Below are 57671 nucleotides of genomic sequence, written 5' to 3' on the forward strand. Positions count from 1 at the left end.
ATCTTCCCTACGCAATTTATTCTAAGCAGGTAGATCCGGCGACGGTGCACGCAGGGCATGTTTTGCTTTCAGCAGCCTGCTGTTGAGGACCTATCTCGCTTTCGTGCCGATCCATGTGCTCGTTTGAGCCACCTCTCCGTCGAAGACGACGGAGCTAATCCCGACGGCGCAGGGACCACCAATAAGCGAACGGCCGCTGCACTTCACCGCGCGACGATTGGCCGACTTGGTCTGCCTTTCCCTAGTCTAACAATCCCCAGTCTAACAATTTTAGCAACCAAAGTCGTTAAGGTGCTTCTTTGCTCAGAAAATGTTGTTCATCGATTACGATGTCGCATGCCATTCGCAAAGTGACGCGCCAAATGAAGTATCTGAGGTGCTCTCTGACCTAATGGGGTTTAGCTGGATCGCGGTAAGTGAGCGGCAGACACTTTTGTCGGTAGTGAGAAAATGCGCTTTATTCGACATTGTGCTTAAGCCTTTTGCGACCAATAATTTAGCTTGCCTAATCAATTTGAAAGCCCGTCCTAAACATGTCTTACGCAGAATCTTATAATATCAGAGATTTCCTGTTTCCTTCTTTGCTAAAGATTGGTTAGCGTATCAAAGCATGCTTGCGAATATGGGAGAAAAAAATGCGTAAACTAATGATTGGTGCAGCTTTGGCTGCGCTTATGACACCGGGTCTTGCTGCGGCAGATGACTGCGGCGAAGTGACAATTACCGAGATGAACTGGGCGTCGAGTGCTATCATCACAAATATCGCCAAATTCTTGATGGAAGAGGGCTATGGCTGTTCTGTTGTTTCAGTACCGTCTTCAACTACACCTTCTTTGGTTTCCGTGGCGGAAACCGGTAAGCCCGACATCGTAACTGAATTATGGATAAACGGTGCGCCATCCTATCAAGAACTGCAGGACGCCGGTAAAATCATGACTGCCGCTGATGTGCTTGCAGACGGTGGGCGTGAAGGCTGGTGGGTTCCACAGTATATGGTAGATGCGCATCCGGAACTGGCCACAATTGAAGGTGTGAAAGCCAATGTCGATTTGCTGGGCGGCCGTTTCCACAACTGCCCTGACGGTTGGGCGTGTAAAAACACAAACGCAGATCTAGCACGCAACTTTGGTCTGGTAGATGCTGGATTTGAAATCTTCCTGCATGGGTCTGGTGAAACACTGGCAACATCCATTGCCTCTGCCTATGCCAACGAAGAACCTTGGATTGGCTACTATTGGTCGCCGGACCCCTTGATGGCCAAGTACAAGATGGTCGAAGTGGATCTTGGTGTTCCTTATGATCATGAGGTTTTCACCTGCGCGGCGAAATCAGATTGTAGCGCTGAAGGCGTGTCTTCTTGGCCAATCGGCCCAGTGAAAACCGTTGTCACAACAGATTTTGCAGATCGTGCACCTGAGATTGCTGAACTCATGTCCAACATGAGCTTTAAAAACGCCGACGTTCTTTCGTTCTTGGATTGGATGGAAAATAACGGTGCAACTTATGAAGAAACGGCGGTTCACTTCCTGACCACACGACAGGATCTTTGGTCTGAGTGGATCAATGACAGTGCCAAAGAAAACCTGGCAGCGCTGCTGCCTTAAACGTCACCAATATCAATCAAGAGGGCGCAACACTGCGCCCTTTTTCTAAAAAGGGGCAGGGGATAAATGGCTTATTACGACAATTGGATAGAGAGATTGGGACTGCGAGACTGGTGTGACGCCAATTCGCAGGGTGGCCCAATGTCGATGGCAGATCTTTTGAAGAAGTCAAAAGGTGACAAAGCCGGAGAAAGTGACGCATCCATTTTGGACACACCTTTTCCCTCCTTAGACGAGCTGAATTCGGCCTGTCCCGCAATTCCGAAGACCCGTGTATTTACCGATGCGGTTGAAAATAGTTTCCTGTCGATCAAAGACCCTTTGAAAACCATTCTGGACCCAATTACTCAGCCTCTTAGCTGGGCTTTGGATGGCTCTATGTGGCTGTTTCAAGCTGTGCCCTGGTTTATTGTAGTTCCGCTGTTTCTGCTGGTTGTGTTTTGGGCCACTCGGTCCATGGCATTGGTGGTCTTCGTTGGCGTGTCTTTTCTTTTCATGGCCTTCATCGATCACTATGTGCCCGCGATACAAACCCTATCGATTATTTTTGTTTGCACGTCGTTCAGTGTCGCGCTTGGGGTGCCCATAGGCATATTGATGTCACGCAGTGACGCAATGCAGCGTATTGTCGTTCCAATTTTGGATATGCTGCAGACTCTACCGACCTTCGTTTATCTGATACCGCTTATCTTCTTGTTTTCGGTCACAGAATCTAAACTCTATGGCATCGCCATCATTCTTTACGCGGTTGTACCCGTCATTCGTTTGACTGACCTAGGCATTCGTTTGGTTGACAAAGAGGTGCTTGAAGCGGCGCACGCCTTTGGGATGACCGATCGTCAAAAGCTAGTGAATGTGCAGCTTCCGCTTGCCTTGCCAAATATTATGGCTGGTGTGAACCAAACCATTATGATGAGCTTGGCGATGGTTGTTATTGCCTCCTTGGTTTCAGCACCGGGATTGGGCGTTTTGGTTCTTAGAGGCATCCGGAACCTTGAACTTGGTGTGGGTTTGGTCGCGGGTCTAGGCATTGTGCTTTTAGCTGTCTTACTTGATCGCGTAACGAAAACTGCTTTGGCGCGTGTAAACGCAGCTCAAAAACACTAAGGGGCTGCAAAATGACCAAAGAACCAATGATTTCGATCCGCAATCTGTACAAGATTTTCGGAAGTCAGCCTGATGAGATGATGCAAAAAGTGCGTGATGGGCTGGGCAAGGAAGAGCTGCTGGACGTGCACGGGCATGTGCTTGGTTTGCAAGATATCAACGTCGATATGCAAGAGGGTGAAATTACCGTTATTATGGGCCTTTCTGGCTCTGGTAAATCGACCCTTATCCGTCACGTGAACCGTTTGATCGAACCGACGGCGGGTGAGGTTATTGTTCAAGGCGAGAACGTTCTTGAATATGATAGTGAAAACCTGCGTCGCGTGCGACGCCGGGATATGTCGATGGTCTTCCAGCATTTTGCGTTGTTGCCGCATAGAAATGTTTTGGACAATGTATCGCTTGCACCAATTGTGCGAGGCGACGACCCAGCAACGTATACCAAAGATGCTTTGCATTGGCTCGATCGTGTTGGGCTTTCTGGATACGAAGGACATTATCCGCATCAACTTTCTGGTGGGATGCAGCAACGTGTAGGTATCGCGCGTGCGCTTACATCTAATGCGCCTGTTATGTTGATGGACGAAGCCTTTTCGGCGCTGGATCCGCTTATTCGAACGGACATGCAGGACCTGTTGCTTGAGTTGCAGCTGGAACTCGCAAAGACCATCGTGTTTATCAGCCATGATTTGGACGAAGCTTTGAAACTCGCGGACCATTTGGTGATTTTGAAAGACGGGCTGGTCGTTCAACAAGGTGAACCTCAGCACATCCTACTGAATCCAGAGGATGACTACATCATCGACTTTATCGCGGATATCAATCGGGCGCGGGTTCTGCGCGTGCGGTCGATTATGGAACCGGTATCAACTTCTGAATTCGCTGGAGAAGTTGATCAAGAAGCTTCGCTAGAAGATGTAATCGCCATGTCCGGTGGTGACACCAGCGGGAAATACAAAGTGCTTAAGGAGGGTGAAGTTGTCGGAGAACTCGATCTTAAGGCGCTTGTGCGGGCTTTGGTGAGAACGCAAGCATCTGACAGCAAGAGTGTTGTCTGAACCACTGTAAATCAATCACTGCGGAGGAACGTGTGAAACGCGAAGATCTTTGCCTAATTGCATTGCGCCGGATCATGCGCGCAACCGAGCTTTCGGGCAGGGATTTTGCGCGTATTTCCGGTGTGACAGCAGTTCAGTTTAAAGTCCTACAGACCGTGGCTGAATTTGACTGCGTTACCGCTAAACACATAGCGACCACTTTGCGCGTGTCACAGGCCACCGTGACATCGCTGGTGGACCGTCTTGTGTGCAAGGAGCTTGTTGTTCGCGAAAAGTCTGATGTAGATAAGCGCCGCACAAATATTGTGATCACCGAAAAGGGCGCGCAAACCCTGCGGTATGCCCCGGACCCATTGCATCAGAAATTTGTCCGCAAATTTGTTGCTTTGGAAGACTGGGAACAATCGATGCTTGTTTCCTCACTAGAGCGAGTAGCGACCATGATTGACGCGGAAGACATTGATGCATCACCGCTGTTTGATACTGGCGACATTCAAAAAAACAACTAAATTTCCTTGGTCATTCCGCACTATTTGCGGAGTGACCAACCCAATTATTGGCGTGCCTTTCAAGTCGCAATTAAAAATTCTGAAATCCACATCAACGCGCTGTGGTTGAATTGCCTACTTGATCTGTGATGTATAGGCCAAAAGTGATTTGGTTAATACAGGGCAGGGCGCGTGAAATATTTGAGCCGTCTTAAACAAATTGGAAAGGCAGCGAACCGCGATGTTCTTGCTGTGCTGCTGCTATCCAGCTTGCCATCAATTGGTTTGGCCGAGACCCCTAACAACACGCCAAAATTTGAATACCCTAAGACACCGACGCTTGGTTTCTACGGCACGCCCGGTCTTATGGACATGCCAAGCGCTGAAATGTTGCCTGACGGGCAATTTGTTTTGGGGTACTCGCAGTTTGGTGGCAACCAACGCCTCAGCCTTAGTTTTCAGCCTGTGCCTTGGGCCACTGCAACATTTCGGTACAACGGAATTGAGGACCTGAATTTGTTTGGGTTTTCGACCTATTATGATCGTAGCTTCGATGTGCGCTTTCGCCTTTTGAAAGAAAGAAAAGTGCTGCCAGCGGTGACGCTTGGGCTTCAGGATTTCGCGGGAACTGGAATCTATGCAGGCGAATATCTGGTCGCAACCAAGACATTTGATACGCCTGCGTTGCAAGATGGAAAGCCCAAGGGGCAATTGAAAGTCACTGCCGGTTTGGGGTGGGGACGTTTAGGGTCGTACGGATCTATTGCAAACCTTGGAACACGCCCGGCTTACAACCCAAGCTCGACAGGCGGTACGCTTTCAGTTGATCAATGGTTTCGAGGCAATGTTGCGCCATTTGCCGGTGTAGAATGGCAACTGGATGACCGTTGGGGTGTCAAAGCCGAATATTCGTCTGATGCCTATGTGACGGAAACACAGACTTCAAATGTGTTCCAGCGCAAATCTCCTTTGAGTTTTGGCCTGGAATACCAAGCACGTCCAGGTCTTCGGTTTGGGGCCTATTATCTGTATGGCAGCGAAATTGGTATCAGCGCACAGCTTCAGATGCGCCCCAACCATCCCACACAACAATTGCGTATTCCTGCGCCAGTCCCAATCGCCCCGCGCTCGCAGTGGGCAACAAGCCCCGCGCATTACAGCCAAGACTGGGCCAATAACGACGCAAAACGCCTGAAAATCAGGGATGTGTTCGCAGATGTTCTGGCGCAAGATGGTTTGGTGCTCGAGTCCATCGTACTAGAAGGGACAAGCGCTGAGGTTCGCTACCGGAACAACAAGTATCAATCCTATGCGTTGACGAATGGGCGCGTGGCCCGTGCGATGGCCCGCGGTTTGCCACCTTCGGTTGAGACGTTTCGAATAGTTCCAGTGCGCCGCGGCATAGCCCTGTCCGCATTCGTTGTGCAGCGCGCGGATTTGGAGGCCTATGAATTTGCCCCAAATGCCGCTGATGTTATTGCCAACAAGGCGCGGATTGAAGCGGCAGGGTCGCCGAATAAGGATGCCATCGTATCAAACAACTTGTATCCAGCGTTTGGTACTTCGTTCAGCCCTTATACTGCCCCTTCCTATTTTGACCCATCCCAACCATTTCGGATTGATGTCGGCGTCGAGCTTGATGCCATCCTAGAGCCAGCGCCAGGTTGGAAAGTTGCGGGAACGTTGCGTCATCGCTTGGCAGGAAATGTCAAAGACGGTAGGGCATCCAATTCGTTGCTGCCGCATGTTCGAACAGATCAAAACGAATATGCTCAATTTGGGACAACACTTGAAAACCTTTATGTTTCAAAGCGTTGGAATGCCGGGAACAATATCTATGGTCGCGCTACTGTGGGCTATTTGGAAAGCATGTATGGGGGCGTCTCGGGAGAACTTTTGTGGAAGCCTGTAGACAGTCGCTTGGCGCTTGGTGTCGAAGCCAATTATGTCCAACAACGAGATTTCAACCAAAGGCTGGGATTTCGTGATTACAAAATTCTGACTGGTCATGCATCAGCTTACTACGAAATGGACAATGGGTTCTTGGTTCAAGTGGATGCAGGCAGATATTTGGCAGGTGACGTGGGTGCCACGCTTTCTGTCGATCGTGTCTTTAAGAATGGTTGGTCTGTTGGGGGCTTTGTTTCAAAAACAAATGTGTCTGCTGCGCAATTTGGCGAAGGTTCCTTTGACAAAGGAATCCGGTTCAATATTCCTTTGGCTTGGAATTTGGGTAAGCCATCACGCAATGGAAGCTCTATGGTCATTCGCCCGACCCAGCGCGACGGCGCGCAGCGGTTAAGCGTTCCTGATCGTTTGTACAGTGACATTCGGGAAGCGCATCAAAAAAGCCTGATAGAGCAACGCGCACGGTTCTGGGAATGAAACACATGTTACCCCGTTTTTTAATGGCGCTTTGCGCCACATTACTTTTTGCTGCATGTGCGGAAAACCAAGGCCAAGGCGAGCAAAGGTCAGAGCGCGAGCTGATTAAGACCATCCGCGAATATGTCGCGTTAAAACGCGCACCAAAACAAGAGCGTCCGCCGCTAACGCGGGCCATGCTTGATACGGTGCCAAATAGCTATATTGAAGTGACGATCGAGGATACTGGTGTTTTTGCTTACCTCACCCAGCAACTTGTACGGCGCGATGGCTTGCCCGGACAAATCGTTGTTTGGCAGACAGAAGACCTGGTTACGCTTTCAATGCGCGATGGCGTGTTGATCGCAACACGGGGTCTGCGTGGTGACATTATAAGCGCAAGTGCACTTATTGCAGGAGATGGCCGGCAAGGCCCTGCAGGGCAAGGACGCAGAACCTATGATATTCGCATGGGTGATGGTGCATCCCGTAAACTGGAGTTTCAGTGCTTGGTTCAGGATCTTGGCGCTAAGGTCATCGAGATTGTTGAGCGCCAAAACACAACCCGTCATCTAATAGAGCGGTGTGAGGGCAATCTTGGGACCATTGAAAACGAATATTGGGTTGATTCTACTACGGGTGTGGTGATGCAATCACGCCAGTGGAGCGGGCCAACAACTGGGTACCTTCGCATTCGCCGGTTAACCAATTAATGACTTAATTAAGGGGCACTTTAGACAAATCATCGTGTTTAATTTACCATGTCCAAGAAAAAAGAGAATCTTGTGTGGCGAATGGACCCCTCTAGGTTGAAACAGATACATCGCTGGATTAATAGAATCATCAAATACCCTATGGAGATTGAATTATGAAAAAGATCATTGCAGCCCTCGCACTTTGCGTCGCAACATCATCAGCAGCAAACGCTCAGGGCCCAGTCCCGTCTCTGCCGTTTTTGGCAGGCACAGGCCTGACAACCAGCACCCTAATTGCTGGCGTCATCGCGTCTACAATCCTGATTACAGTAATTGTTGACGAAGACAGCTCCACAACAACGACTGCTGACTAAGCTATCGGTTTGTGGTGCCTTGCACCAAGTTAACGAAAGACGGGCCAACTCGGCCCGTCTTTTTTTGTAAACCACTACAGGTTCGAACAGATTTGCCGCCAGATGCCGAGGCAACTGAGACAGGTCGTGGATTTGGGGCCCTTGGCCTAAATGCCCGCCGGAATATTCATCGGATTGCGCTGAATCATTTTCGGGCTTGTTAGGTCCTTCCACTTGGACAAAGCCAAGCTTGCAGATGGAAATGCGGGTCGCGGGACAAAGCGGCCGCGTCCTGGCTGTGGTTGGCTATTTTGCCCCCAAGCCCAAATCACCTCACCGCGACTAAGCGTAAAGCGTGATTGCGCCTTTACATCAAAACCTTCAAACACATTGTAGTCCAATACCGAATGGTGGTTGCTGGCGCTGATGGTTTTAGAGATTTTTGGATCCCAAACCACGATGTCTGCGTCTGCGCCTTCAACAATAGCGCCCTTTTTTGGGTAGATATTCAGGATTTTAGCAACATTGGTCGAAGTGGCGGCGACAAACTCATTGGGCGTCAAACGTCCGGTTTCAACGCCATTTGTCCAAAGCACCGCCAAGCGTTCTTCTAGGCCATTTGACCCATTTGGAATAAGACAGAAATTATCAACGCCCATACGTTTTTGTGCGGTTGTGAAGGCTGCATGATCTGTTGCGACAACTTGCAAGGATCCCGCTTGCAGCCCTGCCCAAAGGCTGTCTTGGTGATCTTTGGATCGAAATGGGGGCGACATGACTCGTCGCGCGGCGTGATCCCAATCTTTGTTGAAATATTCGCTTTCATCCAAGGTCAAGAACTGAATTAGAGGCTCACCATAGACGCGCATGCCTTTTTGACGGGCGCGGCGGATGGCTTCGTGGGCTTGTTCACAACTCACATGTACGATGTACAAAGGAACGCCAGCAGCGTCTGCAATGGTAATGGCGCGATTGGCGGCCTCGCCCTCAAATTCCGGTGGTCTTGAATAAGCGTGGCCTTCTGGGCCAGTGATGCCTTGGGCAAGCATTTCCTGTTGCATGTCAGCCACCAGATCGCCGTTTTCCGCGTGCACCATGGGCAGAGCGCCAAGTTCCCGGCAGCGTTTGAACGAGGCAAACATTTCATCGTCTTCGATCATCAAGGCCCCTTTATAAGCCATGAAGTGCTTGAAAGAATTCACGCCCATTTCAACGGCGTCTTTCATCTCTGCAAAGATGTTTTCATTCCAACCTGTGATGGCCATGTGATAGCCGATATCCGAACAGATCTGTGGGGCGGATTTTCGATGCCATTCGTTTATTGCGTTTTTGATCGATCCGTCTTCACCGGGCAGGCAGAAATCAACGACCATAGTGGTGCCGCCTACAGCCGCGGCCCATGTCCCACTTTCAAAAGTTTCAGCGGCCGTCGTGCCCATAAATGGCATTTCTAAATGAGTATGGGGGTCGATCCCGCCCGGAATGACATAAGCGCCTTCTGCATCGATATAGTCATCACCTTTCAAATCGGTTCCGATTTTCTTAATGACTTCACCTTCGATTAGGACGTCGGCTTTCCAAGTGCGATCCGCGGTACAAACAGTGCCGCCTTTAATCACTTTGGTCATGATGCTTCTCCCTATTTGTAAACACGTTTTGGGTCGCGAATGATCACTTTCGTCTAGCGGTTATGCAGATCACGCGATGATTTGAGCGGTTTCCAGAACGGCATGCAGCAACACGTCTGTGCCCGCTGCGGCCCATTCTTTTGAAATTTCTTCTGCTTCATTATGGCTAAGCCCATCAACGCAGGGGCACATTATCATGGCGGTTGGCGCAACATCGTTGATCCAGCAGGCGTCGTGGCCAGCACCAGAGATAATGTCCATATGGCTGTAACCCAGCGCATTCGCAGCATTACGCACGGCAGAAACACAGTCTTTGTCAAAGGCAGGTGGGTCAAATTGCCCAACGATTTTGCTAGAAAACTCGACATCGATTTCCTTGCAGAGCTGTGGGGCCATTTCGTTAAATTCGGCGACCATTTCATTGAGAGTGTCCAGTAGGTGCGAGCGCATATCGACGGTGCAAACGACCTTTCCGGGAATGATGTTCCGGCTGTTTGGGTAGACATCAATATGCCCAATCGCGCCAACGGCGTTGGGTTGGTTGCGCATGGCAATAGCGTGCACAAGCTCTGTGATCAGCGCAAGTCCGCGACCGGCGTTCTTGCGCATTTTCATTGGGGTTGAGCCGGTGTGACTTTCTTTGCCCACAAAGGTGCATTCAATCCAGCGCAATCCCTGACCGTGGGTTACAACACCAATATCTTTTTGTTCGGCTTCGAGAATTGGACCTTGTTCAATATGAAGCTCAAACATTGCGTGCATCTTTCGGGTGCCCACAGCTTCATCCCCAACCCAACCAATGCGTTTAAGCTCATCACCAAACGTTTTGCCGTCTGCATCCTGGCGCGCATAGGCCCAGTCTTGTGTGTGCTTGCCGGCGAATACGCCAGAGGACAGCATAGCCGGGGCAAATCGCGTGCCTTCTTCGTTGGTCCAGTTGGTCAGCACGATCGGGTGTTTTGTTTTCACATTCAGATCGTTCAGTGTGCGGATGGCTTCAAGCCCGCCGAGCACACCCAGCACACCATCGTATTTGCCACCAGTCGGCTGCGTATCAAGATGCGATCCCATATAGACAGGCAGCGCGGTTTCGTCGGTGCCGGGACGGGTGGCGAACATATTCCCCATGCTGTCCACGCCCATCACACAGCCGGCGTCGGTGCACCATTTTTGAAACAAGGCACGTCCTTCGCTGTCTGCATCTGTCAAGGTTTGCCGATTATTGCCGCCGGCAATGCCCGGGCCAATTCTTGCCATTTCCATCAAACTGTCCCAGAGCCTATCTGGGTTAATGCGCAGGTTTTTTCTGTGAGGCATGGGTTGATCTCCGGGGTGGCGAATGTTGGTCGGTGTCGCAACTATTTTATCTTAAAGCTGGCGGATTTCCTTGTGGTCGGTCAATGTTTTTTTACCAATTGTGCAAAATTTCAGAAAACAGCTTACTTTCGTTCGCTTTCAGCGCCGCGTAGCAACATCAATAAAGCCGCCAAGGTCGCAAATACCCCGACCATCAATATGGTTGGCTGGGTAGTGCCATGTAAAAGAAACTCCCAAAGAACAACCCAGCTGGGGACCAGATATGTATATGCCATGACTTTACTTGCTGGCAGATGTCGATTGGCGAACTGCAAAAGGAAGAACGAAGCGGCGGTCGTAAAAATTGCGAGGTATAAAATCACAAGCCAAACCAGGGGCCTGACGGCCATAAAGTCCGTTTTTATAAGTGCTGGTGCTGCATAGAGTGTCGTCAATATCAGAGCCCCGAGAATCGTTGCAAATGTGCTTTGCAAAGGCAGTTCGCCACGCCCCAATTTGCGCAGCAGGGCAGGCACCGATGCATGCGCAAGTGCTCCAACCAGAAAGATCAATTCCCCGCGGCCAATATCAAGCGCTATGAAAGCCGAAATGTCTGCGCGAAAAATCACCCAAAGCGCGCCGAACGCTCCAATTACCAGTGCAGAAAGGGTCCAACTGCCAGACTTTTGCTGGACGAGAACAAGCCCAAAGCCCGCGGCCATTAGGGGCGTTAGTGTAAAGACGGCGGAAGTTGCAACAGGTGTTGTGATGGCCAGAGCTTCAAACATGGTAATGAAATAGACCGCCATCAGCCCACCAACGATGGCAAAGCGTGGGAAGCCGTGCAGAGCTGGCCCGATCGGCACTGCAAGGACACGCATAATGGCAAATAGCAGTGCCAGAGCGATCGCAAAGCGAATGGCGGTTAGCGCAGACGGAGAAATGTCGCTGGCAACAAGCCCACCCAAGCTGAACGACAGCGAAACCAACATTGAAAATGTCAGCATCGCCACGTGGCCTCGGCTTGGTTTTATTTCGGCAAATTGATCGCTATTCCGCCGCTGTGCTGCTTGGATTGTTGGGGTGTGTTGTCCAGTTGGCATAATCTTTCTCAACAGTTTTCCCAGTTCGTTCGTCGACTGCGCCAGGGGTGAGGGTTTCCATCGTGATGCAGTCTTCAACCGGGCAAACATTAACGCAGAGATTACACGCGACGCATTCGTCATCTTTAACATCAAAAACACGATCTTCGGTCATCGAAATCGCCTGATGCGATGTATCTTCACAGGCCGCATAGCAGCGGCCACATTTGATACAGGCATCTTGGTCAATGCGCGCTTTGGTGATGTGGTTCAAATTGAGATATTGCCAGTCCGTCACATTGGGCACAGCGCGGCCTACAATTTCCTCGACAGACTGATAGCCCTGTTCATCCATCCACTGACTTAAGCCAGAGATCATCTCTTGCACGACTTTAAAGCCATAAGTCATGGCAGCCGTGCACACTTGAACATTGCCAGCCCCCAATACCATGAACTCTGCGGCATCTCGCCAGGTGGTGATCCCGCCAATACCGGAAATAGGCATGTCGGCTGTCCCCGGGTTGCGTGCAATTTCGGCCACCATATTTAGCGCAATTGGTTTGACCGCTGGGCCACAATATCCACCATGGGTACCTTTGCCGTCGATCATCGGTTCAGGCGCCATATTGTCGAGGTTCACCGAGGTAATGGAGTTGATTGTGTTGATCAGGCTAACCGCGTCTGCCCCGCCATCTCTGGCAGCCTGAGCTGGGTTGAGAATATTTGTGATATTGGGTGTGAGTTTTACGATCACCGGAAGATCGGTTGCCTCTTTGCACCAGCGCGCGACCATCTCGATATATTCTGGAACTTGCCCGACGGCAGAGCCCATGCCGCGTTCGGCCATGCCGTGCGGACAACCAAAATTCAATTCGAACCCGTCACATCCGGTTTCTGCAATGCGCGGAATGATGTCTTTCCATGCTCGCTCTTCGCAAGGCACCATGACCGACGCGACCAATGCATGCTCGGGATAGTCTTTTTTCACCCGTGTCATTTCCTCAAGGTTCACGGAAAGCGGTCTGTCCGTGATCAGCTCGATGTTGTTGAGGCCCAAAAGCTGACGATCGGCACCGTGAACTGCCCCGTACCTTGGCCCATTCACGTTCACCACTGGCGGGCCTTCGGACCCCAGCGTCTTCCAGACAACCCCGCCCCAACCTGCGTCAAAGGCGCGTCTTACATTGTATTCTTTGTCTGTCGGGGGCGCGGAAGCCAACCAAAACGGATTGGGCGAAGAAATTCCAACGAAATTTGATTTTAGATCGGCCATTAGAGGGCTCCCCTTAGATTGGCGTCAATATTGATGGCAGCGTCTCGGCCTTCGGCAACTGCGGTCACCGTCAAATCATCGCCACCACAGGCACAGTCACCGCCTGCCCAAATGCCAGAAACGGATGTTTTACCATTTTCATCAACTTCGATTTTGTTGCCTTTCAGGCGCAATCCCTCTGGGGAACCGTCAAGCGTTTGTCCAATTGCGGTGAAAACTTGATCTGCTTCTAAAGAAAACGTCTCATCTAGCGTCACCAGTTTGCCATCTTCGGATTTAGTATAAGCAAAAGCGACATTGGTCAGGCCTTCATTCGTTGAGAGGCTAACCGGTGCGGCATTGCAAATCAGGCGCACACCTTTTTGCTGTGCTAGATCTTGTTCAAAACGTGAGGCGGCCATTTCATCCTGACTTCGGCGGTATACAATGGACACATCCTCTGCACCTAGCAACTTGGCTTGTACGCCTGCATCGATGGCGGTCATGCCACCGCCAATCACCACAATGCGCCGTCCGATTGGAAGCGAGGATAGATCGGTTGATTGGCGCAAATCTGCGATGAAATCCACAGCGGGCGTTGTGCTGGTGCCATCACCTAAGTTCAGGTTATTCGCCGCCGAAAGCCCAATTCCCAGAAAGACTGCGTCAAAGTCATTCTGCAACGTCTCCAAAGTAATCGTTTCTCCGACGGATTGATCAAAGCGCATTTCAATCCCGCCGATGCCCAGCAGCCACGCGAGTTCTTTCTGCGCAAAATCATTGGTCGACTTATAGGCGGCAATGCCGAATTCGTTTAGTCCACCGCCCTTGGGGCGTGCGTCAAAAACAACGACACTGTGGCCTAACATTGCCAATCGGTGGGCGCATGCCAGCCCCGCGGGTCCAGCGCCAACGACTGCGACAGACTTGCCCGTGTCGCTTGCACGCTTGTAAGGATGGGCATTGCTGTTTAATGCGGTGTCGGTCGCAAAGCGCTGCAAACGGCCTATTTCGACAGGTCGCGCTTCTGCTGTTTCGCGGACGCAGGCTTGTTCGCAAAGTGTCTCGGTTGGGCAAACGCGCGCGCACATGCCGCCTAAAATATTTTGGTCAAAAATTGTCTTTGCAGCCGCGACTTCGGTGCCCGTCGATATTTGACGAATGAATAATGGAATATCAATCGAGGTTGGACAGGCGGTTATGCAGGGCGCGTCGTGGCAAAAATAGCAACGATCAGCGGCAACAACTGCAGCATGCGAGTCCAGTGCTGGGTGAAGATCTAAGAAGTTTTCCTTTAGCGTGTTTGAATCCAATCGACCGGATGCAACACCGTTTTCCCTGTTTATCATTGTCATTGGCTGGCTTTCTAAAGTGGCTGTGACGCACTTAGTTTGCCATAGATTTACTATTTTTACCATACGGTAAAATTTTTAGAGGTATTTGATCCTCTTTTCGGTAGGCTTACGGCATAGAAAAACCGCGCGCCAAAGGAATGTTAGGATGCTATATTGCGTGTTCAAAGCGGTAACAATAGGACTGTACAAAACCGGTAAAAGGTTATTTTCGTCTAAGAAAAAACCCAATTCTGAATGTTCCCGGAGAGAGCGCGCGACTGCGTGTGCGCAGAACCGGTCGATTTTCGGAAACACCGGCAAAGGCTTCGCGTGCGACGATGTATAGACCGCTTGAAATGATAACAGTTGCACCAATGATGGTTGGCAGATCGAGTGTTTCATTAAATAGTAGGGCTCCGAAAATGGCGGCCCAGACAATTTGGATATATTGCATAGGCGCGACCACCGCAGCCTCTCCAGCGCGATAGGCACCAACCAGCAAGAAGGCTGCAAAAAAGCCCATAACGGCGATTGTACCCATGGCCGCTAGGTCAAAAAAGGGCATAGGCTTATAAACAAATCCCAAGCTGGCACCCATGACGATGAATACTGCAGCAAAGGGATACAAGAGCATTACGATTTGGCGCTCTTTCTTGCCAATTTTGCGTGCGATGACGGATTGGGTCGCGACACAGATAGCCGCCAACATGGCGCTGGCATGGCCCGGAGTAATTTCTGTGGAACCTGGCCGAACCACGATCAAAACCCCTATCAATCCAACAATAACGGCTCCGGCTCGGTGCAAACCAACTTTCTCGCCCAAAATAGGAATAGAAAGTATCGTGATCAAAAGCGGGACGGTAAACAGGATTGAATAGACTTGGGCCAAAGGCAGAGACGAAAAAGCATAAAAGCCACTAAGACCGCCACAGACCATAGTCAAAGAGCGCAAAATGATCCAACGGGGGTGTAGCGGGCGCAAAGTACCCGGCGTGGCATCTTGCACCATCATCAGCGTCAAAAGCGGAAAAGACATCAAGCTTGCAAAAAACAAAACCTGAATAGGCGAATATATTCCACCCAAGTAACGCACGATCACATCGTGGGAGGAGTAAATACTAAACGCAATAAACGCGAAAAACGCGCCTTTAAGATTGTTTGATTGTGACATGAGGCTAATCCGAAGTTTGCGCTAACGCTTGTTCCGAATTAGCACAAACTGGTGTTGGTGCAAGGAAAACCCTGCCTCCGCCGTGAATTTGGACAGAACTGAAACCGATGTTTGAAACATCGGTTTCAGCGTAGAATTTACAGAGAAGCGTCCAGGGCAGCAAGAATGGCATCGCCCATTTGTGACGTGCTGACAGGCTGCGCGTCGTCCGCTTGCATAAGATCTGCCGTGCGCACACCGCCAGCAAGGACAGATTCGACAGCTTGTTCCAGACGGGTTGCTTCGTCACCTTGATCAAAACTGTAACGCAGCGCCATTGCAAAGCTTAGGATACAGGCAGAAGGGTTAGCCTTCCCTTGCCCCATGATATCAGGCGCTGAGCCGTGAACGGGTTCATACATCGCTTTTGGACGACCATTTTCCATGGGGGCTCCCAAGGAAGCAGAGGGCAACATACCCAACGACCCAGTAAGCATCGCAGCACAGTCAGACAGAATGTCGCCAAACAGGTTATCCGTCAGAATAACATCAAATTGTTTTGGAGCGCGTACCAACTGCATGGCACCGTTGTCCGCATACATGTGCGAAAGTTCTACATCGGCATAATCAGCGTCATGCACCTTTTGAACCACTTCGCGCCACAGAATGCCGGATTCCATGACATTGGCTTTTTCCATAGATACTACGTTGTTGCTGCGGCGGCGCGCCAATTCAAAGGCAGACCGTGCCACACGATCAATTTCTGCTTCGGTATACCGCTGGGTGTTGATGCCTACGCGCTGCCCATCTTCTTCGAAAATGCCACGCGGCTCTCCGAAATAGGAACCAGAAGTCAATTCGCGCACAATCATGATATCGAGACCAGAAACGATGTCACGTTTCAAAGACGAGAAATCCGCCAAAGCATCAAAACACTGCGCCGGACGCAGGTTTGCAAACAAGTCCATCTCTTTGCGCAGACGCAACAAACCGCGCTCTGGCTTTACCGAGAAATCCAGATCATCATAATCTGGTCCGCCAACAGCACCCAGCAAAACAGCATCTACTTCTTGGGCCTTGGCCATCGTGTCGTCATGCAGCGGTACGCCGTGCGCGTCATAAGCGGCACCGCCCACGAGGTCTTCGCTGACGTCAAATTTCAAGCCACGTTTGTCGCCATACCAGTCGATGATGCGGCGCACTTCGGCCATGACTTCCTTGCCGATGCCATCACCAGGCAAAATCAGAAGTGAGGGGTTGCTCATGTGCGTAGATCCTTCGTGAAATTTCTTGCTGCTGCCTAGCTTCTGACGGCGAAAAGATCAAGAAACGAAGGGGAATTGCGCCGGTTTCAGTGACTATATTGTGAAATTATCCGTGCTGGAGGTGTTTAGAAATCAATGTCGACCCAAACCAAACGGTGTCTACTGGCATTTACGATGTCATCACTTTGGACTGGGTGTTGGTCTTGCGTGAAAACGCCCGAATCTAGCACTTTGATGTCAGAGGAAGGAAGCAGGTAACTGACGCGCAGCCGTCCTGGTGGGTTTGGCCAATCGGCTGTTGGCACTCGCCGGTGGCCCAGGGGGGCTTGTACCCGCGGATTCATCAGCAGGCTTTGGATAACAGAAAGATGTCCTTCGCCGCGCATCGGGTCGATATTAGCCAAAGCGGCGATAACAAATGAGTTGTTTGGTGCCGAACCAAAATACCCGTCCAGAAAGAACGGAAAAAACAAATTTTCATGCGCATTGCGCACACCGTTGCGGTCTTCTGGTCCATCAAAAACCGGTGGCGTCGCGTGGTAGGTTAACAGGCGCAGTGATTGCTGGCCAATTGCGATTGGGATTACGCTATGTGTTGTCGAGGATAATCGAATGGTTTCTTGTATCTCGGCTGACGTGGCTTGCAGAAACCCTTGGTCTAGGGACGTCGCAGCGGCGAAGTCCTGCCAAGTCAACGCGTTGAAGTTTTGAATGTTTCTTTGATCTATCGGGTATCGCGACAAAACTGCGATCCCACGTTGACCTAGAAATTCACCGTAACCTTGAGCGTCTTCAGGCTCTAACAACCTCCCGTCGCCGTCAATGTCTAGGCCAGTTTGTAGGCCTGAATTGGAAGGTGGGGCATATTGGAACATCAAATCCAGACCAAGATCTGCCAGGCGGAACTTTAGTGCGGATAGGCCGAATTCGTGTGTGTCGTGATCGATACCCTGTAAAACAACGATATCAGGGTCCGCTGCCGCGATCACATTTAAAATGGAAACAACCTGCGCGTCTCCTCGGGTGATGTCGCGCAGCATCACACCCGGACCGTTGCGATGCAATTCTGTGTGGTAGGTTGCGATGCGCAGTCGCTCCGCATGGGTTGGCAGGCCCAAGCAAAGGCATATCAATATCAGACAGGCAGCAAACCTTGTGCAACCGCATAAGCGCGCTTGCGGTTTTCGTCGATCATTGATGCGATACGCACCATTGCGATACCGCGCATAACCAGCCCGGCAGGGAAAAACGCCCATATGGCCACGGTCCAGATAAGGGTTTGTGGATCAGCCAAGTTCAATGGGTTTGCCACATCTGAAATTGCCTTAAAGAAGGCAGGAAACAAAAATGGCATAAGAAATCCTAACACAATGTTAAGACGTCCGTCGCGATTAAGGCGAGGCAAAACATCGCCCCCTGCTGTTGGGTCAAACAGCGGTAAGTTTACCCAGACGTTAAAGGCACCGTTACGTGCAGGCCAATCGAGGCCCCGCACCAGGAAATAGAAGATTGCCAGACTGAACAATGAGAACGCATAGGCCATTCCAGCTGCGATGCGTACGAATGCGACCTCTTGCAGGCCCATTTCGGCGGGCAGTGTGATCAATACCAAACGCACGGGGGAATAAGGGAAATCCAGTACTCCGCTAAGGAGCGTTCCGATCGATCGCATCAAGCCGTTCAATGCGTTCGGTTCCGTGCCAGCCTGAGCAATCGACGACAGCATGAAAACGGTTAAAAATACCGCGACATAACGCAAACGATTGAAAGGTGGGGCGTACCGAAATTCAATAATGCTGGGATAGGTGGCAAAATATTCGATAAATACCAATGCCGCTGCAAAGAGCGACAAAAGCAAAACGATTTGGCTTGCATCGGCATTGACCGACGGAAGCACCAAAGACGGGGTCGCGACCAGCAACGCCACTAGGATTGCGCGGGTTAACGCGCTTATAAATTGTGCGAGCACTGCTCTTTTCCCTTCAAACTGGATTGCCACGATTCTTTGCCGTTAGCATTATTCCAACTTGATCCACCTTATTTTGGTGGTCTGCCTCATTCTTGCCTTAATCTTGCCGGGAAATTGGATGTGGCTCAAGGCAAAGTTTGGACTTTGTTAAGAAACTTGCGAAAAACGAGCCTAAAGTGGTGCGCGATTGCACCATTTGATTAACTCCGCATGGTAAATAGCGCTGAATAAAGCATATTCCCGAACAGCCTCGCCCTCACTCCTTTCAAATTGAGACCAGAATTCCGGGTGCCAGCCGCATAGGGGCGTGCATTTTGCAGCTAAAAGGTCATTGGAGAAGCGCAAATGTGTCTTTGTTGCGGCGGAAATTTGACGGGGTGTTGGCTTGGATCGACGGCGCAGACAATGCCAGCATCACGTCGGACAGCACAGCGATGTTGCCCGCCATAGCACGACCAATCTTGGGCCTTTTTTTTGCCCTTAGCCTAAGTTAGTCACGTCCTATGACACGTCGTAAAATCCTGATCCTCGCTGACCAATGCAACCCCGAATGGCCATCGCTGCCCATCGTCGGCTATAAATACGCCCGCGCTTTGGCCAAGGTTGCGGATGTCACGGTGATCACCCATGTGCGCAATCGCGCAAATATCGAAAAGGCCGGAGATCTGGGAGCGCCGGTAGAGTTTATTGACACCGAATGGCTGGCTGCGCCAATGGACAGGCTTGCCACTTGGTTGCGCGGGGGTGACCAGGTTGCGTGGTCCACCAACCAGATCATGTCATATGCACCCTACGTAGCGTTTGAAAAACAGGCTTGGAAATCGGTCAAAGATCGGGTGAATTCTGGGCAATTTGATTTGATTCATCGCATCACTCCTATGTCGCCAACAATGCCAAGCGCGATGGCTGGCAAGGGGGGTGTTCCCTTTGTTGTTGGGCCGCTTAATGGTAACCTAGATTGGCCAGCGGCGTTTTTAGGAGAGCAAAAACGCGAAAAAGAGCGCGCGCGGGGCCTGCGCGACCTTTATAAATTCATGCCCTATGCACGCCGCACACAAACTCGGTCGGACTGCATTTTGGCCGGATTTGAACACACCATTCGGGATCTGAATTTTGCTGATCCAAATAAGATTATTTCTTTCCCCGAAGTTGGTATCGATCCTGCAATTTTCCATGCTGGCCGAAAGCGTGCGCCTTTCACCAGTGAGGGTCCGTTCGAATTCTTGTTTGCCGGGCGCTTGGTCCCGTACAAAGTGCCCGAAGCTGCGGTGCGTGCCTTTGCGCGCTCTGAAAAATTACGGGCCCATAAAATGACAATCATCGGCGATGGGCCAGAGCTGCCGCGACTTCAGGCCATTGTCGATGAACACGCTGCGCAAGACCGGGTTATCTTTGAGGGGCGCAAAACTCAGGCTGAGGTTGCAGATGCAATGCGCCGTGCAGATGCCTTTGTCTTTCCGTCCATTCGGGAACTTGGAGCAGGGGTTGTTGTCGAGGCAATGGCCTGCGGCACATTGTTGATTGTCACAAACTATGGTGCACCGGGCGCTTTGGTTTCCAACGGGCGTGGGGTCGCGTTGCCTTTGTCGTCTATGGACGGGTTGGTCAAAAGCAATCAAAAAGCGATGGAAGACTGCGTGGACAACCCGCGTGTGCACGAAGAAATTGCAGCGGCAGGGTGTCAATATGCCCATCAGGCATTCACTTGGGAAGCCAAGGCCAAATACACCGCTGAAATATATGAGGCTGTCGTGAATAAAGCATCTTTTGCAAGCTTTGACGCCTATAGCTGAAACCATAGGCCTGAAAATCAGCCCTCAAAAGAAAAAGCCGCCCACATTAGGACGGCTTTCGAATTTATTTAGCGTTGTTTTAAACCCAAGGGCGTGAAGCGTTCGCAGTTGCTTCAAACGCATCAATGGACGCCTCTTTTTGCATGGTCTGACCGATGTCGTCCAAACCTTCGAGCAAGCAATGCTTGCGGTGTGGATCAACGTCAAACTTGATGATCTCGCCGTCAGATGTGGTGATTTCTTGGGCTTCCAGATCAACGGTCATGCGGGCGTTTTCGCCTTTTTCCGCGTCAGACATCAGCAGGTCAACGGTTTCCTGTGGCAAGACGATCGGCAGAATGCCGTTCTTGAAGCAGTTGTTGAAGAAAATATCGGCAAAAGAGGTGGAGACCACACATTTGATGCCGAAATCTGCAATCGCCCAAGGCGCATGTTCGCGCGAAGAGCCGCAGCCAAAGTTGTCGCCCGCCACCAAGATTTCAGTGTTGCGATACTGCGGTTTATTCAGAACGAAATCTGCGATTTCGCTGCCGTCGCGATTATAGCGCATTTCATCAAACAAATTCACACCAAAGCCGGTGCGCTGAATGGACTTCAGAAACACCTTTGGGATGATCATGTCAGTGTCGATATTCACCAACGGCATAGGGGCCGCGATACCGGTCAGCTTTTGATACTTTTCCATGTCTCGAGCTCCTTAAATCAAATCACGAATGTCGGTCAGCTTGCCGGTCAGCGCTGCGGCTGCCGCCATCGCTGGAGAGACAAGATGCGTGCGACCTTTGTAACCCTGACGACCTTCAAAGTTCCGGTTTGAGGTTGCTGCACAACGCTCACCTTCGCTCAGCTGATCTGGGTTCATCGCAAGACACATGGAGCAGCCAGCCAGACGCCATTCAAAGCCCGCGTCTTTGAAGATGTCGGCCAAGCCTTCTTCTTCGGCTTGGGCACGCACCAGACCAGAGCCCGGAACGATCATCGCGCGCATGCCATCTTTGATTTTCTTACCTTTGACCACTTCGGCCACGGCACGGAAATCTTCGATACGACCATTGGTGCAAGACCCGATAAAGACTGTGTCGATTTCGATGTCAGTCAGTTTTTGACCAGGTGTCAGGCCCATATATTCAATAGAACGACGTGCTGCTTCAATTTTACCACCTTTGAAATCTTCTGGGAAAGGCACGGTGCCGGTGATTGGCAGAACGTCTTCGGGTGAAGTGCCCCAAGTCACAACCGGTTGAATGTCTTCGCCCTTAAGTGTGATTGTCTTGTCAAACTCAGCTCCCTCGTCCGTGAACAGGGTTTTCCAATATTCCAAAGCTTGCTCGAACTGGCCGCCTTTAGGTGCGTGTGGGCGACCTTTGACATATTCAAATGTTGTTTCGTCTGGTGCAATCAGGCCCGCGCGCGCGCCGCCTTCGATGGCCATGTTACAGACGGTCATCCGACCTTCCATGGACAGATCGCGAATAGCTTCGCCAGTGTATTCAATCACGTAGCCAGTGCCACCAGCAGTGCCAGTTTCACCGATGACCGCCAGCGTGATGTCCTTGGCAGTGACGCCCGGGTTCAACTTGCCGGTGATTTCCACCTTCATGTTCTTTGATTTCTTTTGAATCAACGTTTGTGTCGCCAGAACGTGCTCAACTTCGGACGTACCAATGCCGTGCGCCAATGCGCCAAATGCACCGTGGGTTGCTGTGTGGCTGTCGCCGCAAACAACGGTCATGCCGGGCAAAGTCCAACCCTGTTCTGGGCCAACGATGTGCACGATGCCCTGACGAACGTCAGACACGGGGTAATAATGCACGCCAAATTCCTTGGCGTTTTTATCCAAGGCCTCGACCTGAATGCGAGATTCTTTGTTTTCGATGCCCTTGGCGCGATCCAAAGTTGTTGGAACGTTGTGATCCGGAACAGCAATGGTTTTTTCCGGTGCGCGTACCTTACGACCCGTCATGCGCAGGCCCTCAAAGGCTTGTGGCGATGTCACTTCGTGCACAAGGTGACGGTCGATATACAATAGACATGTGCCGTCTTCGGCTTCGTGGGCGACATGGGCGTCCCAGATTTTATCATAGAGCGTTTTGGGAGACATAGGTCCCTCCGTATTGGTGAATTGGCGATTATGGCTGCAATACGGGCGTGCGAAAACACGCCGCGCCCTTATAGGGCGGCGATGACTGATTTGGACTGACCGAAAAATCGCCAAGGTAAAAAGGCGCGGTCTGCAATGTCATAGATGCGTTTCATGTCTGATCAGATAGACGGAGTCGGCCTCCGCTGCAAGGGAAATGGCTTGTTTTTCATGGCGAGGGCGTGGCACGCTGGCTGAAACGACAGGACAGGCATGGCAGAACACGCTACAACACTCGAAGAAAGTGAAATCACTGAGGTTGCCGCACAGCTGGCAGCTAAGCCAGTAGAGCAAGACACCCAAGAAATCGCGTTAAGCCTTTGGGACCAGGGCGTTGCGTTCCTAGAGGGCTTGTTGCGCCCTTGGAATGCGTATCAGGTTCTAATAGTCGTTGCCTTGCTGGTTGTGTCGTTCGGATTGTCGCGTTTTGTAGGCCCACGATTGCGCACTTGGATGCGGGGCCGCGAAGGGTGGCCTAAGTGGCGCTACCGCTACATGTTGCTGTTACAGCGACGTATGGCGCTGATCTTCTTTGTTGCTCTGATTTGGTTGACGGTTGCGGTTATGCGCGAAATCACGTGGCCAAGTCGCTCTTATCTGTTGGGCATTATTGGTAACCTTGCGGGGGCTTGGCTGATCATCGCGCTTGTCACGCGTCTTGTGCATAACGCGTTTTTGCGCAGCCTTTTGCGGTACGGGGCTTGGGCGTGGGTCACGCTTGCGCTGATCGGCGTTGGCGAAGAAGCGCGGCAACTCTTGGATTCCGCGGCCATTACCATGGGAACCCTGCGACTTTCATTATGGACGGTTTTGCAGGCCGTCGTCATGCTGGGTTTGACCTTTGCGGTAGCTCGCTTTGTGTCCGGCACAACTTCTGACCGTATAAAGCACAACGAAGACATCAGCCCCTCGATGCAGGTTTTGGTGATCAAGTGTTTGCAGGTGGTGCTTTATGGCGCTGCGTTTTTCATCGGCATGCGGATCGTGGGTGTCGATTTAACGGGCTTGGCAGTGCTGTCGGGCGCCATCGGGGTGGGTCTTGGATTTGGTTTGCAAAAGGTTGTTTCAAACCTGGTGTCGGGTGTGATTATCCTGTTGGATAAGTCGATCAAACCCGGGGATGTAATTTCTTTGGGGGAGACCTTTGGTTGGATCAATTCGCTGGGCGCGCGGTATGTCAGCGTTGTGACCCGCGATGGGAAAGAATATCTGATCCCCAATGAAGACCTGATCACAGGCCAGGTGGTGAATTGGTCGCATTCTAATGATTTTGTGCGGCTCGATATATTCTTTGGCACCGCCTATGGGGATGATCCGCATAAAGTACGCAAAGTTGCTATCGAGGCCGCGCAATCCGTAGAGCGGGTGTTGTCCAATCCGAAAGCTCCGGTGTGTCACGTTGTCGGATTTGGGGACAGTTCGGTCGATTATATTTTGCGGTTCTGGATCTCTGATCCAACCGGCGGGCTAACCAATATCCGCGGCAATGTCTATTTGGCGCTTTGGGATGCTTTTGATGCTCATGGCATTAATTTCCCATTCCCACAGCGCGAAATTCGAGTGCTTGATGATGGTAAGCCGCTTGGGCAACAAAGTGGGGTTTGATTTCGAAAGTGATTAAAGCATCACACCTTTGCATGCCATTTAAGGGAAATGGCGAATTCCAGAGGCATTCCTCTTGCGTTTCACTGGAAATTCATACAACGGATGCTATCTTGAATTTAGGCCCTGCGCCGGGGCTGTTCGGCGCGCTGAATGGAGGACAGATCTCTGTCTCTTAATATGGAAGCGGGTTCGACCGCAGATGGTGACCAAATGTCCGATGCGCCAAAAGTTGGTGGAAACGGTCAAGAGCTTTTAGAGCTCATTTTAGACTCCCTTGAAAAAGACAAAGCTGAAGATGTTGTGCAGGTTGATCTGCGCGGGCGGTCTTCGATTGGCGATTTCATGGTGATTTGTTCCGGCCGGTCATCTCGGCAGGTCGCTGCGATGTCTGAAAAACTTGTCGAGCGCGTCAAGCATGACGCCGGGCGCTTGTGCAAAGTTGAAGGCAAAGACACTGGCGATTGGGTGTTGATCGACACTGGTGATGTGATTGTGCACATTTTCCGGCCCGAAGTGCGCGAGTTCTATCAGCTTGAAAAAATGTGGCAACAGGGCGGCAGCGCCTAGCTCTGAACTAACAGCGGCTCGGTGGTATCATGGCCTTGCGAATTCAAATTGTGGCCGTCGGTCGCCTAAGGTCGGGTCCCGAGCGTGACCTGATTGACGACTATTTGGCGCGATTTGATAAGTCTGGGCGCTCGCTTGGCCTGGGTCCTGCAAAGGTGATCGAAGTTGAAGACCGCAAAGGCGGCGGCATGGGGGCAGAGGCAGGCCTTTTGCGTGCTGCTTTGCCTAAAGGTGCCCTCATTTGCACGATGGACGAGCGTGGCAAGCTATTGTCCTCTCCCCAATTTGCCCAAGTTCTAGGCCAAAAGCGTGACCTGGGAACAGCGGATTTGGCTTTTGTTATAGGTGGCGCGGACGGTATTGATCCGTCGTTGCGCGCAGAGGCAGATATGTCGCTTAGTTTTGGTCAAATGGTTTGGCCACATATGCTGGTGCGTGTTATGCTTAGCGAGCAATTGTATCGCGCGGCCTCTATTCTTTCTGGTGCGCCATACCATCGTGCATAGCCGCGTCCCGCTGACGCAACTAATTGTTAAGTGTCACGACAATCGGTACACCCGACCAGCCATCAACCAAGCAACTGGCTTGAATTTGCACCTTTGCTGTTCCCGCGGGTATTTCAACACCCGATAGGCTGCGCGAAAAGGGTTGTTCGTGAACATGCGGATGGGTCAGAATGCGTGTGCCCAGAACTTCCCCCTGCATGCTTAAAACACGCCATCCATTGGCATAGTGGTCCCAGCCCGTGTCGGCATGTTGCAATGTAACAGAGAATGTCCAGGATTGGCCGCGTTTTGTGGCCGCTACATCCTTGATCACAGAAGGGTCGCTTTGCGCCGCTTGTGCCCATCCAAGAAAAAGCCAACACGTCAAAGCGAGTCGCATCATTTCACCTGTACCCCGTCGAGTGTAGTCTGAAGCAACGCGGCGCGGGAATGGCTGGCAAACTCACGGCGCCAAATGATGAACAAAGTTAAGAGACAAGCTAGAATTAACGCCGTTGCCCCAGCCAGCCAAGCGGTTGCTGTCAAACCAAAATAAACCCCTCTAAGGCCTCTGTTGTAGCTTTTTGCACCAGTGATATGCAAGGCACTGGCCTGCCGCGTGCGCAGGTCGCACAACGGATCTTTTGGGTCTACAGGAACAGCACTCATAACAATGGCGACATAGCCAAATACACGATGCGACCAGACAAATTTCAGAAATGCATTTGCCACAAAGAAAAGCATGACGATCAGCTTGATTTCCCAAACAATCGGTGGCGCGCTCACGAGCGTCAACTCGGACGCAACGCCTGTCAATCGTTCTGCATTGCCGATCAACGCAAGGCCGCCGCCCACCGCAATCATACTTGCAGAAATGAAAAACGCGGTGCCCTGCCGCAGATTGGTCAGGATTTGCGCATCATAAATGCGAGGATCACGTACAATGAATTGGCGCATCCATTCTTCGCGATAGAACACCATTAAACGAGAGGTGGATTGTCGATTTTTGGGTGGATTTTCAATGATCCAGCCAATCACGAGCCACCCAACGAACAACAGGCTTACGGCTGCGTAATCCAAATTGGAAAATAGTAAAAGGCGATCAATCCATTCCATGCTGCACATTAGACGCCTCCGAAAAAGGTTGCTAGTTAAAAAAATTGGTTATATTAAATTACCAATTAACGCGGAGGTGTGACATGGAGATGCCAAGACCCAACCAGGCGGTTTTGTCCAACAAGACGCAAATCATAAGTCTGTTGCGCCGAATCCTTCCGCCACACTGCGTGATTGATGCCCCCGAAGAAACACGCGCTTATGAATGCGACGCCCTGACGGCTTATCGGTGCCAACCTTTGGCTGTGGTTCTGCCGCAGACGACAGAACAGGTCGCAGCTGTGCTCAGGCTTTGTAATGAACAGGGTGTGCCAGTGGTCCCAAGAGGTGCCGGAACAAGCCTTGCGGGTGGCGCAATGCCGACTTCTGATGCGATTATTCTAGGCGTAGCGCGGATGAACGACGTCCTAGAGATTGATTATGACGACCGCATTATTCGGGTGCAGACAGGGCGCACAAATCTGAGCGTGACTGGCGCAGTAGAGGAAAACGGGTTTTTCTATGCACCAGATCCGTCCTCTCAGTTGGCATGTGCCATTGCAGGCAATATTGCCATGAATTCGGGCGGGGCCCATTGTCTGAAATACGGCGTGACAACCAACAACCTGCTAGGTGTCAAGATGGTGACCATGACGGGAGAGATCATAGATATTGGTGGTGCCCATATGGACGCCGCAGGATTGGATCTGTTGGGCTTGATTTGCGGGTCCGAAGGGCAATTGGGGGTTGTTACCGAGGCCACCCTTCGCATTTTGCCAAAGCCAGAAGGCGCACGCCCCATCTTGATTGGTTTTGACGATAATCAAACCGCTGGGACTTGCGTCAGTGACATAATTAAAGCTGGTATTTTACCCGTTGCCATCGAATTCATGGACCGGCCGTGTATTCGAGCAACCGAGGCCTTTTCGGGTGCCGGTTATCCTGATTGCGAAGCTTTGCTGATCGTCGAGGTTGAGGGCAGTGACGACGAAATCGACATGCAGCTGAAGCTGATTTCCGAGATTGCACAACAGCACAATCCGGTAGAGCTACGCCAAAGCGCCTCTGAGGCAGAAAGTGCGAAGATTTGGCTTGGCCGGAAGTCTGCTTTTGGCGCAATGGGCCAGATCAACGATTACATGTGCCTTGATGGAACCATTCCAGTCAGCCAACTGCCGTTCGTTCTAAAACGTATTTCAGAATTAAGTGTCGAGTTTGGTCTGGATGTCGGGAATGTATTTCACGCGGGCGACGGGAATATGCATCCGCTCATTTTGTTTGATGCCAACAAAGACGGAGATCTTGAGAAATGCGAAGCTTTTGGGGCTGAAATCCTAAAATTGTGCGTCGCTGTTGGTGGTTGCCTGACCGGCGAACACGGTGTCGGAGTGGAAAAGCGAGAGTTGATGTCCCATCAATATTCACCGGATGATCTGGATATTCAAATGGCGGTCAAAGACGTTTTTGACAAAAATTGGCTGTTAAATGCGGCAAAGGTCTTTCCGCTTGCTGCAAGTGAAAGTCGACGGGCTTTGGAGCAAGGCGCAAATCTATGAACCCGCAAAGCGAACAAGATATTTGCGACGCAATTTCCGCAGCCACATCTGCCATGTTGGTTCAGGGCGGCGGGACCAAGGCGGTAGAAATTGACAATACGTCGGTGCTCCAAACCAATGGCATTTCCGGGGTTTCGCTTTATGAACCGGGGTCACTCACTTTGGTTGCTGCCGCCGGCACGCCCCTGAATGAAATTGAAAGACTGTTGGACACTGAAGGTCAGAGATTGGCCTTTGAGCCAAGCGACTTTCGGGGCTTGCTTGGTACCAAGGGCCTACCAACTTTGGGCGGGACCGTTGCAAGCAACGCAAGTGGGCCACGCCGTGTCGCGGTTGGGGCCTGCCGCGATCATATGCTTGGTGTGCGGTTCGTCGATGGCAGGGGCCGTGTTCTGTCCAACGGTGGCCGCGTAATGAAAAATGTGACCGGCTATGACCTGGTCAAGCTGCTATCCGGCAGTTGGGGCACATTGGGGGTTTTGACTGAAATTAGCCTTAAGGTATTGCCCAAGCCCGAAGCCGTTGGCGTTTTGCTGTTTAACGGGCTTTCGGACGCGCAGGCTATACAGGCGATGTCACGGGCGCTTGGCTCGCCCTACGAAGTGACGGGGGCCGCTCATACGCCTGCTGGCGTCGATAACCACCCTGTAACCATGTTACGGGTGGAAGGCTTTGAAGACTCGGTCTCTTACAGACTTAGCGCTTTGAAATCCCATCTAAAGATTGCCGCAGATTCAATTTTCGAAAGATCATCTGAAAGAACGTCTGCGGGTTGGAAATGGGTTCGTGATGTTAAACTGTTTCACGATCAGCCCGGGCATGTTTGGTCCGTTTCAGTTCGGCCATCAGACGCGGCGGATCTTGTTGAACGCGTGCAACCCAACAAGGTCTTGTATGATTGGGGCGGCGGGCGCATTTGGCTTTTGACCTCTGTTGACCAAGATGTTCGAAAATCAATGGCAGGTCTCGAAGGCCATGCCACTTTGTGGCGCGGTCAGGGATTTCAGAAGTTTCACCCACAGGCCGCCCCAATTGCCGCATTGACGCGTGGGCTGCGGGAAAAATTCGATCCACGTAACATCTTAAATCCGGGATTGATGGACTAAACCATGCGCACAGAATTCACTGAAAGCCAGCTCAAGGATCCCGACATTGCAAGCGCTAACGAGATCCTAAGATCTTGTGTTCATTGCGGGTTTTGCACGGCCACGTGTCCAACCTATCAGGTGCTTGGAGACGAGCTAGATAGCCCGCGGGGGCGCATCTATTTGATCAAGGACATGCTTGAGAACAACCGGGTGCCTGACGAAAACACCGTAAAACATGTGGATCGATGCCTGTCTTGCCTGGCCTGCATGAGCACCTGCCCATCGGGTGTTCACTATATGCATCTTGTGGACCATGCGCGGGCCTATATTGAAGGCAACTATAAGCGCCCCCTAAGCGATCGGTTTTTGCGCTGGGCTTTGGCAAAGATCATACCCTATCCAACGCGCTTTCGACTGGCTTTGTTGGCTGCAAAAATGGGGAGGCCTTTTGCCTGGATGGTGCCGGATGCGCGGATAAAGGCTATTCTTGCGATGGCGCCCAAGGCCATTCCTCCGGTCAGTCGCAACGATCGTCCGCAAAGTTTTGCACCCAAGGCGGTTGCGAAGATGCGGGTCGCGCTGATGACCGGGTGCGCCCAAAAAGCCCTAAACACCGATATCAACGACGCTACCATTCGACTGCTAACACGGCTGGGTTGCGAAGTTGTTGTGCCTAAAGGGGCTGGGTGTTGTGGGGCGCTGACCCACCATATGGGTAAAACGCAAGAAAGCCACCAATCTGCTGCCAACAATATCCGTGCTTGGGTTTCGGAAATGGAGGGGCAGGGGCTAGACGCGATTGTCATAAATACGTCGGGATGCGGCACAACCGTAAAAGACTATGGCCATATGTTCCGCAACGACCCGATAGCGCAGGATGCAGCGCGGGTTTCTAAGATCGCCATGGATGTAAGCGAGATTTTGTTGCGCTTGGACGTGCCGGAATTGCCCGATCAGGGACTGACAGTTGCTTATCATTCTGCGTGCTCTTTGCAGCATGGCCAACAAATCAAAACAGAGCCTAAAAACCTGCTGACGCGTGCAGGGTTCCAGGTTGTTGAACCGGCGGACAGCCATTTGTGTTGCGGGTCAGCAGGTACATATAATCTGTTGCAACCAGAGATATCCGGTCAGTTAAAACAACGAAAGATCAAAACATTAGAGGCCAAATCACCAGACGTAATTGCCGCTGGCAACATTGGTTGCATGATGCAAATTGGATCGGGCACACAGGTGCCAATTGTGCATACGGTCGAACTTCTGGATTGGGCAACCGGGGGGCCGAAACCTAAATCACTTGCGGCAAAACCGAGGCAAGCGCCGGTGCTGCAAACTTAGATAAACCCAAGTGCAGCCGCATTTTTGCCTGGACTGATTGCGAAATTGGCGACAACGAAGCTCGGAGTCGTCATGTCGCGTGTTATGCTATTTTTGGTTGCTTTGCTTGTCATGCCTATGGGCGTGTTTGCGCAAAATGCAGGTGCCTTTTCTGCGGTTGGCCGGTTAGAGCTGGCAGGACGGGGATTTTGCACGGGCACGTTGATTGCCCCCGACTTGGTGCTGACGGCGGCGCATTGTTTGTATGACAAACAGAATGGTGCGCGATTTGATGTTGGTCAGCTAGAGTTCAAAGCGGGCTATCGACAGGGGGTTTCCGTTGCCAAAGCCGGCGTTATGCGGGCGGCGGTTCATCCGGAATATGATGCGCGAAAAAAGGGACAGCTGCATAATCTTCGGTTTGATCTTGCATTGCTGAAACTGAGTAGATCCGTTAAAAATCAAATGGTTAAACCGATGGGTGTTGCTAACCCAGATCTCGGGGGACGCACAGTTGGCGTTTTGTCTTATGGCGCTGGGCGGGCTGAAGATCCGCAACTGGAAAGCGCCTGTGTGATCAAAGGCCGTCCCGAAGGGATATTTGTGACGACTTGCAAAGCCCGTCACGGCACCAGCGGTGCGCCGGTTTTGCAGGTGGTGAATGGCCGCGCTCAGTTGGTGTCGGTGGTTTCGGCGATGGCGCGGGCCAATGGCCTGCCAGTTGCACTGGCTGCCGCACCCAAAAACGCTTTGGACATATTGGAGCATGAACTTTCGAAAACCTTGCTGTCCGAACTGGGCAATTAAGGGGTAAGGGTTTGATATCAAAAATTAAACTCCTGGTTTTATCTTGCCTTTTGTTCCCGGGCCCTTTGGCTGCGGGAACGTCTCTGGAAAAATTCACAACCCGTGGTGATATGCTGGGTTGGGAAGCCGTGGGTCGGGTCGACCTGGGAAAGGGCAGTTTTTGCACTGGCGTTTTGATCGCGCCGGATCAGGTTTTGACCGCGGCGCATTGTCTGTTTGATAGCAAGACGGGTGCGCCGTTGGATGCAAAAGATATTCGGTTTCGATCTGGCTATCTTAATGGGCGATCCCTCAGTGATAGATCTGTTAAAAAATACGTGATTTCAGAGGGTTATGAACATTCTAGCGGGTCTTATGCGCTAGATGTAATCGCTAAGGATGTGGCGCTTTTGAAGCTTGAGTACCCGATTTCAGACAGTGAGGCCGCGCCATTTTTGCTGCATCAAGATGGCGCTGCGGTGACGCGGGTGCAGGTGATGTCCTATGGGCAGGGACGGGCAGAGGCGATGAGCTGGCAGCGGCAATGTGATAAGCTGTTTCAGGATTACAGATTGATGGCATTTGATTGCGATATCACCTTTGGGTCTTCGGGCGCTCCGGTGTTTGCAATGCAGGGAACGCGGGTGCGTATTTTGTCGTTGGTATCTGGCCTCACCAATGGAAAAGACGGGCGAAATCTGGTGATTGGCGTGCAATTACAAAGGCTTGTGGGTGATTTGCAACGGCGTATTCGAAGTGGAGATATCGCCTTGCCAAACAGCGGGGCAGCGGCCAAGCGTATTACGGTTGGCGGCGGCAAGCGTTTGAGTGGCGCAAAGTTCCTGACGTCAAAACAGTGATTGCAGGGTCTTGAAAGCCGAAATCACCTTTCCCATCTGAGTTTGACCGGGTGCCGAAATCGGGCCCGGATCAGAAAAATGCCTGTCCAAATTCGGAAGGCAAAACGTTGTCGCTTAGAAAAGGATAACCTATGCGTAGTTTTGATTTTGCACCGCTGTACCGTGCCTCTGTTGGCTTTGATCAAATCGCAGATTTGATGGATAGAACGCTGACACAAGATGCGGGTGTGCCCAGCTATCCTCCTTATAACATTGAAAAAACCGATGATGACTCTTATCGGATTTCGATCGCCGTTGCAGGTTTTTCCGCAGATGATCTTGGCATTGAAGTCAAGGAAAATGCGCTGATTGTGACCGCTCGTAAAGTCGAAAAAACCAGCGAAAAGACCTATTTGCATCGGGGTATTGCCACCCGATCCTTTGAGCGAAAGTTCCAGCTTGCTGACCATGTGCGTGTGCATGGGGCCAGTCATGAAGACGGCATGTTGCACATAAATCTTGTGCGCGAAGTGCCCGAGGCACTGAAGCCACGTCGCATCGAAATCAGCAGGGGTGATGCCCGTGTAGAAGCTGATGTTGTTGACGCCAAAGCGGTCAATTAATCTTTTGCTAATTGTACAATTTGTACGTTTCTGGCGCTGAAACGTACGATTCGTGCCAAAAATTGTAAAAAGAAATGGGCCCAATAGCGTGGGCCCATTTTTTGTGTGTGATTTTGCCGCGTTCTGAAAGTTTAGAACAAGAAGTCGTTGGCCCCAAGGTCGTCAATGTCGACGCCAAGGAGCACGGCAGAGTCGCCATTCCCAAAATCGATCTCGACCCCTTTGCGGGTTTGTGTCGCGACATCCAGAACATCGGCAAAGCTGTCAAAGCCAGCAATATCAATGGCAATGCGGTCATCGCCAGAACTGTCAAAGTCGCGGATCACAGCGCGGTCATCCCCTGTTGCAAAAACAAAGATGTCATTGCCGGCTCCACCGATCAGCACATCTGTGCCACTGCCGCCGGAAATGACGTCGTTGCCTTGACCGCCAAGGACCACGTCATTGTTTGCGCCGCCGGACACTTGATCGTTGCCTGCACCGCCGCTGACACGATCGTTGCCAGTGCCGCCATTGATTGCGTCGTTGCCGTTGCCACCAAACAAAAAGTCATCGTCCGCACCGCCGTCGATCAGATCATCACCGTTGCCGCCGCGGATGGTGTCAGCGCCCGCGTCACCATTCAGCACGTCCCAACCGCTGCGCCCAAGGATCAGATCATCCCCAGCCCCCGCATCAATCACGTCGTCAGCGCGACCACCGTCAAGCGTTTCACCCTGGTCTGTTCCGGCCGTGCGGGCAACTGTGTTGATATGCACATTGGCGATCTGCGCGCCGGGCAAAGTGAAATCTGCGGCACTTGGGTCAATGGTGTCGCCAAAGGCGTTGGTGCCCCCCAGAATGATCTGGTCACCTCCTGGGTTACCGGCAGAGCCGTTAAAGCCCGGATGCACGGTGACAACGCCATTTTCGGTGATGCCAGTGTTTGGGCCGGTTTGGTTGATAAACGCTGCGTCTTGTTCGGTGTTTTCCTCGGTTCCTGCGTCGCGCACGCTGTTGCCGTCAAAAGCGATGCTTTTGGCACCAAGGAACTTGCCATTGCTGTCAAATAGCTGAACGCCCTCGGCGGTGCCAAAAAAGGCATCGTTTGAAGGCAGCAACATCGATGCAAGGCCAAGATAGCCGTTGGAAACGCCATCAACCAGAATGGTTGTGGCTGCGAGTTCTCCTGCGGCGATGGGGCCGCGTGCACCCGCGACGTTGACAAATTGCGCGTCGCCATCTGCGCTTAATAGCTCGGCAGCAATGATGCCGTTGTTGCCGTCTTCGGCGAGCGCCTCAAGACCTGCAGAAGCCGCTTGGCCCAAATTGTAGACATCAAAGCTGTTATCATGAAAGGCAGAAAAGACTGGGGTAAAAGCGGTGCCGCCTGTCTCTGATGTATTGTGAACGCTGATGCGAAGTTCTGTATTCATTTTTCAAATCCCGTTGTTGGAGTGGTCAAGCAGGGATGTGATAGAGAGCAAACGGCCAATTGATGAAGACACATGTTTTGACGTTAATTTGTAAGCGTGTGACGCGATATGAGTGAAACTGAAAGGACAGGTTTTTCAGTCACTTAATTGTGTGTTGGCTGCCCCTGAAAGAGGGGGGTTTTATCGCCTGATGGGTCCCAAATTGAGAGCAGGCGGAGGTTTTCGCTTTTGGTACATGCAGTCTGCCAAGGGCGCGCTTGGGGCAATGGGCTTGGGTTGCAACTGCCAAGGATGGGCGTTGCGGACGTGGTAGAAACCCGCTTGGATCACGGAAAAGAGGCTCTCGGTTTTGTGAGGCGGTTTTTCTGCTTGGTATTTTGCTTGGGGTTAGCGGGCAGCTGCGATTGTCAGCCCGGTTGCCACCGCGGTGAAGACCTCGGAAAACGAATGCTCCGCGCTGGGCATCATGCCTTTCATCAATTGACCAACAAAGCCCATCAGGCTGGAGCCGCCAACATAGATCACATGATCGATATCTGTCGCCTGAAGATCGGCCTTTTGCAGGGTTTCGGTCACGCCACGATGCAAATCAGAGGCATAGCCGCCCAAGGAAATAGTGAGGTCGGTGGGGCTGAGCGGTACAGCAAGGGATTTTTCCACATAGTCCAGCGAGATGCGCGCATTGCTGGCCCCGGCATTGGCAGCCACTTTGCCGGATTCGACCGCAAAGGCGATTTCATGGCCAAGCTCGTCTTGTAGTACGCTGTGCAACCGCCCCAGAATTTTCGGGGTTACAGCCATTTTATACATGTCATCCACCAGCCGCCGGGTCTGGGTGGTGTAGAGAAAATGGATTTTCTCCCAGGTGGCCAGATCGTTGAAAATGGCGTTGGGAGTGCTGACGGTGCCTGTGCCGAATTCGCGGTTCAATGCAGCGCCTTTGCCAAGCAAGGGCATCACATGGTCAAAACTGATAGAGCGGTCAAAATCTGTGCCGCCGATGCGTACCCCGTGATTGGCGAGGATTTCCAGCCCGCCGGCTGTTTGCTGAAAGATGGAAAAGTCAGAGGTGCCGCCGCCGATGTCCACGATCAGGCCAAAGCCCTTGGATTGATCTGCGCCACCGGCGATGGCGGCGGCTTGGGGTTCGGCCATAAAGGCGATATCGGTGAATCCCGCAGCCTCGTAGCATTGGCGCAGGTCGTCTTCGGCTTGTTGTTCACGCGGATCGTCGGTGCCATGAAACACCACGGGGCGACCGGAAAGCACCTTGGTGAAGCTTTGGCCTGCTTCTGCTTCGGCGCGGATTTTGAGTTGTTTGAGGAAGCGGGCGATAATGTCGACAAAGGTGACACGTTCGTTCAAGAACTGGCGTTTTTCATGCATCAGGCTGGTGCCCAGCACGCGTTTTAGCGCCCGCATATAGCGGCCTTCGTCGCCGTTCAACAAAGCCGCGTTGGCCGGATCACCGATCAGGGTTTTGCGGCTGTCAAAATCAAAGAAAAAACTGGTGGGAAGCGTGGTGTTGCCCGGTGTCATTTCCACCAGATGCGGCTGCCCGTCACGCAGATAGCCCACGGCCGAGTTAGAGGTTCCGAAATCAATGCCAAGGGCAGGGGAGATCGTGGGCATGGCGCTGTCCTAATGGGTTTGCAAGGCGCGAGGGGTAATTTGGTTGGGGGGTGTGGTCAAGGGGGTGATTTGGCAACTGTAAGGATACCGTTTCAGACTTTGGGGGTTTGCGGGTACAGGCGTTGGTAGCTCGGCAAGGTGTCGTTTGGCGCAGGGGTGGCGTGAAAGACGCCGCGGGCGATGGCGCGGGCAAGGCAGGTGGCCGCAGCATGGCCGAGCAGTATAGGGTCAAGTTCAGGGTCTTTGAGCGGTTTGGCGTTTGTGCTGGCAGCAAAGACCAGATCTCCGTCCATCGGGGTGTGGCTGGGCACAAGTGCGCGGGCCATGCCATCGTGGGCAGCTGTGGCCATGCGGGTGCATTGGGCTTGGGTCAGGTCAGCGTCAGTGGCCACAATAGCAATGGTTGTGTTCTGGCTGTTGAATTTGGTTTTGGGCCACACGGGCGCGGCATAGGGCGCTGGGCCAAGACCGCCGAATTCTGCATTGATTTCAAAGGCTGCGGCATGGAAGTGGCCGTTGTTTGTGTGAACGGCATCGCCAAGCGCATTGACTGCAACCAAAGCGCCAACCGTGTGCCCACTGGGCGTAATCAGTGACGCAGAGCCAAGACCGCCTTTCAGGCTGGCCGTGGTGGCCCCGGTGCCGGCACCCTGCGACCCGAGTTGGAATTTGCGGCCGGCGTTGTGCAGCGCCTGTTGGCCTAGGTGGTAATAGGGGCTGCGCGCCCAGTTTTTGTCGCCGCCATTGGTAAGATCAAACAGGATGGCGGCGGGTACAATCGGCACAATCTGGCCCGCGACCGGAAAGCCTTTGCCCTGTTGGCGCAAGGCATCTGCCACGCCCGATGCCGCATCCAGACCAAAGGCAGAGCCACCCGAGAGCACGAGCGCGCTCACCTGCTGCACAGTTTTATCGGGGGCCAAGAGATCGGTTTCGCGGGTGCCCGGCGCGCCGCCCATCACATGCACGGCAGCGGTAAAGGCGGTGTCGCAGGTCAGAACCGTGCTGCCGGATTTGATCTGCGCATCGTGGGCATTGCCGACGCAAAGACCGGTGACATCGGTGATGAGATTTAGCGGGCCTGGGTGCATGTGGTGTCCTTTGGGTGCCCGCAGCCTAGCGCATCGGCACCAGGGTGCAAGTCGGGTCGCGGGGGGGCGTGTTTACAGGTTGGATTTTGGGTATTTTTGTCAAGAACAAGCTGTAGGGATGGCGCAAAATCACCGTGGTCTGGGGCTGCGCGGTTGTTAAGCGGGGTGGGATCGCCTATTTGACAGGTAAGCAATTTGGGGGCCGCAGATGGGCTATATTAAGTGGGTTTTTCGGGGGGTGGTTCTGGTTTTGGTGCTGGGATTTTTCCATTACACATTGGCGCAGCATGATGTTGTGCGCATTGTGAATACCTATGAAGAACGCCAAGAGCTGAATGATTGGACCCGCGTGTTTTGGTCTAAGCCAGACAGTCAGTCGGCCAATCTGACAAACCGCGATGTGCAGTTCATTCAGGCGGTGCGCCCCAATGGGGATGCCATCGTTTATCGCAACGAGGACACGGGCTGGAGCTGGCCACCGTATTTCAAGTTTGACACGGCCAATCTGTATACTGAGGCCAATGATGCGGTGTCGTCAAAAGACGCGCCCGAATGGGTGGCCATCCGGCATTATGGTTGGCGCAACGAGTTTTTGTCGATCTTTCCAAACGCCGTTTCTATTAAGCCGGTGACGGGTCCGGATGCTTCGTTTGTTCCATGGTGGAATATTTCGATTTTCGTGGTTTTGTTTGCGATTTTCTGGGCCATCAGGGTGCGTTGGATCAGGTTCCGCGAGGCGCGTATTGATCCGGTGCTGGAGGATGTTGGCGATAGTCTGGCTGATGCCGGAGATGGCATTGCGGCGCAGCGCGGGCGGTTGCGGCGGTGGTTTGGCGGACAGAAGAACAAGTGATGTAAATGGGGCCCAGAATTCTGAGCCCCATTTGTTTGAAAGCGTCAGGTCAGTCGGCCGCGTGGAAGAATGCGCGGGTGCCCTCTGCCTCTTTTAGGATGGTTTGGCCAGCGGTGTCTGCGCTTGATGGGCCATTCAGAGATCACTTACATAGGCTGGCCGTATAGGCGCTGTATTTGATCAGTGGTTTGTTTTTGCCAGAGGGGTAGGCACGTGCGAGATAAATATTTGGTTTGTCGTTGCGATTGCCAGACCAGTAATCGACCAGATAGGCTTTGTCGGATTTTGAAAGGTATTTGTCGGCCCCTTTGAGCATGCAGGTGCATTGGTTTGAAGTGACGCGCGCCTTTTGGGAGATGGCGGCGCTTTTGCAGATTTTGCTGTTTGAGGCTGCCAAGGCGGGGGTGGCCAGCAAGAGAGCTGCGGCGCATGTGGTTAGGATTTTCATCATATCGGTGCCTTTTGCCTTTGGATTGGTCATGAGCATAGGGCCGCGGGTTTTCAAAAACGTGAAAGAATGATGTTGAACCGGCGCGGCGTTCAACAAAAAAAACGGGCCCTGATAAGGACCCGCTTTGATCTGGCATGTGGCTTTATTTACCGTGCGCCGTAGTAGATGCCGACAGTGTGCTCGGCCTCGGCAAAGAACAGCCAGCGCGATGTTGCGACGCCCGCGAGGTGGCTGAGGATACAAAGGATTGCCAGCAAGTGACCTGCGGGTAGGAAGGCCAGCAAAACAACCGGGATACCTGCCATAAGGATCAGTGAAATCACCCGCAGTTTTTGGGCATGTTTGCGGCCCACGATGTGGATGAATTCGCGCATCAGGTAGTTGGGCGAGCTATGGGGGTGGGCCATGGAGCGCACAGTGCCACGATCCCCTAGGCCCGTGGCTGTGCCCAGATCAGAGCCGCGATCGGCAAAGGCGGTGTCGCCTTTTTTCCACCAGATCACTTGGACAAAGGCGGCGGCGATCAACAGATACAATGCAATGGAAATACGACCGGCAAACAGCGCGCCGCCTGCAATGGCAAAGGTCAGGTACAGCAGGGATGTCAGCGGGGTGTTCCAGCGCGGGATGGTCGCCAATTGGCCATAGATCATCGAGGTTGTGTAGACGGTGATCAGGCAGAGGATTGCACCGATCCAGCCAAGGAGTGCATAGTGTTCACCCAAAAAGATCAGCGCCGCTGCATATAGCCCCATGACGATCAGTGCGATGACCGCACAGACGCCTTCGCGGGACAACCAGCTGGTGCGCCATTGTTTAAAGGCTTTCATGGCGCGTTCTGGGTGCCCCAGGTGGAAGGTGGAAGAGATCAAGCCGCCAACCGTGAAGGCAAAGGCCACGGCGTAATAGCCGAAGGCCGCAAGACCGGTGGAGGGGCTGGGGTCAATGCCAAGCCATGCCAGCATGCCAAGGCCAACACCGGAAAATGTGGTGAAGATGATAACTGATGCTGCGGGATGCATTAGTTTGCTCCTTCTTTGGCGTCGCCGGGCAGGCGCGACAGTTGTTTATCAAGCCAGCCCAAGAGACCCGGGGCTTTGTCGGCGACGGGTTCGAGGAAAGGCGCAAGCACGCTTTCGTCATCCCAGGTGTCTTTGATGCGGGGGGGCAGGTATTTATTAACCGGCGCGGTGCCAAGCTCTGGCATCAGGTCCATACCGCCGCGTTCTGCGGTCAATTTGGAAACGTTTGAGTCTGGGTCTGCGAAGTCGCCAAAGTGACGGGCACCCGCTGGACAGGTGCGCACACAGGCTGGCACGCGGTCAACTTCGGGCAGGTTTTCGTTGTAGATCCGGTCCACACAAAGCGTGCATTTTTTCATCACGCCTTCGGCTTGGTCCAATTCGCGGGCACCATAGGGGCAGGCCCAAGCACAAAGGCCACAGCCGATGCAGTCTTGTTCGTTGACCAGAACAATGCCGTCCTCGGACCGTTTATAGCTGGCCCCGGTTGGGCAGACGGTGACGCAGGGCGCGTTTTCACAATGCAGGCAGGATTTCGGGAAGTGCACGGTTTGTGCGGCCTTGCCCGGCGCTTGCACTTCGTAGGAATGCACGCGGTTGAGGAAGGTGCCCATGGGTTCTTCGCCATAGGGGCGTTGATCAGACAGCGGGGCACCGTAGTTTTCTGTGTTCCAGCCTTTGCAGGAAATCACACAGGCGTGGCAGCCCACGCAGGTGTCAAGATCGATAACAAGGCCAAGCTTTTTGGCGGTGCTTGTTGGGAGGTCAGTCATGTGTGGCTATCTCCGATGTGAGAGGAGAGGGCTAGGCTGGGGGCCAGCCCCCAGACCCCCGGAGTATTTTGGGAAAGATGAATAGGTGCAGGTGTCATTATTTGCCCACCTTCCATTCGAGGTGGTCTGGACCTTGGCCCACCGGAGATTTGATCGATGGGAATTTCGGTTGCGACTGGTTGTCGGCGGGCGCATCGGTCTTTTCGATTTTGACGCGCAGATCAAACCATGCGGCTTGCCCGGTGATGGGGTCAGAGTTGGCAACCCGCATGCCGTCGCCTTTGGCGGGCAGCAATTCGTGGATCAGGTGGTTGAGCAAGAAGCCCTTGTTGGATTCAGGTGCGTTGTTGTCCAGCGCCCAAGTGCCTTTGCGTTTGCCGATCGCATTCCATGTCCAGACGGTGTTTTCATTCAGGGCTGCCTGATGTTCGACCGGCACGGTGATGGTGCCATGGGTCGAGCTGACGCGCGCCCAATCGCCGTCTTTAAAGCCGTATTGTTCCCAAAGCTTGGTTGGCAAATACAGCGGGTTTGTGCCGTGGAGCTGGCGCAGCCAAGCGTTTTGTGTGCCCCAGCTGTGATACATCGCCATCGGGCGTTGGGTCAGCGCATGAATGGGGTATTCTTCGAGATCAACGGCGGTGTCCTCAAACGGTTCATACCACATGGGCAGCGGGTCCATTACGGATTTGACCCGATCGCGCAGATGCTCTGGCGGTTGACGGTCGCCATGGCCTTCGGCTGCGCGTTGGAATTTGCGCATGGGTTCAGAATAGAGTTGGAACAGGTAGGGTGCTGGCGCATCGATGATGCCCATGCCCACCGCCCAATCTTGGTAGGCGTTGTTCCAGGGTTTGTAGTAATTTGCACCCTCTGGGATGTGAGAGACAAAGAAGCCGCCGTTCTCGATGTATTTTTCAAGCTGCTTGGGGTTGACCTCGCCGCGGCCGGTTTTGTCGCCGTTTTCACCACGGAAGCCTGCAAGGGGACCAACGCCCGGCTTGCGTTCGTGGTTGACGATATAGTCAGCGTAATCTTGGTATTTGGCGGAACCGTCTTCGTTGACAAAGCCCTGCATGCCTAAGCGGTTTGCCAGATGCACCAAAGTTGTCTGGAAGCCGCGCACTTCGCGGTCAGGTTCAATGACCGGCCAGCGGATGGCATCAGCTGCGCCGTCTGCTTCGCAGATCGGGCGATCCAGCAGCGAAATACAGTCGTGGCGCTCTAGATAGGTGGTGTCTGGCAGGATCAGATCGGCATAGGCGACCATTTCAGAGCTATAGGCGTCTGAATAGATGATGTTGGGGATCACATAATTGCCGTCCGCGTCTTTGTCAGTCAGCATTTCGATCACACCTTTGGTGTTCATCGAAGAGTTCCACGACATATTCGCCATATACATGAACAGCGTGTCGATTTTATAGGGATCACCCGCATGAGCATTTGAGATCACCATATGCATCAAGCCGTGGCTGGACATCGGGTTTTCCCAAGTGAAGGCTTTGTCGATGCGGATCGGAGAACCGTCTTCTTTCAGCATCAGGTCTTCGGGACCACGGGTGAAGCCGAGGTGCGGGCCATCCAGTGGCGCATCTGGGGTCACTTTTCCGTGGGGCTTTGGATGGGCTTCGATCGGTTTTGGATAAGGCGGTTTGAAGCGGAAGCCGCCGGGGACTTCGACGGTGCCCAGAACGATTTGCAGGATGTGCAGGGCGCGGCAGGTTTGGAAGCCATTAGAGTGTGCAGAGATGCCGCGCATGGCGTGCATCGAGACCGGGCGGCCAACCATTTTTGTGTGGGTTTCGCCGCGGAAGTCTGTCCATTCTTGATCAAGTTCAAATTCTTCTTCGAAGGCCACGCGCGCGAGTTCTGCGGCGATGGTTTTGATCTTTTTAGCGGTGATCCCGGTGCGTTCGGCGACATTTTCTGGTGCGTATTGTTCGTCGAGGTATTTCTCGGCCATCATCGCCATGACGGTGCGATGGGTTTTGCCACCAGTTTCGTAGGTGGCACCGAGGCTTGGGCGCACGCCTTTTTGGTCAAACGCAGCAGGTTTGCCAGTGACGCTGTCGATGACCAATGGCTTGTCGTTTGCATCGCGCAGAAAGAGACCGGTGTCTTCATCAAGCAAGACAGGCGCGTTGGTGTATTGGGCGAGATAATGCGCGTCGATTTTGCCAGCTTTCATCAGCTCGTGCACCAGTGAAAGGATGAACAGGCCATCGGTGCCCGGAGTGATACCAACCCATTCGTCAGCAACCGCATTATAGCCAGAGCGCACAGGGTTGACGCCGATGACTTTGGCACCGCGCGCTTTGATTTTGCCGATGCCCATTTTAATTGGGTTGCTGTCGTGATCTTCGGCGACGCCAAACAGCATGAACAGCTTTGTGTGATCCCAATCGGGCTGTCCAAATTCCCAGAACGCGCCGCCCATGGTGTAGATGCCGCCAGCTGCCATATTGACAGAGCAGAAGCCGCCGTGTGCCGCAAAGTTGGGCGTGCCAAAGCTTTGAGCCCACATGCCGGTGAAGGATTGGGATTGGTCACGGCCTGTAAAGAAGGCCAGTTTTTCTGGGTTCTTTTCACGTAGAGGTTTTAGAAGGCCAACGGCCATATCCAAGGCTTCGTCCCAGCTGATGGGTTCAAATTCGCCAGAGCCACGCGGGCCAACGCGTTTCATCGGCGATTGCAAACGCGATGGGGCGTTCACTTGCATGATGCCCGCAGAGCCTTTGGCGCAAAGCACACCCTTGTTGACGGGGTGGTCGCGGTTGCCTTCGATATAGGCGACCTGCTTTTTGCCGTCTGGACCGTCTTTCATATGCACGTTGATGCCGCAGCGGCACGCGCACATGTAGCAGGTGGTTTTGCGAATCTCGTCGGAAACCTTTGGAGATGTATCAATTTTGGGCTGCTGGAATGTCATCTGGCGTCCTTTTACGGCTGGGCGGCGGAAGAAAATCGCTGCGACGCAGGGATTTTAAGCGGGCTGCACGAAACGCAGCGCAAAGCGGTGCTTTGGCTGTGAAGTGAAACAATAGTGTCTTTTCGCGCGATCATTTGGGCAGATTTCCTGACTTCTGCTTGATGAGTGGGAAATTCACCCTTCACGTCAAGCGGAAAGGCGTTTTTTTGGAACTTTATTGTGCTTGCAAGGCTGTTACGGCGATCATTTGCGTGACGTCCTGGGCGCTGCAGCCACGAGACAGGTCATTTGCGGGTTTTGCCAAGCCCTGCATGACCGGGCCAATGGCAGTGTAGCCACCGACCCGTTGGGTGATTTTGTAGCTGATGTTGCCAGCATCTAGATTTGGGAAAATCATGACATTGGCGTTGCCGGCGACTGACGACTCTGGGGCTTTGCGCGCGCCAACAGAGGCGGTGAAAGCCGCGTCAAATTGCAGTTCGCCATCGGCTTGGATCTCTGGGGCGGCTGCTTTGAAAAGCTTCAGTCCCTCGGTGACCTTATCAACGGCGGCGTGGCGTGCGCTGCCCAGGGTTGAAAAGGACAGGAAGGCAATTTTTGGTTCAGTTTGCAAAAGTGCCTTGCAGGATTGGGCTGATGCTTTGGCTATTTCAGAAAGCTCTTTGGATGAAGGGTCGATGACCAAGCCGCAATCAGAATAGAGCATTGCGCGCGCACCATCTGTTGCATTGTCAGGTGGGTACATCAGGAAGAAGCTGGAGACCATGGCGGCATCTGGTGCCATTCCGATGACCTGGATCGCCGAGCGAACGATATCGCCGGTTGTATAAACGGCCCCGCCAACGGTGCCAGTTGCATGGCCCAAACGGACCAACATCGCGGCATAAACCACCGGGGATTGAACGGATTTTAGCGCCTTTGCTTCGTCAACGCCTTTGTGCTTGCGCAGCGCGTGGAAAGCAGAAGCAAAATCGGCGGTCAATTCAGAGGCCATTGGGTCGTGGATATGTACGCCGTTGCCTTCGGACGCGCCCTGAGCAGAAAGCTCGGCGCGGATGGCAGTGGCGTCGCCTACAAGAATAATGTCAGCCAGATTGGCTTGGTTGGCGGCAAGTGCCCCCGCAACAATGCGGGGATCACTGCCTTCGCTTAAGGAAATAACTGGGCGAGTGGACGGAGCCGTTTGCTTGAGCAGCTCCTGCGGCAAAAGTGTCATGGGTCCGTCTCTCTTTAGTCAGTTATTATTGAGCTTGCATGTCGTCGCGGTTGATACCCGCTACAGACACTGGCTTTTTCATCGCATCGCGACGGAAAGGCTCGCCAAGTTCTTTGTTCAGCAGGATTTCGATGAATGTTGTTTTCTTTTCATTCATCTGACGCTTAACAGCTTTGTCCAACTCGTCTGTCAGCTCGTCCATGGTTGTGACGGCAACGCCTTCAACACCACAGGCTTTCGCGATACCGGCATAAGACACTTCTGTCGCCAATTCGGTGCCAACAAAGTTATCGTCGAACCACAGTGTCGTGTTACGCTTTTCAGCACCCCACTGGTAGTTGCGGAAGATAACCATGGTGATTGCAGGCCAATCGTCGCGGTTAACCGAAACCATTTCGTTCATGGAGATACCGAACGCGCCGTCGCCAGCAAAGCCAACAACTGGAACATCAGGTTGGCCAACTTTGGCACCACAGATCGCTGGGAAACCGTAACCACATGGGCCAAACAGGCCAGGTGCCAGGTATTTGCGACCATCTTCGAAGGATGGGTATGCGTTGCCGATTGCGCAGTTGTTGCCGATGTCAGAAGAGATGATCGCTTCTTTTGGCAGAGCTGCTTGGATCGCGCGCCATGCCATGCGAGGAGACATTTTCGCTGGCTCGTTGTTGCGCGCACGTTCGTTCCAAGTTGTGCCTGGATCGTCGTCTTCGTGGGTCATCGATGTCAGTTCTTGTGCCCATGCGGACTTGGACTGAGCGATGGTGTTTTTACGTGCGTCGCGACCTTCGTCACCCGCGTTGTCACCCAGACGTGCCAAAATGCCTTGGGCAACTTTCTTAGCATCACCAACGATACCAACAGTTACCGGCTTGGTCAGGCCGATGCGGTCCGGGTTGATGTCAACCTGGATGATTTTCGCGTCGCGTGGCCAGTAATCGATGCCGTAGCCAGGCAAAGTTGAGAATGGGTTCAAACGTGTACCCAATGCCAGAACGACGTCGGCTTTCGCGATCAATTCCATGCCAGCTTTGGAGCCGTTATAGCCCAGAGGACCAGCAAACAATGGGTGAGACCCTGGGAACGCATCATTGTGCTGATAGCCAACGCAAACCGGCGCGGTCAGGCGTTCGGCCAATTCTGCAGAGTCGCCAATCGCGTCGGCCAGAACAACGCCGGCACCGTTCAGGATGACGGGGAATTTAGCGGAAGACAGCAAGTCTGCCGCACGTGCAACAGCTTCGTCACCACCCTGTGGGCGTTCGAATTCAACAACAGCTGGAAGCTCGATGTCGATGACTTGTGTCCAGAAGTCGCGTGGGATGTTGATCTGAGCAGGCGCGGAGGCGCGTTTTGCTTGCAGGATCACACGGTTCAGAGTTTCGGCCATGCGCGATGGGTCACGCACTTCTTCTTGGTAAGCAACCATGTCTTCCAGCAGCGCCATTTGCTCTACTTCTTGGAAACCGCCTTGGCCGATTGTTTTATTGGCAGCCTGTGGTGTCACGATCAGCAGTGGTGTGTGGTTCCAATATGCTGTTTTGATCGGCGTGACCAAAGAGGTGATGCCTGGGCCGTTTTGTGCGACCATCATGGACATCTTGCCGGTGGCGCGGGTGTAACCGTCTGCCATCATGCCTGCGTTGCACTCATGTGCGCAGTCAAAAAACTTAATGCCTGCTGCTGGGAACAGGTCGGAAATTGGCATCATTGCAGAGCCGATAATGCCAAAGGCGTTATCAATTCCGTGCATTTGAAGCACTTTTACGAAGGCTTCTTCAGTTGTCATTTTCATGGGTGCGTCTCCTGAGAACAAGAAAATGCGAGCCGAGGCTCGGGCGAGTGTAGGTTACGAGGTGTGGGATAAGACCAGTAGACCCAATAATCTGTGCGGAATAAGTCCAGATGATTTTGGTGTCATGATTCTTCGAATCCCTAGTTGAAGTGCGTGTTTTTGTAATTTTGTTGATTATTGACACTCAGGGTCTCAAAAGTCAATCAAATTGACGCGAAATTTTATTGCGCGTGCAAAAGACTGAGCAAAGCATCCGCTCTTGCCGTCTCTTAGTTTAAGGCCAGAAAATGTGAAAAGTGTTACCGAAAGGTTAACTGTCGATGCATTCGGCAATCAAGCGTATGCCTTCGGGGATGCGGCTGGTGGGAATCGACGAGTAGGCCAGCCGGTAATATTCGCGGGGTCGGTCCGTGCCGTGAAAAAACGTTCGGCCAGGTTCGATCACCACGCCTTGTTGCATAAGTTTTTTGGCCAATACCTCGGTGTCGACACCCTGAGGTGCGCGCATCCAGATGGAGGATCCGCCATGGGCCCCTTGCCCGGCAACCGTCAGTTTGTTTTCGGTGATGGCCTGATGCATGACCTCGCAACGCTCGTTCAGCGTGATACGTGTTCGGCGGATCAGCGCATCGTAATGCCCTAAGGATAGAAAATAGGCCGCTGTGCGCATGATATGGCCCGGAGGATGGCGCAGCACAGAGGCGCGCAATGCCCGCGCTTCGCGAATAAAGCTTTCGGATCCAACCATATAACCCAAACGTAGACCCGGAAAAATCGACTTTGAGAAGCTGCCAATGTAGATCACCCGCCCATCCTGATCCATAGACTTCAGCGCAGGAGAGGGCGCATTCAAAAAGGACATTTCAAATTCGTAATCGTCTTCGATGATCACCGCATCAAGTTCGCGCGCACGGTCAAGCAAGGCTTTGCGTCGCGCCATCGGCATGGTGGCCGTTGTCGGGCATTGGTGGCTTGGTGTGGTGAAGATTACGTCAGTTTTTGAAGGGATTGCGTGCGGTGGCAGCCCGTCTTGATCAACAGGAATCGGTACAAGGTGACAGCGGGATTGGGTCAGAATATCGCGCAGCGCATGGTAACAGGGGTCTTCGATCGCGGCGGTGCGTCGTTGGGTTAACAGAACCTGAGACGTCAACCAAAGCGCATTCTGCGCCCCCATTGTGATCAGGATCTCTTCGGGGCGGGCGACAATACCGCGACGCGGCAAAGTATGGCGCACGATGAATTCAATCAACCGCTCATCGTCCTGATCGTAATAGTCGGTGGTCAGGGCGGTAAAGTCTTTTTGCCCCAGAGCCTGAATGGCACACAGCCGCCAGTTTCCGTGGTCAAAGAGGCTTGGATCAGCCTGACCGTAGATGAAAGGAAAACGAAAACGTTGCCAATCTCCGGGTTTCTGGGGCGTGTCCCCCCCGGTATACCGGCGCCCGATTGCACGCGTCCAATCAACATTGTCGCCGGTCTGACGAATGGCGTGAAAGGGCGGTGGCTCTGGTGCGTTTTCGGACACGAAATACCCAGAGCGGCCGCGCGATGACAAATAGTCATTTGCCAGCAATTCGGTATAGGCCAGCGTTACCGTGATGCGGCTGACACCCAGGTGCTTGGCGAGTTTACGGGTCGAAGGCAGTTTTTCGCCTTGCCGAAACCGTCCGGACAAAATCCCCTCGGCAATCATTTGCTGGATCTGCGACTGCAAGGTGCCCTGAAATTGGGGGTTAAGAAAAAACGTATCGACAGAAATCGACATGACCTATTCCAATTCTGGACTTATCGCGCGGAAAAATCTGGCACCATGCCAGGCTGATTTCATTTTCCAGCACTCTCACAGATTTTTCAAGGGAGCCCACGAAAACAGAGAATATTCGTCTCATAAATCGTGTTTTTGCGCAAATTAGCGTATGTTTATAGCAGCTTAGAGAGCAGAGCGCTGCGGGTGGTGGCCCATTCGGTAGCGATAACAGAGTAGACCGCCATGTCGACCGGCTGGCCCGCGCGATCAATTTTGGCACCGCGCAGCACGCCGTCAAGCCCTGCGCCAAGGTCAGAAAGAATCAATCGATGTGCATGGTCCTGGGCCGGTACACGCATCTGGACGGTCACCGCGCGGGCACATTCGAAGGCATAGGTGAGCATCATGGTGGTCATCTCTGTGAACATTAGATGATCGCTGCCCTGTAACCATGTTCCGCCAATTTCCAGCTGCTTATGCGCGCGGTCGATGCGGGAAAAGCCGGTTATGCCTCGCAGGAATTCATTGTGATCGGACACCGCAAAAAACAATCCGCGCCCGTCTGCGTGTTGCTCGCGCAGATACGAGATTTCACCTTCGAGCGCGTCGACTGTGGGCACGCGACAATTTGCGGGCAAATGCTTTGGTCCCATGCTTGCCAATGACAGTCCCGCAGCGTGGGATTGTGTCAGAGGAAACAGGGTGACACGGGTGCCACAAAGCATTTGGGCGGCTGGCCACATGGGGCGTCCTATAGGTTTTTCAAAGTCTTGCGTGTCTTTTGAGACTCACACCCTCAAAAAGGGTGTGAGTTGTTCTTGTCGTCTTACCCAAAGACTTTGGTCAAAGCAACGTCGACGGCATGGCAGATATCGTCGATGTCCTGAGCGGTAGCGATCAATGCAGGGCTGAAACACAGGGTGTTGTTGCGCCCTGGGATCGATCGATTGGTAACCCCGATGATCACGCCTTGGGCACCGCATTCTGCGACAACCTTTTGCGCCATGGCTTCTGGTACAGGTTCTTTAGTTTCACGATCTTGAACAAGTTCGAGACCCTGGAACAACCCCTTGCCGCGCACGTCGCCAATGACAGCGTGTTTTTCTGCCAAAGCATTGAAGTTTGCAGTCATGCGCGCGCCCATGGCGGTGCAGTTTTCCAGAAGCTTCTCATCTTCGATGATTGCCATATTTGCCAACGCCGCAGCTGGCCCGGCGGTGCAGCCGCCGAATGTGGAAATATCGCGGAAATAGCCCATAGGGTCTGACGCGTCATCTTTGAACATTTCAAAGACTTTTTCGGTTGTCACCATGCAGGCAATCGCTGCGTAACCAGAGGCAACGCCTTTGGCCATCGTCACAAAGTCAGGTTCGATGCCGTAATGCTGGTAGCCAAACCAGGACCCGGTACGACCCACGCCGCAGACAACTTCGTCGATGTGCAAAAGCACTTCGTATTTGTCGCAGATTTCGCGCACGCGCTGCCAATAGCCTTCGGGGGCTTCGATAACACCGCCACCGGCTGTGATCGGCTCTAGGCACAATGCGCCGACAGTTTCTGGGCCTTCGCGCAGGATAACTTCTTCGATCGCGTCAGCGGCCGCACGGCCAAACTCTGCACCGGACAGATGCTCTAGGCCCAGCTCGTGTTTGCGGTATTCCATACAGTGCGGAACTTTGACAAAATCAGGCGCAAATGGGCCGTATTGCGCGTTGCGCTCGTCTTGGCCGCCGGCGGACATCGTTGCCAACGTCGAGCCGTGATAGTCGCGGTCACGATAAAGAATCTTGGTTTTTTTGCCGCCATATTTCTTATGGGCAATCTGGCGCACTAGTTTAAAGGCTTTCTCGTTCGCCTCCGAACCAGAGTTTGTGTAATAAACGCGCGACATGCCGGGCATTTTTTCGATCAGCTTTTCAGCGAACAGCGATCCGGGAATCGAGCCTGCGGACTGCGCGAAATAGCAAAGTTTTAGCAACTGTTCTTTGACGGCTTCTGCAATGCTTTCACGGCCATAGCCGACGTTTACTGTCCAAACACCGCCCGACACAGCATCCAGAAATTCTTTGCCGTTTTGATCCCAGACGCGCATGCCTTTGCCTTCGACAATGATACGCGGGTCTGTGGTTTCAAATGGTTTATGTTGTGTCAAATGATGCCATACATTTGCTTTGTCGGCTGCAATGACGCGAGAGAGGTCGTTGTCTTGATATGTGCCGTCCATCAGGTCCACCCTATTTAGTAGCAACCATGTTGCTGAATGCTTTGAGAGGCCAGACTCACTGGCCAATTGATAATTTACACTCGCTGTTTTTATGGGCGTTTCGATAGGGCCAGTCATGCCTCAATTTAAGGCCAGATTTGGTTTGGTTGCTTGGCGAAAAATCAGAATATTTCTGCCAAGTAATTGTTTATAGGATATTAAATGGGAAATTGTCATTATTCATCATGTCGTGTTGCTGGTTGACCATGTCGTTTTGAAAAAGAAATTCATTGATCGAAACCAATTTTTCCGCTCCGATTGGAATTGTTCAGAGCATAATTTTGGGCAAACCGCAAAAGTGTCGACCTTAACAAGACCGCGCGGGATTTAAGCTGTTGGTTGATCTGGCAGCACATGTACACGGGAGAAAATTGAATATGATGTTGAAAAAGCATTTTGCTGCGATGGCGGCGACTGCCGCATTGATGGCGGGTACTCAGGGCGCAATGGCTGCCGGTCACGGTGGTGAAATTACAGTTGCTTACTTCTTGGAATGGCCAATGCCATTTCAGTATGCCAAGGAAAAAGGCATGTACGAAGATGCCATGGGCGTAAAGATCAACTGGGTCAGCTTTGACACAGGTACAGCGATGAGCGCGGCGATGGCGTCGGGCGATGTGCAGATTTCGGTCAGCCAGGGCATTCCACCGTTTGTTGTTGCTGCCTCTGCAGGTCAGGACATTCAGGTTGTAGATATCGCCGTCAGCTATTCTGAGAACGACAACTGTGTCGTGTCCGAAGGGTTGGAAATTGACAAAGAAAGCGCTGGCGAACTCGCGGGCAAAAAAGTTGCGGTTCCGTTGGGCACCGCGGCGCATTTTGGTTTCCTAGAGCAGATGAACCACTTTGGTGTGTCTTTGGATAGTCTGGAAATCGTCGACATGGCGCCAGCCGAATCTGCGGCTGCATTGGCGCAGGGATCCATTGACATGGCCTGTGGCTGGGGTGGTGCGCTGCGCCGCATGAAAGAGCACGGCAATGTGCTGCTGACAGGCGCTGAAAAAGAAGAGCTTGGCATTCTGGTGTTTGATGCAACCACCGTTCCTGCGGCATTTGCTGCGGAAGAAGGTGAGCTGCTGGCGAAATTCCTAAAGGTCACTGCGGATGCAAATGACATGTGGAATAGCGGTGCCAACACTGCAGAAATGCTGCCAATTATCGCCAAAGATGCCGGTATGGACGAAGCAGACGCGGCTGCAACTATTGGGACCTTTATTTTCCCAAGCGCAGGCGATCAGCTGGGTGAAAAATGGCTTGGTGGTGGTGCGCAATCCTTCATGAAAGGCGTTGCAGATGTCTTTGTGGCGGCCGGAAGCATCGATTCAGCGCTCGACTCATATGAGAACGCGGTAAACGCTGCGCCTTTGACTTCGGCAAGCGGTATGTAAGTGTAGCGGGCACCGCCGTGGTTATGCGGCGGTGCCCACATCATTTCGAGGTGACCGCGCAGGCTGTGATGCTGGGGACGCGACGCCAATAAAATCACAAAATCATCAGAAAGGCGGACCATGTCGGGACTGTCGATCGAAAAAATCTCCATGCGTTTTGATTTGCCCGATGGCGGGCACGTTCAGGCGCTTAAGGATGTGAGTCTGGATCTCAAATCTGGCGAGTTGCTCAGCATTTTGGGACCATCAGGCTGTGGTAAGACCACCTTGTTGAACATCGTCGCGGGTTTCCTGGCCCCAACCGAGGGCCAGATTGTTTTGAACGGGCACACGGTTCAAGGGCCAGACGCCGAGCGTGGCATGGTCTTTCAGCAAGGGGCCTTGTTTGAATGGATGAGCGTGCGCGAAAACGTGGGCTTTGGGCCAACGATGAAGGGTATGGCCGCGAAAGAAAAATCTGAAATTGTTGACCATTTGTTGGATGTGGTCGGCCTGCAAGACTTTAAGGAAAAGGCAGTTTATGAACTGTCTGGCGGCATGCAGCAACGTGTGTCTTTGGCGCGCTGTCTGGCAAACGATCCCGATGTCATCCTGATGGACGAACCTCTGGGCGCGCTTGACGCCCTGACGCGCGAAAAAATGCAGTCTTTGGTTCTAAAGCTTTGGAAAGAAACTGGAAAAACCATCATCTTGATCACGCACTCTGTGGAAGAAGCCTTGCTTTTGGGCGAGCGGCTGATCGTGATGGCCCCGCGTCCGGGCCGAATTCACAAGGAATACAATCTGCCATTTGCAGAAATGGGCGTTGGGCAAGACCTGCGTGAGGTCAAAAAACATCCTGAATTTGCCGAACGTCGCGAGGAAATCCTTGGGATGATCTGGGATATGGAAGAAGAGATTATGGGCCGGACGGAGGACGCAGCATGATTCCGTTTCTGATTTATATCGCGATCTTTATTGGCGCGTTTTATGCGGTGCGTTTCATCGCGCAAAAGACAGCGATCCAAGACTACACGTCGCTGAAAACCGTGACCTTTGGTGATGAAAGCGCGGTGCGCTCTAATCGGTCTGCATCTTTCATCTCGATTATTACGATCTTTGTCATCTGGGGGGCCTTTACGGGTTCTAAGGGTCTGCCGGGCTTTATGCACGCGCCTGGCCCTTTTGTCGGCGACACCTCGTTCACCTATACCGCCGAAGCTGGTGGCGAAACTGACACAGCAACGGTGCATTTCCGGGTTCACCGGGCGGGCGACAAAGTGGATCCGATTGCCATCGAACCGGGTGACGGATTTGCCAAGGACGATAGTGAATTGGTTGGCGCTTGGCGCTCTAAGTTGCTGCGCGTAGACAAAAACGATGAGATTTCAAAGTCTGATGGTGCCAAGGTTATCGCAATCAATGGTACAGCCGTTGCGCCCGGAGACTCTGTTGACGTGGAAGGTGGGACAGTCTCTTTGTCTGACAAAGGCACACCAAACTTTACCCCTGACAAAGGCTGGCAAATGGAGCCAATCTGGCTGCCGTCACCAGAAGCGGTTGTTGTGCGCACCATTGAAATTGCCAACCAAGGCTATCAGGGCTCGACCTTATGGGAGCACCTTGGGTTCTCGTTGTACCGGGTTATTCTGGGCTTTGTGATCGGGGCGGTTGTTGGCATTCCATTGGGCTACGCCATGGGCCTGAGCGATTGGTTCCGGGGCTGGTTTGATCCTATCGTCGAATTCATGCGTCCGGTGCCGCCACTTGCGCTGATCCCGCTGGTGATCATCTGGGCGGGTATTGGTGAGACGGGTAAGATCATCTTACTGTTCTTGGCGGCCTTATGGATCATGGCCATTGCGGCGCGATCTGGGGTGTCTGGCGTGAGCATTTCAAAGGTGCATGCGGCCTATTCGCTGGGGGCAAGCAAGGCGCAGATCATGCGTCATGTGATTGTGCCAAACTCTTTGCCAGAGATCTTTACCGGGGCCCGTGTTGCGATGGGTGTTTGCTGGGGTACGGTTGTTGCCGCTGAATTGGTTGCAGCAGAAAAGGGAGCCGGCAAAATGATTGTGGCTGCGTCTAAATTCCAGAACACCGATATCGTGATCATGGGGATTATCTTGATTGGTATCATTGGCTTTGGCATCGATGTCTTGATGCGCTACGCCGAGAAGGTTTTGGTGCCTTGGAAAGGCAAGGGCTGATAGCCCTCCCAAACTTGAAATGCGAAAGGGCGGCCCGGCGGTCGCCCTTTTCGTTGGGGGGCGGCTTATTTGGTGAGAATGAGTTTTCCGGCGCGGGTGATGCGCAGCGTGTAGATTTGGTTGTTCAGCACAATTCGGGCAAGGCCGTTTTTGCCGGTGATGATTTTGGCGTCATGCACAGGTGTATCAATAAAGAGATCTGAAATCGGGGTTTGAATATTCATTGTCGCGTTTCCTTGGCTGTGGTGATTTATTTCTGACTAAAATACTCGGATGAGTCAATTCCTGATTTTATTTGTCGGGAATAAATTTAGGCAAAAGAAAACCCCGCAGGCGCGGGGCTAACTCACTTTATTGGTTTTTTGTGCCTTAGCGGTAGAACAAAGATTTGCCGTTGCTGAACAAATGAACCTTTGACGGATCTGCGGTCAGACCAACTTGGGTGCGCCGCAGCTCTTTGTGAATGCCGGGCAGTTTGGCGATGACCCCGTCGGCGGTGTCTTCGGGTTCAAAGTACAGCAGCGTTACCTCGCCCAAAGCTTCGGTGATCTTGACCATGCCGGTATAGATGGCCGCGTCATGGGTCACGGTGAAGTCCTCTGGTCTGATACCGATATTCACGCGGAGGCCAAGTTCGCTGTCCATGGTGGCAACATTTGAGCGTGCAATGCCGCCGCCATCTAAAGTCACTGTGGTGATTGTACCGGTTTCGGTGATCTCGCCGGATAGCAAGTTCATCGCTGGAGAGCCGATGAATTGGGCGACAAATTCGTTCTCAGGGGTTTCATACAGCTGCAAAGGGGTGCCGACCTGAGCAATGCCCTTGTTGGCCAGAACAACAATGCGTGTGGCCAGTGTCATCGCTTCGACCTGATCATGAGTCACATAGACCATAGTGCTGTCTGGCATGGCTTCCTTAAGCTGGGCGATTTCGATGCGGGTGGCTACACGTAGCGCGGCATCTAGGTTGGAAAGCGGTTCGTCAAACAAATAGACCTTGGGATCACGCACAATGGCGCGGCCAATGGCCACCCGCTGACGTTGCCCGCCTGACAGGGCCTTTGGCAGGCGATCAAGGTAGTCTTCGAGTTGCAAAACCTTGGCGGCATAGGCGATGGATTCATCGATTTCGGCCGGGGTTTTCTTGGCCAGTTTCAGGGCAAAAGCCATGTTTTCGCGCACCGTCATATGCGGATACAGCGCATAGGATTGGAACACCATGGCTATGCCGCGCTGCGCGGGTGGCATGTCGTTCATCAACATACCGTCAATTTCCAACGTGCCGCCCGTGATTTTTTCCAGGCCTGCAATCATGCGCAGCAAGGTGGATTTGCCACAGCCCGACGGTCCAACGAACACAATCAATTCACCGGGTTCAATGTCCAGATTGATGTCGTTAAGCACGTTGACCGCACCGGCATAGGTCTTTTCTACGTTTTGAAGTTTAAGGCCTGCCATGATTTATTCCCCTTGGTCCAAAATCGCGATGAAAGGCTGCCATGCATCAAGTGTGATCTGGCGGCTGGTGGATTGCGCGCCTCCGAGGTCCGCAGCGATGGGCTGCAAAGCAGAGGTTGGCAACGTGAGATCTGCGGCGCTGTCGCCCAGATTAAAGGCGCAAAACAATGTTTGCTCGCCGTAGCTGCGTGTGAATTGCAGGATATTGCCAGTTGCGGTCGGCGCAGAATGCGCGCCTTTGCGCAGCGCAATATGATCTTGCCTTAGAGCGATCGCGCGACGGTAATGGTGCAGCAGCGCGTCTGGTGTTTCTTCTTGGGCAGAGACCGAATTATGCAAGTGATCCGCGCTGACCGGCAGCCAAGGAAGCCCCTGGCTAAAGCCGCCATTTTGGTTGGATTTTTCCCAAACCATCGGTGTTCGGCAGCCGTCGCGACCCTTGAATTCTGGCCAGAATTCAATGCCATAGGGGTCTTGGAGTGCCTCAAATGGCACCTCTGCTTCTGGAAGGCCAAGCTCCTCGCCCTGATAGATGCAGACTGATCCGCGCAGGCACATCAACATGGTTGTGAACAGGCGCAGGGCCTTGGGCGTCAGATCCCAGCGGGTCACATGACGCATGACGTCATGGTTGGAAAAGGCCCAACAGGCCCAGCCATCGGGTGCCTTTTCGTCTAGGTGCCGAAAGACCTCGGCGATGCGGGTGGCGGTCAGTGGGGCTGACGCCAGGAATTCAAAAGCATAGCACATATGCACATAGTCGTCGCCTTGGGTGTATTGCCCAAGAATATCCAACCCATATTGCGCATCCCCCACTTCGCCAACTGCAGCAGAGCCGGGGAATTCGTCAAGCAGCGCCCGGAATTTGCGCAGAAAATCCAAGTTTTCTGGCTGGTTTTTGGAGTAGAGATGTTCCTGATGATTATAGGGGTTCACGCTGGGCGCGATGGTGGCGTTACGTGCCTCGGCGGGCAGGGCCGGGTTGTCGCGCAGCTGCGCATCGTGGGTGTAAAAGTTGATGGTGTCCAAGCGAAACCCATCAACCCCGCGCATCAGCCAAAATCGGGTGGCATCCAGCAGCGCGCTTTGCACAGCTGGCGTATGAAAGTTCAGGTCTGGTTGGCTGGTTAGGAAGTTATGCAGAAAGTATTGCTCACGGCGCGGATCCCACTGCCAGGCTGATCCCCCAAAGATCGACAGCCAATTGTTGGGCGGGGTGCCGTCTGGTTTTGGGTCGGACCAAACGAACCAATCGGATTTGCTGTTGTCGCGTGATTTGCGGCTTTCTTTGAACCAGTCGTGTTGATCGCTTGTATGAGACAACACCAAGTCGATCATGACACGCAATCCCAGATCGTGGGCGCGCGCCACAAGCGCATCAAAGTCAGTCAGCGTGCCAAACATTGGATCAACGTCGCAATAGTCGCTGACATCATAGCCAAAGTCTTTCATTGGCGACTTGAAAAACGGCGAAATCCAGATGGCGTCCACCCCAAGCGAGGCAATGTGCGGTAGGCGGCTGGTGATGCCTTTTAGATCGCCGATGCCATTGCCGCTGCTGTCTTGGAAGCTGCGCGGGTAGATTTGGTAAATCACGCCGCCGCGCCACCAATCTGTGTCACCTGCTAGAGCGTGTGCTGAATTGAGCGAAGTCATTACGTTCATTCCATTGTTCCGTTACTTGACCGAGCCGGCAAGCATGCCGCGCACGAGGTATTTTTGCATTGCGAAGAAGACCACCAAAGGCACAGCGATAGAGACAAAGGCGCTGGTTGCTAGGATCTCCCAATTGCCGCCACGGGTGCCCAAAAGCTCTACGATTTGTTTTGTCATCACCGTGGTTTCACCGGTGCTGTCAATCAGAAAGACCAGTGAAACGAGCAGGTCATTCCAGGTCCAGAGGAACTGAAAGATTGCAAAGCTGGCGAGGGCCGGAAACGACAGCGGTAGAATGATCTTGATGAAGATCTGGAATTCAGTTGCGCCGTCTACCCGGGCGTTTTCGATGATATCACGAGGGAGCCCCACCATGTAATTGCGCAGCAAATAAATCGCCATAGGCATGCCAAAGCCGGTGTGGGCCAACCAGACCCCCATATAACCTTTGCCGATGCCAATTTCATTGTGCAACTTTAAGAGCGGGATCAACGCCAATTGCAGCGGGACCACAAGCAGCGCTACCACAAAGGCAATTAGCAAGGCCCGACCGGGGAATTCCATCCACGCCAATGCATAGGCTGCAAAGGCCGCAACAAGAATTGGGATGATGGTCGCTGGAATGGTCACTGTCAGTGTGTTGATAAAGGCTTTGCTCATCCCGTCGATATTCTTGGGGTCAAACAGAAGGGTTTTGTAGTTATCCATGGTGAATTCTGGCGGCACTTCTGCGGTCAGAAAGATACGTTGGCCGCGTGAGCCGCTGAAGGCTTCGGTATGGGCCATGCGATAGGTGCCGTCTGGATTGACGATCAATGTGCCACCTTTGCGCAGTTCGGCGGTTTCGCCAGCCTGAAACGCGTCCACCGCTTTGGAAGAAATCCCCCAAGAGTCAATTTCCGGCGCGTCACCTTCAAACAACTGTCCTTCGATCACAAATAGATTTCCGACTTGCTGCTGAGTGTCCGGCGCTTGGGTGCGCAGTGTTAGGGTTTGTTCTTGAGCGGTCAGAGAATTCCACCAGCCGCTGCCAGAGATTTGATCTGCGGTGCGGAATGACGAAACAAACAGGCCAAATGTGGGCAGGAGCCAAAGCGCCACAAGGGCGGCGACAGAGAGGTGCACTGCCCACATCAGGGAGGATTTGGTGCCAGCAATATTATCCATTAGCGCATCTCCTTGCGGGCGTTGTAAACATTCCAGACAAGGATAGGGGTGACCAGCAGCATGATGATCATCGCGCTGGCTGAG

The 57671-nt window shown here is 52.8% G+C and carries 51 protein-coding genes (1 of these 51 running past the window's edge); 21 read left to right on the forward strand and 30 right to left on the reverse strand.

Going from position 1 to position 57671, the window contains the following annotated elements; translation table 11 throughout:
• Window positions 1-635: 635 nt before the first annotated feature.
• From ABXG94_RS16145 to ABXG94_RS16175, 7 genes are all read left to right on the forward strand, one after another.
• A complete protein-coding gene (locus ABXG94_RS16145; RefSeq protein ID WP_353535947.1) occupies window positions 636-1604 on the forward strand; it encodes an ABC transporter substrate-binding protein in 969 nt (322 codons plus the stop codon).
• A 66-nt stretch (window positions 1605-1670) separates the two neighbouring features.
• The gene (locus ABXG94_RS16150; protein WP_353535948.1) at window positions 1671-2711 is read left to right on the forward strand and encodes an ABC transporter permease; all 1041 of its coding nucleotides are present in this window, start codon (window positions 1671-1673) and stop codon (window positions 2709-2711) included.
• Window positions 2712-2722: 11 nt separating this feature from the next.
• Window positions 2723-3769, forward strand: coding sequence for a betaine/proline/choline family ABC transporter ATP-binding protein (locus ABXG94_RS16155; protein ID WP_353535949.1), 1047 nt, complete (start codon window positions 2723-2725; stop codon window positions 3767-3769).
• Between the two features lie 32 nt (window positions 3770-3801).
• Entirely contained in the window at window positions 3802-4278 is a 477-nt protein-coding gene (locus ABXG94_RS16160) for a MarR family winged helix-turn-helix transcriptional regulator (protein ID WP_353535951.1), read from the forward strand.
• Between the two features lie 171 nt (window positions 4279-4449).
• Entirely contained in the window at window positions 4450-6642 is a 2193-nt protein-coding gene (locus tag ABXG94_RS16165; RefSeq protein WP_353535952.1) for a YjbH domain-containing protein, read from the forward strand.
• Between the two features lie 5 nt (window positions 6643-6647).
• Window positions 6648-7334: a YjbF family lipoprotein gene (locus tag ABXG94_RS16170; protein WP_353535954.1), complete on the forward strand. Its 687-nt coding sequence runs from the start codon at window positions 6648-6650 to the stop codon at window positions 7332-7334.
• Between the two features lie 155 nt (window positions 7335-7489).
• Window positions 7490-7690 (forward strand): hypothetical protein, encoded by a 201-nt coding sequence (locus tag ABXG94_RS16175; RefSeq protein WP_353535956.1) that lies wholly within the window; start codon window positions 7490-7492, stop codon window positions 7688-7690.
• A 146-nt stretch (window positions 7691-7836) separates the two neighbouring features.
• On the opposite strand, the gene hydA is transcribed toward ABXG94_RS16175, so the two are convergent.
• The 9 genes from hydA to ABXG94_RS16220 all read right to left on the reverse strand — a co-directional run bounded on the left by hydA (window position 7837) and on the right by ABXG94_RS16220 (window position 18645).
• On the reverse strand, window positions 7837-9297 hold the full coding sequence (gene hydA, locus ABXG94_RS16180; protein ID WP_353535958.1) for a dihydropyrimidinase: 1461 nt from the start codon (window positions 9295-9297) through the stop codon (window positions 7837-7839).
• 69 nt (window positions 9298-9366) lie between these two features.
• Window positions 9367-10614, reverse strand: coding sequence for a Zn-dependent hydrolase (locus tag ABXG94_RS16185; protein ID WP_353535959.1), 1248 nt, complete (start codon window positions 10612-10614; stop codon window positions 9367-9369).
• Between the two features lie 122 nt (window positions 10615-10736).
• A complete protein-coding gene (locus ABXG94_RS16190; protein ID WP_353535961.1) occupies window positions 10737-11696 on the reverse strand; it encodes a DMT family transporter in 960 nt (319 codons plus the stop codon).
• Entirely contained in the window at window positions 11644-12948 is a 1305-nt protein-coding gene (preA, locus tag ABXG94_RS16195; RefSeq protein ID WP_353535962.1) for an NAD-dependent dihydropyrimidine dehydrogenase subunit PreA, read from the reverse strand. The genes ABXG94_RS16190 and preA overlap by 53 nt, the downstream gene beginning before the upstream one ends.
• Complete coding sequence (locus ABXG94_RS16200) at window positions 12948-14282, reverse strand: NAD(P)-dependent oxidoreductase (protein WP_353535964.1); 1335 nt, start codon at window positions 14280-14282, stop codon at window positions 12948-12950. The genes preA and ABXG94_RS16200 overlap by 1 nt, the downstream gene beginning before the upstream one ends.
• A 202-nt stretch (window positions 14283-14484) precedes the next feature.
• Window positions 14485-15432, reverse strand: coding sequence for a DMT family transporter (locus ABXG94_RS16205; RefSeq protein ID WP_353535965.1), 948 nt, complete (start codon window positions 15430-15432; stop codon window positions 14485-14487).
• A gap of 137 nt (window positions 15433-15569) precedes the next feature.
• Complete coding sequence (gene leuB / locus ABXG94_RS16210) at window positions 15570-16676, reverse strand: 3-isopropylmalate dehydrogenase (protein WP_353535967.1); 1107 nt, start codon at window positions 16674-16676, stop codon at window positions 15570-15572.
• A gap of 125 nt (window positions 16677-16801) precedes the next feature.
• Entirely contained in the window at window positions 16802-17794 is a 993-nt protein-coding gene (locus tag ABXG94_RS16215; protein WP_353535969.1) for an endonuclease/exonuclease/phosphatase family protein, read from the reverse strand.
• 17 nt (window positions 17795-17811) lie between these two features.
• A complete protein-coding gene (locus ABXG94_RS16220; protein WP_353535970.1) occupies window positions 17812-18645 on the reverse strand; it encodes a hypothetical protein in 834 nt (277 codons plus the stop codon).
• Between the two features lie 503 nt (window positions 18646-19148).
• Between ABXG94_RS16220 and ABXG94_RS16225 the strand changes: the two genes are divergently transcribed.
• Window positions 19149-20438 carry a glycosyltransferase family 4 protein gene (locus ABXG94_RS16225; protein WP_353535971.1) on the forward strand — a complete coding sequence of 430 codons (1290 nt, stop codon included), beginning with the start codon at window positions 19149-19151 and terminating at the stop codon, window positions 20436-20438.
• A 79-nt stretch (window positions 20439-20517) separates the two neighbouring features.
• On the opposite strand, the gene leuD is transcribed toward ABXG94_RS16225, so the two are convergent.
• Together leuD and leuC are read right to left on the reverse strand one after the other, a co-directional pair.
• Complete coding sequence (gene leuD / locus ABXG94_RS16230) at window positions 20518-21123, reverse strand: 3-isopropylmalate dehydratase small subunit (protein WP_353535973.1); 606 nt, start codon at window positions 21121-21123, stop codon at window positions 20518-20520.
• A gap of 12 nt (window positions 21124-21135) precedes the next feature.
• Window positions 21136-22539, reverse strand: coding sequence for a 3-isopropylmalate dehydratase large subunit (leuC, locus tag ABXG94_RS16235; RefSeq protein WP_353535974.1), 1404 nt, complete (start codon window positions 22537-22539; stop codon window positions 21136-21138).
• Between the two features lie 252 nt (window positions 22540-22791).
• On the opposite strand from leuC, the gene ABXG94_RS16240 reads away from it, so the two are divergent.
• The 3 genes from ABXG94_RS16240 (at window position 22792) to rlmH (ending at window position 25256) form a co-directional block, all read left to right on the forward strand.
• Window positions 22792-24183: a mechanosensitive ion channel family protein gene (locus ABXG94_RS16240; RefSeq protein ID WP_353535975.1), complete on the forward strand. Its 1392-nt coding sequence runs from the start codon at window positions 22792-22794 to the stop codon at window positions 24181-24183.
• A 210-nt stretch (window positions 24184-24393) separates the two neighbouring features.
• Entirely contained in the window at window positions 24394-24750 is a 357-nt protein-coding gene (rsfS, locus tag ABXG94_RS16245; RefSeq protein ID WP_353536086.1) for a ribosome silencing factor, read from the forward strand.
• 35 nt (window positions 24751-24785) lie between these two features.
• Complete coding sequence (rlmH, locus tag ABXG94_RS16250; RefSeq protein WP_353536088.1) at window positions 24786-25256, forward strand: 23S rRNA (pseudouridine(1915)-N(3))-methyltransferase RlmH; 471 nt, start codon at window positions 24786-24788, stop codon at window positions 25254-25256.
• A 19-nt stretch (window positions 25257-25275) separates the two neighbouring features.
• Here the strand turns inward: rlmH and ABXG94_RS16255 are convergent, their stop codons facing one another.
• Both ABXG94_RS16255 and ABXG94_RS16260 read right to left on the reverse strand, forming a co-directional pair.
• A complete protein-coding gene (locus ABXG94_RS16255; RefSeq protein WP_353535976.1) occupies window positions 25276-25638 on the reverse strand; it encodes a hypothetical protein in 363 nt (120 codons plus the stop codon).
• Complete coding sequence (locus tag ABXG94_RS16260) at window positions 25635-26351, reverse strand: DUF599 domain-containing protein (RefSeq protein ID WP_353536090.1); 717 nt, start codon at window positions 26349-26351, stop codon at window positions 25635-25637. The genes ABXG94_RS16255 and ABXG94_RS16260 overlap by 4 nt, the downstream gene beginning before the upstream one ends.
• An 83-nt stretch (window positions 26352-26434) precedes the next feature.
• Between ABXG94_RS16260 and ABXG94_RS16265 the strand changes: the two genes are divergently transcribed.
• The 6 genes from ABXG94_RS16265 to ABXG94_RS16290 all read left to right on the forward strand — a co-directional run bounded on the left by ABXG94_RS16265 (window position 26435) and on the right by ABXG94_RS16290 (window position 32539).
• Entirely contained in the window at window positions 26435-27886 is a 1452-nt protein-coding gene (locus tag ABXG94_RS16265; protein WP_353535978.1) for an FAD-linked oxidase C-terminal domain-containing protein, read from the forward strand.
• The gene (locus tag ABXG94_RS16270) at window positions 27883-28992 is read left to right on the forward strand and encodes an FAD-binding protein (RefSeq protein WP_353535979.1); all 1110 of its coding nucleotides are present in this window, start codon (window positions 27883-27885) and stop codon (window positions 28990-28992) included. The genes ABXG94_RS16265 and ABXG94_RS16270 overlap by 4 nt, the downstream gene beginning before the upstream one ends.
• A 3-nt stretch (window positions 28993-28995) precedes the next feature.
• Window positions 28996-30312, forward strand: a complete 1317-nt coding sequence (gene glcF / locus ABXG94_RS16275; protein ID WP_353535980.1) for a glycolate oxidase subunit GlcF — start codon at window positions 28996-28998, stop codon at window positions 30310-30312.
• A gap of 72 nt (window positions 30313-30384) precedes the next feature.
• Window positions 30385-31098, forward strand: a complete 714-nt coding sequence (locus ABXG94_RS16280; RefSeq protein ID WP_353535982.1) for a trypsin-like serine peptidase — start codon at window positions 30385-30387, stop codon at window positions 31096-31098.
• An 11-nt stretch (window positions 31099-31109) separates the two neighbouring features.
• On the forward strand, window positions 31110-31937 hold the full coding sequence (locus tag ABXG94_RS16285) for a trypsin-like serine peptidase (RefSeq protein WP_353535983.1): 828 nt from the start codon (window positions 31110-31112) through the stop codon (window positions 31935-31937).
• 131 nt (window positions 31938-32068) lie between these two features.
• Complete coding sequence (locus tag ABXG94_RS16290; protein WP_353535985.1) at window positions 32069-32539, forward strand: Hsp20 family protein; 471 nt, start codon at window positions 32069-32071, stop codon at window positions 32537-32539.
• Between the two features lie 131 nt (window positions 32540-32670).
• On the opposite strand, the gene ABXG94_RS16295 is transcribed toward ABXG94_RS16290, so the two are convergent.
• The 3 genes from ABXG94_RS16295 to ABXG94_RS16305 all read right to left on the reverse strand — a co-directional run bounded on the left by ABXG94_RS16295 (window position 32671) and on the right by ABXG94_RS16305 (window position 36677).
• On the reverse strand, window positions 32671-33954 hold the full coding sequence (locus ABXG94_RS16295; RefSeq protein ID WP_353535987.1) for a spondin domain-containing protein: 1284 nt from the start codon (window positions 33952-33954) through the stop codon (window positions 32671-32673).
• Window positions 33955-34341: 387 nt separating this feature from the next.
• Window positions 34342-35586 (reverse strand): Hsp70 family protein, encoded by a 1245-nt coding sequence (locus ABXG94_RS16300; protein WP_353535989.1) that lies wholly within the window; start codon window positions 35584-35586, stop codon window positions 34342-34344.
• Between the two features lie 92 nt (window positions 35587-35678).
• On the reverse strand, window positions 35679-36677 hold the full coding sequence (locus ABXG94_RS16305; protein WP_353535991.1) for a P1 family peptidase: 999 nt from the start codon (window positions 36675-36677) through the stop codon (window positions 35679-35681).
• Between the two features lie 208 nt (window positions 36678-36885).
• Here ABXG94_RS16305 and ABXG94_RS16310 point away from each other — a divergent pair, with 208 nt between their 5' ends.
• On the forward strand, window positions 36886-37530 hold the full coding sequence (locus tag ABXG94_RS16310; protein ID WP_353535992.1) for a DUF1523 family protein: 645 nt from the start codon (window positions 36886-36888) through the stop codon (window positions 37528-37530).
• Between the two features lie 142 nt (window positions 37531-37672).
• Here the strand turns inward: ABXG94_RS16310 and ABXG94_RS16315 are convergent, their stop codons facing one another.
• From ABXG94_RS16315 to ABXG94_RS16355, 9 genes are all read right to left on the reverse strand, one after another.
• A complete protein-coding gene (locus ABXG94_RS16315) occupies window positions 37673-38011 on the reverse strand; it encodes a hypothetical protein (RefSeq protein ID WP_353535994.1) in 339 nt (112 codons plus the stop codon).
• Between the two features lie 116 nt (window positions 38012-38127).
• The gene (locus ABXG94_RS16320) at window positions 38128-39003 is read right to left on the reverse strand and encodes a dimethyl sulfoxide reductase anchor subunit family protein (protein WP_353535995.1); all 876 of its coding nucleotides are present in this window, start codon (window positions 39001-39003) and stop codon (window positions 38128-38130) included.
• Window positions 39003-39776 carry a 4Fe-4S dicluster domain-containing protein gene (locus ABXG94_RS16325; protein WP_353535997.1) on the reverse strand — a complete coding sequence of 258 codons (774 nt, stop codon included), beginning with the start codon at window positions 39774-39776 and terminating at the stop codon, window positions 39003-39005. The genes ABXG94_RS16320 and ABXG94_RS16325 overlap by 1 nt, the downstream gene beginning before the upstream one ends.
• Window positions 39777-39873: 97 nt before the next feature.
• Complete coding sequence (locus tag ABXG94_RS16330) at window positions 39874-42705, reverse strand: molybdopterin oxidoreductase family protein (RefSeq protein ID WP_353535999.1); 2832 nt, start codon at window positions 42703-42705, stop codon at window positions 39874-39876.
• A 214-nt stretch (window positions 42706-42919) separates the two neighbouring features.
• The gene (gene pta / locus ABXG94_RS16335; RefSeq protein ID WP_353536001.1) at window positions 42920-43921 is read right to left on the reverse strand and encodes a phosphate acetyltransferase; all 1002 of its coding nucleotides are present in this window, start codon (window positions 43919-43921) and stop codon (window positions 42920-42922) included.
• Window positions 43922-43946: 25 nt separating this feature from the next.
• A complete protein-coding gene (xsc, locus tag ABXG94_RS16340) occupies window positions 43947-45716 on the reverse strand; it encodes a sulfoacetaldehyde acetyltransferase (RefSeq protein WP_353536003.1) in 1770 nt (589 codons plus the stop codon).
• Window positions 45717-46026: 310 nt separating this feature from the next.
• Window positions 46027-47484: a MocR-like pyridoxine biosynthesis transcription factor PdxR gene (gene pdxR, locus ABXG94_RS16345; RefSeq protein WP_353536004.1), complete on the reverse strand. Its 1458-nt coding sequence runs from the start codon at window positions 47482-47484 to the stop codon at window positions 46027-46029.
• A gap of 155 nt (window positions 47485-47639) precedes the next feature.
• Window positions 47640-48209 (reverse strand): GNAT family N-acetyltransferase, encoded by a 570-nt coding sequence (locus tag ABXG94_RS16350; protein ID WP_353536006.1) that lies wholly within the window; start codon window positions 48207-48209, stop codon window positions 47640-47642.
• A gap of 83 nt (window positions 48210-48292) precedes the next feature.
• Window positions 48293-49690, reverse strand: a complete 1398-nt coding sequence (locus ABXG94_RS16355; protein WP_353536007.1) for an aminotransferase family protein — start codon at window positions 49688-49690, stop codon at window positions 48293-48295.
• Between the two features lie 419 nt (window positions 49691-50109).
• On the opposite strand from ABXG94_RS16355, the gene ABXG94_RS16360 reads away from it, so the two are divergent.
• The 3 genes from ABXG94_RS16360 to ABXG94_RS16370 all read left to right on the forward strand — a co-directional run bounded on the left by ABXG94_RS16360 (window position 50110) and on the right by ABXG94_RS16370 (window position 53306).
• Entirely contained in the window at window positions 50110-51117 is a 1008-nt protein-coding gene (locus ABXG94_RS16360) for a taurine ABC transporter substrate-binding protein (RefSeq protein WP_502901725.1), read from the forward strand.
• Between the two features lie 120 nt (window positions 51118-51237).
• Window positions 51238-52044 carry a taurine ABC transporter ATP-binding protein gene (locus tag ABXG94_RS16365; RefSeq protein WP_353536009.1) on the forward strand — a complete coding sequence of 269 codons (807 nt, stop codon included), beginning with the start codon at window positions 51238-51240 and terminating at the stop codon, window positions 52042-52044.
• A complete protein-coding gene (locus ABXG94_RS16370; RefSeq protein ID WP_353536010.1) occupies window positions 52041-53306 on the forward strand; it encodes an ABC transporter permease in 1266 nt (421 codons plus the stop codon). The genes ABXG94_RS16365 and ABXG94_RS16370 overlap by 4 nt, the downstream gene beginning before the upstream one ends.
• Window positions 53307-53371: 65 nt before the next feature.
• Here ABXG94_RS16370 and hemP read toward each other — a convergent pair whose 3' ends face one another.
• The 5 genes from hemP to ABXG94_RS16395 all read right to left on the reverse strand — a co-directional run.
• Window positions 53372-53530 carry a hemin uptake protein HemP gene (gene hemP, locus ABXG94_RS16375; RefSeq protein WP_353536012.1) on the reverse strand — a complete coding sequence of 53 codons (159 nt, stop codon included), beginning with the start codon at window positions 53528-53530 and terminating at the stop codon, window positions 53372-53374.
• Between the two features lie 145 nt (window positions 53531-53675).
• Window positions 53676-54764: an ABC transporter ATP-binding protein gene (locus ABXG94_RS16380; RefSeq protein WP_353536014.1), complete on the reverse strand. Its 1089-nt coding sequence runs from the start codon at window positions 54762-54764 to the stop codon at window positions 53676-53678.
• A 3-nt stretch (window positions 54765-54767) separates the two neighbouring features.
• Window positions 54768-56429 carry an alpha-glucosidase gene (locus tag ABXG94_RS16385; protein WP_353536016.1) on the reverse strand — a complete coding sequence of 554 codons (1662 nt, stop codon included), beginning with the start codon at window positions 56427-56429 and terminating at the stop codon, window positions 54768-54770.
• Window positions 56430-56441: 12 nt separating this feature from the next.
• Window positions 56442-57587 (reverse strand): carbohydrate ABC transporter permease, encoded by a 1146-nt coding sequence (locus ABXG94_RS16390; RefSeq protein WP_353536018.1) that lies wholly within the window; start codon window positions 57585-57587, stop codon window positions 56442-56444.
• Window positions 57587-57671, reverse strand: partial view of a carbohydrate ABC transporter permease gene (locus ABXG94_RS16395; protein WP_353536020.1) — the 3' portion only. The gene runs 920 nt beyond the window's last position; only the last 85 of its 1005 coding nucleotides appear in the window; its start codon lies off the right edge, out of view; its stop codon occupies window positions 57587-57589. Before ABXG94_RS16395 ends, ABXG94_RS16390 begins: the two co-directional genes overlap by 1 nt.

The sequence above is a fragment of the Cognatishimia sp. WU-CL00825 genome (genome assembly GCF_040364665.1).
Classification (GTDB): domain Bacteria; phylum Pseudomonadota; class Alphaproteobacteria; order Rhodobacterales; family Rhodobacteraceae; genus Cognatishimia.

Bases quoted from the DNA above. Each gene is read 5' to 3' on its own strand.
- ABXG94_RS16300 (WP_353535989.1), bottom strand. From the start codon at position 35,586: ATGCCCACGATCTCCCCTGCCCTTGGCATTGATTTCGGAACCTCTAAC.
- ABXG94_RS16240 (WP_353535975.1), top strand. From the start codon at position 22,792: ATGGCAGAACACGCTACAACACTCGAAGAAAGTGAAATCACTGAGGTT.
- ABXG94_RS16315 (WP_353535994.1), bottom strand. From the start codon at position 38,011: ATGACCAATCCAAAGGCAAAAGGCACCGATATGATGAAAATCCTAACC.
- ABXG94_RS16305 (WP_353535991.1), bottom strand. From the start codon at position 36,677: ATGCACCCAGGCCCGCTAAATCTCATCACCGATGTCACCGGTCTTTGC.
- ABXG94_RS16225 (WP_353535971.1), top strand. From the start codon at position 19,149: ATGACACGTCGTAAAATCCTGATCCTCGCTGACCAATGCAACCCCGAA.
- xsc (WP_353536003.1), bottom strand. From the start codon at position 45,716: ATGAAAATGACAACTGAAGAAGCCTTCGTAAAAGTGCTTCAAATGCAC.
- hemP (WP_353536012.1), bottom strand. From the start codon at position 53,530: ATGAATATTCAAACCCCGATTTCAGATCTCTTTATTGATACACCTGTG.
- ABXG94_RS16330 (WP_353535999.1), bottom strand. From the start codon at position 42,705: ATGACATTCCAGCAGCCCAAAATTGATACATCTCCAAAGGTTTCCGAC.
- ABXG94_RS16360 (WP_502901725.1), top strand. From the start codon at position 50,110: ATGTTGAAAAAGCATTTTGCTGCGATGGCGGCGACTGCCGCATTGATG.
- ABXG94_RS16190 (WP_353535961.1), bottom strand. From the start codon at position 11,696: ATGCCAACTGGACAACACACCCCAACAATCCAAGCAGCACAGCGGCGG.
- ABXG94_RS16370 (WP_353536010.1), top strand. From the start codon at position 52,041: ATGATTCCGTTTCTGATTTATATCGCGATCTTTATTGGCGCGTTTTAT.
- ABXG94_RS16295 (WP_353535987.1), bottom strand. From the start codon at position 33,954: ATGAATACAGAACTTCGCATCAGCGTTCACAATACATCAGAGACAGGC.
- ABXG94_RS16320 (WP_353535995.1), bottom strand. From the start codon at position 39,003: ATGCATCCCGCAGCATCAGTTATCATCTTCACCACATTTTCCGGTGTT.
- leuC (WP_353535974.1), bottom strand. From the start codon at position 22,539: ATGTCTCCCAAAACGCTCTATGATAAAATCTGGGACGCCCATGTCGCC.
- rsfS (WP_353536086.1), top strand. From the start codon at position 24,394: ATGTCCGATGCGCCAAAAGTTGGTGGAAACGGTCAAGAGCTTTTAGAG.
- ABXG94_RS16260 (WP_353536090.1), bottom strand. From the start codon at position 26,351: ATGGAATGGATTGATCGCCTTTTACTATTTTCCAATTTGGATTACGCA.
- ABXG94_RS16385 (WP_353536016.1), bottom strand. From the start codon at position 56,429: ATGAACGTAATGACTTCGCTCAATTCAGCACACGCTCTAGCAGGTGAC.
- ABXG94_RS16200 (WP_353535964.1), bottom strand. From the start codon at position 14,282: ATGACAATGATAAACAGGGAAAACGGTGTTGCATCCGGTCGATTGGAT.
- ABXG94_RS16150 (WP_353535948.1), top strand. From the start codon at position 1,671: ATGGCTTATTACGACAATTGGATAGAGAGATTGGGACTGCGAGACTGG.
- ABXG94_RS16355 (WP_353536007.1), bottom strand. From the start codon at position 49,690: ATGGACGGCACATATCAAGACAACGACCTCTCTCGCGTCATTGCAGCC.
- ABXG94_RS16325 (WP_353535997.1), bottom strand. From the start codon at position 39,776: ATGACTGACCTCCCAACAAGCACCGCCAAAAAGCTTGGCCTTGTTATC.
- ABXG94_RS16185 (WP_353535959.1), bottom strand. From the start codon at position 10,614: ATGCCTCACAGAAAAAACCTGCGCATTAACCCAGATAGGCTCTGGGAC.
- ABXG94_RS16255 (WP_353535976.1), bottom strand. From the start codon at position 25,638: ATGATGCGACTCGCTTTGACGTGTTGGCTTTTTCTTGGATGGGCACAA.
- pdxR (WP_353536004.1), bottom strand. From the start codon at position 47,484: ATGTCGATTTCTGTCGATACGTTTTTTCTTAACCCCCAATTTCAGGGC.
- pta (WP_353536001.1), bottom strand. From the start codon at position 43,921: ATGACACTTTTGCCGCAGGAGCTGCTCAAGCAAACGGCTCCGTCCACT.
- preA (WP_353535962.1), bottom strand. From the start codon at position 12,948: ATGGCCGATCTAAAATCAAATTTCGTTGGAATTTCTTCGCCCAATCCG.
- ABXG94_RS16155 (WP_353535949.1), top strand. From the start codon at position 2,723: ATGACCAAAGAACCAATGATTTCGATCCGCAATCTGTACAAGATTTTC.
- ABXG94_RS16365 (WP_353536009.1), top strand. From the start codon at position 51,238: ATGTCGGGACTGTCGATCGAAAAAATCTCCATGCGTTTTGATTTGCCC.
- leuD (WP_353535973.1), bottom strand. From the start codon at position 21,123: ATGGAAAAGTATCAAAAGCTGACCGGTATCGCGGCCCCTATGCCGTTG.
- ABXG94_RS16350 (WP_353536006.1), bottom strand. From the start codon at position 48,209: ATGTGGCCAGCCGCCCAAATGCTTTGTGGCACCCGTGTCACCCTGTTT.
- ABXG94_RS16265 (WP_353535978.1), top strand. From the start codon at position 26,435: ATGGAGATGCCAAGACCCAACCAGGCGGTTTTGTCCAACAAGACGCAA.
- ABXG94_RS16145 (WP_353535947.1), top strand. From the start codon at position 636: ATGCGTAAACTAATGATTGGTGCAGCTTTGGCTGCGCTTATGACACCG.
- ABXG94_RS16310 (WP_353535992.1), top strand. From the start codon at position 36,886: ATGGGCTATATTAAGTGGGTTTTTCGGGGGGTGGTTCTGGTTTTGGTG.
- ABXG94_RS16280 (WP_353535982.1), top strand. From the start codon at position 30,385: ATGTCGCGTGTTATGCTATTTTTGGTTGCTTTGCTTGTCATGCCTATG.
- ABXG94_RS16205 (WP_353535965.1), bottom strand. From the start codon at position 15,432: ATGTCACAATCAAACAATCTTAAAGGCGCGTTTTTCGCGTTTATTGCG.
- ABXG94_RS16380 (WP_353536014.1), bottom strand. From the start codon at position 54,764: ATGGCAGGCCTTAAACTTCAAAACGTAGAAAAGACCTATGCCGGTGCG.
- hydA (WP_353535958.1), bottom strand. From the start codon at position 9,297: ATGACCAAAGTGATTAAAGGCGGCACTGTTTGTACCGCGGATCGCACT.
- ABXG94_RS16390 (WP_353536018.1), bottom strand. From the start codon at position 57,587: ATGGATAATATTGCTGGCACCAAATCCTCCCTGATGTGGGCAGTGCAC.
- glcF (WP_353535980.1), top strand. From the start codon at position 28,996: ATGCGCACAGAATTCACTGAAAGCCAGCTCAAGGATCCCGACATTGCA.
- ABXG94_RS16170 (WP_353535954.1), top strand. From the start codon at position 6,648: ATGTTACCCCGTTTTTTAATGGCGCTTTGCGCCACATTACTTTTTGCT.
- ABXG94_RS16290 (WP_353535985.1), top strand. From the start codon at position 32,069: ATGCGTAGTTTTGATTTTGCACCGCTGTACCGTGCCTCTGTTGGCTTT.
- ABXG94_RS16175 (WP_353535956.1), top strand. From the start codon at position 7,490: ATGAAAAAGATCATTGCAGCCCTCGCACTTTGCGTCGCAACATCATCA.
- ABXG94_RS16270 (WP_353535979.1), top strand. From the start codon at position 27,883: ATGAACCCGCAAAGCGAACAAGATATTTGCGACGCAATTTCCGCAGCC.
- leuB (WP_353535967.1), bottom strand. From the start codon at position 16,676: ATGAGCAACCCCTCACTTCTGATTTTGCCTGGTGATGGCATCGGCAAG.